The 57,671-nt window shown below is 59.5% G+C and carries 48 protein-coding genes, 2 tRNA genes and 3 rRNA genes (2 of these 53 only partly in view); 27 read left to right on the forward strand and 26 right to left on the reverse strand.

Translation table 11 applies throughout. The features are described 5' to 3' along the window. The 3 genes from acpA to LOY52_RS22540 all read left to right on the forward strand — a co-directional run. Window positions 1-1,101, forward strand: partial view of an acid phosphatase gene (acpA, locus tag LOY52_RS22530; protein WP_258676023.1) — the 3' portion only. 597 nt of this gene lie to the left of the window's left edge; only the last 1,101 of its 1,698 coding nucleotides appear in the window; the start codon falls outside the window, past its left edge; its stop codon occupies window positions 1,099-1,101. 119 nt (window positions 1,102-1,220) lie between these two features. After that, entirely contained in the window at window positions 1,221-2,402 is a 1,182-nt protein-coding gene (locus LOY52_RS22535) for a hypothetical protein (protein ID WP_258676024.1), read from the forward strand. A gap of 178 nt (window positions 2,403-2,580) precedes the next feature. After that, a complete protein-coding gene (locus LOY52_RS22540; protein ID WP_258676025.1) occupies window positions 2,581-3,096 on the forward strand; it encodes an SET domain-containing protein-lysine N-methyltransferase in 516 nt (171 codons plus the stop codon). A gap of 6 nt (window positions 3,097-3,102) precedes the next feature. On the opposite strand, the gene can is transcribed toward LOY52_RS22540, so the two are convergent. Beyond that, window positions 3,103-3,747 carry a carbonate dehydratase gene (gene can / locus LOY52_RS22545; RefSeq protein WP_258676026.1) on the reverse strand — a complete coding sequence of 215 codons (645 nt, stop codon included), beginning with the start codon at window positions 3,745-3,747 and terminating at the stop codon, window positions 3,103-3,105. Between the two features lie 139 nt (window positions 3,748-3,886). Between can and LOY52_RS22550 the strand changes: the two genes are divergently transcribed. Next, window positions 3,887-4,291 carry a serine kinase/phosphatase gene (locus LOY52_RS22550; RefSeq protein WP_258676027.1) on the forward strand — a complete coding sequence of 135 codons (405 nt, stop codon included), beginning with the start codon at window positions 3,887-3,889 and terminating at the stop codon, window positions 4,289-4,291. 112 nt (window positions 4,292-4,403) lie between these two features. Here the strand turns inward: LOY52_RS22550 and rimI are convergent, their stop codons facing one another. Both rimI and LOY52_RS22560 read right to left on the reverse strand, forming a co-directional pair. Next, complete coding sequence (gene rimI / locus LOY52_RS22555) at window positions 4,404-4,856, reverse strand: ribosomal protein S18-alanine N-acetyltransferase (RefSeq protein ID WP_027612255.1); 453 nt, start codon at window positions 4,854-4,856, stop codon at window positions 4,404-4,406. After that, on the reverse strand, window positions 4,849-5,595 hold the full coding sequence (locus LOY52_RS22560) for an energy transducer TonB (RefSeq protein ID WP_202371246.1): 747 nt from the start codon (window positions 5,593-5,595) through the stop codon (window positions 4,849-4,851). Before LOY52_RS22560 ends, rimI begins: the two co-directional genes overlap by 8 nt. Window positions 5,596-5,827: 232 nt before the next feature. Here LOY52_RS22560 and mksB point away from each other — a divergent pair, with 232 nt between their 5' ends. From mksB to mksF, 3 genes are read left to right on the forward strand one after another with little or no spacing between them, the layout of a single operon-like run. Beyond that, a complete protein-coding gene (mksB, locus tag LOY52_RS22565; RefSeq protein WP_047296550.1) occupies window positions 5,828-7,111 on the forward strand; it encodes an Mks condensin complex protein MksB in 1,284 nt (427 codons plus the stop codon). Next, window positions 7,101-7,802: an Mks condensin complex protein MksE gene (gene mksE / locus LOY52_RS22570; RefSeq protein ID WP_016773189.1), complete on the forward strand. Its 702-nt coding sequence runs from the start codon at window positions 7,101-7,103 to the stop codon at window positions 7,800-7,802. The genes mksB and mksE overlap by 11 nt, the downstream gene beginning before the upstream one ends. Then, window positions 7,799-10,639 (forward strand): Mks condensin complex protein MksF, encoded by a 2,841-nt coding sequence (gene mksF, locus LOY52_RS22575; RefSeq protein ID WP_103486146.1) that lies wholly within the window; start codon window positions 7,799-7,801, stop codon window positions 10,637-10,639. Before mksE ends, mksF begins: the two co-directional genes overlap by 4 nt. A 216-nt stretch (window positions 10,640-10,855) precedes the next feature. Here the strand turns inward: mksF and LOY52_RS22580 are convergent, their stop codons facing one another. From LOY52_RS22580 to LOY52_RS22645, 14 genes are all read right to left on the reverse strand, one after another. Further along, window positions 10,856-13,159, reverse strand: a complete 2,304-nt coding sequence (locus LOY52_RS22580; protein WP_258676028.1) for a PqiB family protein — start codon at window positions 13,157-13,159, stop codon at window positions 10,856-10,858. Further along, window positions 13,152-13,775 carry a paraquat-inducible protein A gene (locus LOY52_RS22585; RefSeq protein WP_047599125.1) on the reverse strand — a complete coding sequence of 208 codons (624 nt, stop codon included), beginning with the start codon at window positions 13,773-13,775 and terminating at the stop codon, window positions 13,152-13,154. The genes LOY52_RS22580 and LOY52_RS22585 overlap by 8 nt, the downstream gene beginning before the upstream one ends. Further along, window positions 13,762-14,421 carry a paraquat-inducible protein A gene (locus LOY52_RS22590; protein WP_258676029.1) on the reverse strand — a complete coding sequence of 220 codons (660 nt, stop codon included), beginning with the start codon at window positions 14,419-14,421 and terminating at the stop codon, window positions 13,762-13,764. Before LOY52_RS22590 ends, LOY52_RS22585 begins: the two co-directional genes overlap by 14 nt. Before the next feature lie 150 nt (window positions 14,422-14,571). After that, window positions 14,572-14,687, reverse strand: a 5S ribosomal RNA gene (gene rrf, locus LOY52_RS22595). Between the two features lie 153 nt (window positions 14,688-14,840). Further along, window positions 14,841-17,732 (reverse strand): 23S ribosomal RNA (locus LOY52_RS22600). Between the two features lie 247 nt (window positions 17,733-17,979). Further along, a tRNA-Ala gene (locus LOY52_RS22605) sits at window positions 17,980-18,055 on the reverse strand. A gap of 29 nt (window positions 18,056-18,084) precedes the next feature. Then, window positions 18,085-18,161, reverse strand: a tRNA-Ile gene (locus LOY52_RS22610). An 81-nt stretch (window positions 18,162-18,242) separates the two neighbouring features. Next, a 16S ribosomal RNA gene (locus tag LOY52_RS22615) occupies window positions 18,243-19,779 on the reverse strand. Together the 16S, 23S and 5S rRNA genes with 2 tRNA genes alongside form the textbook arrangement of a ribosomal RNA operon. A 553-nt stretch (window positions 19,780-20,332) precedes the next feature. Then, window positions 20,333-20,944: a protein-methionine-sulfoxide reductase heme-binding subunit MsrQ gene (gene msrQ / locus LOY52_RS22620; RefSeq protein WP_258676030.1), complete on the reverse strand. Its 612-nt coding sequence runs from the start codon at window positions 20,942-20,944 to the stop codon at window positions 20,333-20,335. Continuing rightward, complete coding sequence (gene msrP, locus LOY52_RS22625; RefSeq protein ID WP_258676031.1) at window positions 20,944-21,957, reverse strand: protein-methionine-sulfoxide reductase catalytic subunit MsrP; 1,014 nt, start codon at window positions 21,955-21,957, stop codon at window positions 20,944-20,946. The genes msrQ and msrP overlap by 1 nt, the downstream gene beginning before the upstream one ends. Window positions 21,958-22,020: 63 nt before the next feature. Further along, window positions 22,021-22,878 (reverse strand): CDP-diacylglycerol--serine O-phosphatidyltransferase, encoded by an 858-nt coding sequence (gene pssA / locus LOY52_RS22630; protein ID WP_003228213.1) that lies wholly within the window; start codon window positions 22,876-22,878, stop codon window positions 22,021-22,023. Between the two features lie 146 nt (window positions 22,879-23,024). Continuing rightward, on the reverse strand, window positions 23,025-24,041 hold the full coding sequence (gene ilvC / locus LOY52_RS22635) for a ketol-acid reductoisomerase (protein ID WP_007959661.1): 1,017 nt from the start codon (window positions 24,039-24,041) through the stop codon (window positions 23,025-23,027). A 48-nt stretch (window positions 24,042-24,089) separates the two neighbouring features. Beyond that, window positions 24,090-24,581 (reverse strand): acetolactate synthase small subunit, encoded by a 492-nt coding sequence (gene ilvN, locus LOY52_RS22640; RefSeq protein ID WP_003205610.1) that lies wholly within the window; start codon window positions 24,579-24,581, stop codon window positions 24,090-24,092. Window positions 24,582-24,583: 2 nt separating this feature from the next. After that, entirely contained in the window at window positions 24,584-26,308 is a 1,725-nt protein-coding gene (locus tag LOY52_RS22645) for an acetolactate synthase 3 large subunit (protein WP_041065497.1), read from the reverse strand. Window positions 26,309-26,707: 399 nt separating this feature from the next. Between LOY52_RS22645 and LOY52_RS22650 the strand changes: the two genes are divergently transcribed. Next, window positions 26,708-27,124, forward strand: a complete 417-nt coding sequence (locus LOY52_RS22650) for a DUF4124 domain-containing protein (RefSeq protein WP_258676032.1) — start codon at window positions 26,708-26,710, stop codon at window positions 27,122-27,124. A 92-nt stretch (window positions 27,125-27,216) separates the two neighbouring features. Here LOY52_RS22650 and LOY52_RS22655 read toward each other — a convergent pair whose 3' ends face one another. Genes LOY52_RS22655 through mrcB form a run of 3 tightly spaced genes read right to left on the reverse strand, consistent with a single transcriptional unit; the run spans window position 27,217 to window position 30,648 of the window. Then, window positions 27,217-27,552, reverse strand: a complete 336-nt coding sequence (locus tag LOY52_RS22655) for a YqcC family protein (protein WP_047600309.1) — start codon at window positions 27,550-27,552, stop codon at window positions 27,217-27,219. Next, the gene (locus LOY52_RS22660) at window positions 27,552-28,307 is read right to left on the reverse strand and encodes a hypothetical protein (RefSeq protein ID WP_258676033.1); all 756 of its coding nucleotides are present in this window, start codon (window positions 28,305-28,307) and stop codon (window positions 27,552-27,554) included. Before LOY52_RS22660 ends, LOY52_RS22655 begins: the two co-directional genes overlap by 1 nt. 16 nt (window positions 28,308-28,323) lie before the next feature. Continuing rightward, window positions 28,324-30,648 carry a penicillin-binding protein 1B gene (gene mrcB / locus LOY52_RS22665; RefSeq protein ID WP_123588129.1) on the reverse strand — a complete coding sequence of 775 codons (2,325 nt, stop codon included), beginning with the start codon at window positions 30,646-30,648 and terminating at the stop codon, window positions 28,324-28,326. Window positions 30,649-30,764: 116 nt separating this feature from the next. Between mrcB and LOY52_RS22670 the strand changes: the two genes are divergently transcribed. The 4 genes from LOY52_RS22670 (at window position 30,765) to LOY52_RS22685 (ending at window position 34,125) form a co-directional block, all read left to right on the forward strand. Next, on the forward strand, window positions 30,765-32,321 hold the full coding sequence (locus LOY52_RS22670) for a bifunctional aminoglycoside phosphotransferase/ATP-binding protein (RefSeq protein ID WP_258676034.1): 1,557 nt from the start codon (window positions 30,765-30,767) through the stop codon (window positions 32,319-32,321). A gap of 91 nt (window positions 32,322-32,412) precedes the next feature. Further along, window positions 32,413-32,757 carry a pentapeptide repeat-containing protein gene (locus LOY52_RS22675; RefSeq protein WP_123464123.1) on the forward strand — a complete coding sequence of 115 codons (345 nt, stop codon included), beginning with the start codon at window positions 32,413-32,415 and terminating at the stop codon, window positions 32,755-32,757. 278 nt (window positions 32,758-33,035) lie between these two features. Beyond that, window positions 33,036-33,308 carry a TfoX/Sxy family protein gene (locus LOY52_RS22680; protein ID WP_003228231.1) on the forward strand — a complete coding sequence of 91 codons (273 nt, stop codon included), beginning with the start codon at window positions 33,036-33,038 and terminating at the stop codon, window positions 33,306-33,308. A 16-nt stretch (window positions 33,309-33,324) separates the two neighbouring features. Beyond that, window positions 33,325-34,125, forward strand: coding sequence for a Crp/Fnr family transcriptional regulator (locus LOY52_RS22685; RefSeq protein ID WP_258676035.1), 801 nt, complete (start codon window positions 33,325-33,327; stop codon window positions 34,123-34,125). 226 nt (window positions 34,126-34,351) lie between these two features. On the opposite strand, the gene LOY52_RS22690 is transcribed toward LOY52_RS22685, so the two are convergent. From LOY52_RS22690 to LOY52_RS22705, 4 genes are read right to left on the reverse strand one after another with little or no spacing between them, the layout of a single operon-like run. Beyond that, window positions 34,352-35,203, reverse strand: a complete 852-nt coding sequence (locus LOY52_RS22690) for a ChaN family lipoprotein (protein ID WP_258676036.1) — start codon at window positions 35,201-35,203, stop codon at window positions 34,352-34,354. Window positions 35,204-35,222: 19 nt separating this feature from the next. Further along, window positions 35,223-35,990, reverse strand: coding sequence for a heme ABC transporter ATP-binding protein (locus LOY52_RS22695; RefSeq protein ID WP_258676037.1), 768 nt, complete (start codon window positions 35,988-35,990; stop codon window positions 35,223-35,225). After that, the gene (locus tag LOY52_RS22700) at window positions 35,990-36,973 is read right to left on the reverse strand and encodes an iron ABC transporter permease (RefSeq protein ID WP_177325717.1); all 984 of its coding nucleotides are present in this window, start codon (window positions 36,971-36,973) and stop codon (window positions 35,990-35,992) included. The genes LOY52_RS22695 and LOY52_RS22700 overlap by 1 nt, the downstream gene beginning before the upstream one ends. Before the next feature lie 50 nt (window positions 36,974-37,023). Beyond that, window positions 37,024-37,896, reverse strand: a complete 873-nt coding sequence (locus tag LOY52_RS22705) for a hemin ABC transporter substrate-binding protein (RefSeq protein WP_258676038.1) — start codon at window positions 37,894-37,896, stop codon at window positions 37,024-37,026. Between the two features lie 162 nt (window positions 37,897-38,058). Between LOY52_RS22705 and LOY52_RS22710 the strand changes: the two genes are divergently transcribed. Next, window positions 38,059-38,376, forward strand: coding sequence for a Rieske (2Fe-2S) protein (locus LOY52_RS22710; protein ID WP_027614091.1), 318 nt, complete (start codon window positions 38,059-38,061; stop codon window positions 38,374-38,376). Here the strand turns inward: LOY52_RS22710 and sfsA are convergent. Both sfsA and LOY52_RS22720 read right to left on the reverse strand, forming a co-directional pair. Continuing rightward, the gene (gene sfsA, locus LOY52_RS22715; protein ID WP_258676039.1) at window positions 38,373-39,086 is read right to left on the reverse strand and encodes a DNA/RNA nuclease SfsA; all 714 of its coding nucleotides are present in this window, start codon (window positions 39,084-39,086) and stop codon (window positions 38,373-38,375) included. The two genes, LOY52_RS22710 and sfsA, sit on opposite strands and share 4 nt — an antisense overlap. After that, window positions 39,086-40,258 (reverse strand): pyridoxal phosphate-dependent aminotransferase, encoded by a 1,173-nt coding sequence (locus LOY52_RS22720; RefSeq protein WP_115988887.1) that lies wholly within the window; start codon window positions 40,256-40,258, stop codon window positions 39,086-39,088. The genes sfsA and LOY52_RS22720 overlap by 1 nt, the downstream gene beginning before the upstream one ends. A 334-nt stretch (window positions 40,259-40,592) precedes the next feature. On the opposite strand from LOY52_RS22720, the gene dksA reads away from it, so the two are divergent. The 14 genes from dksA to LOY52_RS22790 all read left to right on the forward strand — a co-directional run. Further along, window positions 40,593-41,036 (forward strand): RNA polymerase-binding protein DksA, encoded by a 444-nt coding sequence (gene dksA, locus LOY52_RS22725; protein ID WP_003228250.1) that lies wholly within the window; start codon window positions 40,593-40,595, stop codon window positions 41,034-41,036. 198 nt (window positions 41,037-41,234) lie between these two features. Further along, the gene (gluQRS, locus tag LOY52_RS22730) at window positions 41,235-42,131 is read left to right on the forward strand and encodes a tRNA glutamyl-Q(34) synthetase GluQRS (protein WP_258676040.1); all 897 of its coding nucleotides are present in this window, start codon (window positions 41,235-41,237) and stop codon (window positions 42,129-42,131) included. Between the two features lie 77 nt (window positions 42,132-42,208). Further along, entirely contained in the window at window positions 42,209-42,385 is a 177-nt protein-coding gene (locus LOY52_RS22735) for a hypothetical protein (protein WP_003176118.1), read from the forward strand. Next, window positions 42,369-45,323 (forward strand): sensor histidine kinase, encoded by a 2,955-nt coding sequence (locus LOY52_RS22740; protein ID WP_202370512.1) that lies wholly within the window; start codon window positions 42,369-42,371, stop codon window positions 45,321-45,323. Before LOY52_RS22735 ends, LOY52_RS22740 begins: the two co-directional genes overlap by 17 nt. Before the next feature lie 22 nt (window positions 45,324-45,345). Next, a complete protein-coding gene (locus LOY52_RS22745; RefSeq protein ID WP_103367311.1) occupies window positions 45,346-46,782 on the forward strand; it encodes a sigma-54 dependent transcriptional regulator in 1,437 nt (478 codons plus the stop codon). Window positions 46,783-47,516: 734 nt separating this feature from the next. After that, window positions 47,517-48,917 (forward strand): polynucleotide adenylyltransferase PcnB, encoded by a 1,401-nt coding sequence (locus tag LOY52_RS22750; protein WP_047600294.1) that lies wholly within the window; start codon window positions 47,517-47,519, stop codon window positions 48,915-48,917. 3 nt (window positions 48,918-48,920) lie between these two features. After that, window positions 48,921-49,406 carry a 2-amino-4-hydroxy-6-hydroxymethyldihydropteridine diphosphokinase gene (gene folK / locus LOY52_RS22755; protein ID WP_258676041.1) on the forward strand — a complete coding sequence of 162 codons (486 nt, stop codon included), beginning with the start codon at window positions 48,921-48,923 and terminating at the stop codon, window positions 49,404-49,406. 396 nt (window positions 49,407-49,802) lie between these two features. Beyond that, window positions 49,803-50,603 carry a 3-methyl-2-oxobutanoate hydroxymethyltransferase gene (gene panB / locus LOY52_RS22760; protein WP_258676042.1) on the forward strand — a complete coding sequence of 267 codons (801 nt, stop codon included), beginning with the start codon at window positions 49,803-49,805 and terminating at the stop codon, window positions 50,601-50,603. Next, entirely contained in the window at window positions 50,600-51,460 is an 861-nt protein-coding gene (gene panC, locus LOY52_RS22765; RefSeq protein WP_258676043.1) for a pantoate--beta-alanine ligase, read from the forward strand. The genes panB and panC overlap by 4 nt, the downstream gene beginning before the upstream one ends. Window positions 51,461-51,670: 210 nt before the next feature. Continuing rightward, window positions 51,671-52,051, forward strand: a complete 381-nt coding sequence (gene panD, locus LOY52_RS22770; RefSeq protein ID WP_007963888.1) for an aspartate 1-decarboxylase — start codon at window positions 51,671-51,673, stop codon at window positions 52,049-52,051. A 230-nt stretch (window positions 52,052-52,281) separates the two neighbouring features. Beyond that, a complete protein-coding gene (gene pgi, locus LOY52_RS22775) occupies window positions 52,282-53,946 on the forward strand; it encodes a glucose-6-phosphate isomerase (protein WP_027614102.1) in 1,665 nt (554 codons plus the stop codon). Window positions 53,947-54,159: 213 nt separating this feature from the next. Then, window positions 54,160-56,097: an acetate--CoA ligase gene (gene acs / locus LOY52_RS22780; RefSeq protein ID WP_258676044.1), complete on the forward strand. Its 1,938-nt coding sequence runs from the start codon at window positions 54,160-54,162 to the stop codon at window positions 56,095-56,097. A gap of 51 nt (window positions 56,098-56,148) precedes the next feature. Continuing rightward, entirely contained in the window at window positions 56,149-57,021 is an 873-nt protein-coding gene (locus LOY52_RS22785) for an oxygenase MpaB family protein (protein WP_258676045.1), read from the forward strand. 149 nt (window positions 57,022-57,170) lie between these two features. Next, window positions 57,171-57,671, forward strand: the 5' portion of a protein-coding gene (locus LOY52_RS22790) for a class I SAM-dependent rRNA methyltransferase (RefSeq protein WP_258676046.1). Its footprint extends 516 nt past the window's final position; only the first 501 of its 1,017 coding nucleotides appear in the window; the start codon lies at window positions 57,171-57,173; its stop codon lies off the right edge, out of view.

Consider the following 57,671-nt stretch of genomic DNA (forward strand, 5'->3'; position numbering starts at 1 on the left):
ACCATGGGTCATTACGCACAGAGCCGTTATTCCCTGCGTCTGTGGGATGTGGCCCAGGAATTCGTGCTGTGCGACAACTTCTTCCAGGGCGCTTTCGGCGGTTCGTTCCTCAACCACCAGTACCTGATCAGCGCCACCGCGCCGTTCTATCCGGACGCGGCCAATTCGGCGGCCAAATCACAGACTGCCACGCTGCAGAGCGCTGACCCGTCCGATCCACGTCTCAAGCCACTGGAGGCATCGCCGGCCAGCGCCATGACCGGCCCGCCGCAGTTCGGCCCGAGTGCGCTGACCCCGGACGGTTTCGGCGTCAACACGCTTGCCCCGCCGTACTGGCCGACATGGATTCGCGACCCGGAGCGTCCGGCGTACTCCAAGCCGGATCTGCCCAACGTGATGGTGCCGCAGACCCACGAGCACATCGGCGACAAGCTGTCGAAGAAGAATGTCGACTGGGCCTGGTACGCCGGCGCCTGGCAGGCGACGCTGGAGCAGTACAAGGATTCGGGCGGGATTCCGAAAATCCCCAACTTCCAGTACCACCACCAGCCGTTCAACTACTTCAAGCAGCAAGGCCCGGAGAACCCGGACGAGCGCAACAAACGTCTGCGCGATGCCGGTCTGGGCGATGAGTCGAGCAGCAACAAGTTCTTTGCCGACGCCGAGGCGGGCAAGTTGCCGGCGGTAACTTTCTACAAACCGCAAGGCAACCTGAACATGCACGCCGGTTATGCCGACGTGGCCTCCGGCGACCGGCACATCGTCCGCGCCCTCAAAGTGCTGCGCGAAAGCCCGCAGTGGAAAAACATGGTGGTGGTCGTGACGGTCGATGAAAACGGCGGCTGGTGGGATCACGTGGCGCCGCCCAAGGGTGATCGCTGGGGGCCGGGGTCGCGGGTGCCGGCGCTGGTGGTGTCGCCATTTGCCCGCAAAGGCACGGTGGATCACACGGTCTACGACACGGCGTCGATCCTGCGCCTGATCACCCGGGTGTTCCAACTGGAAACCCTCGACGGCCTCAAGCAGCGCGATGAGGCCATGATCGCCCGTGGCCAGAAACCCATGGGCGATCTGACCAATGCCCTGCATTTTCAGGCGTGAAACCGAGTTCTGCGAGCTGACGCAAAAATCCGTGAATGACAGCTTCTCTGTGCAACACGGCTGATCCAATATGAAGCGCCCCAATACTCCGGGGAACCCACGCTGAAAAGGATCTGAGCATGTTCAAACTCGCAGGACTCACCCCCGCAGCCTTTACCCTTGCCGCGCTCACCCTGAGCGCGGCCGCCCACGCCGATGCCGACCTGAAGCTGGGCAGCACCGAGCGCGTCACCCGCCTCTTCGCCTACCCCAACAACTGCAGCGTGATCTGCTATCGCAACTGGTCGCTGGAACAGACCGTTGCGCATTACCTGAGCCAGAGTGTGCAGCGCGATGGCTACAGCAATGCCAAGGTGTTGGTGAAGAACGATAACGGGCAGATTTACGCCGAGATCAGCGGCGTTCCCGAAGGCTACGACAAGCCGCTGTCGGCGCTGCTGGACGCCGGGGATCTGGCCTATACCGGCGCCAGCAAGCTCAACGCCGATGGCAAGTGGGCGTACAGCTGGTATCTGTTCCTGCCGTTGGGCATGGCCCTGGAAAACCGCAAGAGCGTCGAACTGCTGCACTTCCCGCCGGACTATTCGCTGACCCAGGCCCAGGATTACCTGCGCTCGAACACCACCGACCGCTGGGCCACGCTGTTGACCGCCAACGGCATCCCGGCTGACCAGACGCCGGCCTATCAGACCATCATCGACATCGCACCCATCGCCGCGCCGTCCAATGCCGGCAGTGATCTGGAGGGCGTCTACGACTACTTCAAGGATTACCAGACCACCCTGGTCAAGCAGTTCAGCCAGACCAGCGCCGGTAGCACCCTGCCGATGGTCGCGTTCGGTGCGCCGGTGCGTAACTGGATCAAGCAGCAATACGGCCCGACCGTTGCGGTGTTGGGTCTGGCGACTATCAGTCCGAGTGCGGGGGTGAACGTGCCGGTGTTGGGCTCGAACCACCCGAGCTACATCTGGTACGCCGCCGACCCGGCGAGCTACGACGGCGATGAAGCGAAAGCCGATGCCGCCGGTTTGAAGGTCATGGGGCAGGACTTGAGCGCCGCTTGCTGGCAGGCCGGAATGGGCAGCAAACCCGGTACCGATGCGAAAACCCTGCTCGACAGCTGCAAGCAGACCTGGCAAGTGACGCAGAAGGTCAAAACCTGTGAGCTGTTCTACACCTCAATCCGCAACCTGAGCCCGGCGGATGCTGCCGCCAAGTGCTCGACCACCCCGGTCAAGGCGCAATTGCAACAGCTTCAAGGCGAATTGCCGGCCACCGCCGTTCCTGCACCACACCTCTGATCCGCTGAAAAAACTTCCCGTGTCAGTCAATACTGACGCGGGGAGCAGCCAATCACGCCTGTCAGATCTGACAGTAGACGGTAAGTGATATACGCAGGAGGATTGGATCCAAGCATGTTGCGACGCTGACAGGATGTCAGACCAGGGAAGTCGCAGCATTTTGCCGACAGGGAACGTTATGAATAATCAGGCCCATCAACACAACATCCCACGCGACGCGCCCGGCATTTACCCGTTTGCCGGATTGCCTGTGCGTCTGGGTTTTCCATCCACCGAGGATTTCGAAATCGTGCAGGACCACCATGGCCACGCGACGGTGGTGGCGCGCCGTGCGTTCTTGCGCATCACCCGGATGTGTCGGGTGTCCGGACAACTGCTGCCCTATCGCTGTCGCCAGACCCGCCAGTTACTGACCGGCATCCATCTCTACGACCCGCGCTTTTGCGGGTTGCTTGAACATGCCTGCGATCCGAATGTGTTTCTGGACATGAGTGAACTGTGGCTATGGGCGCTGCGCGACATTCAGCCGGGTGAACGACTGACCATCGACTTCGCCGCCACCGAAGACCGTTTGCTGCAACAGTTCGCCTGTACTTGCGACTCGCCGCGCTGTCGGGGGTGGATCACCGGTTACGATGAGCCACCCAGTATCAAGGGCCAGCACTTTTTGCAGCACTGGCGGCACACGCACTGATCGGGATTACAACGCTCCGACCGGGCGCAGACGGTATTGCGGCGGCAGTTGCTCGAATCCGCTGATGGTGGTGTTCAGGCTTTTCCAGCGACCATCCTTGATGCCATAGATGCAGCCGTGAATCGACAGGCTCTGGCCGCGATGCCAGGCGTTCTGGATGATGCTGGTGTGGGCGACGTTGGCCACTTGCTGAACGACGTTGAGCTCGCACAGCCGGTCGACCTGCTCTTCCTCGGTCGGCAGCCTGGCCAGCTCTTCACGTTTTTCGTAATACAGGTCGCGGATCGAACGCAGCCAGCCATCGATCAGGCCGAACTGGCGATCCTGCATCGAGGCGCGCACACCGCCGCAGCCATAGTGGCCGGTGACGAGGATGTGTTTGACCTTGAGTACATCGACTGCGTACTGGATCACCGACAGGCAATTGAGGTCAGTGTGCAGCACCACATTGGCGACGTTGCGGTGTACGAACAGATCGCCCGGCAGCATGCCGACGATCTCGTTGGCCGGTACCCGCGCGTCGGAACAACCGATCCACAGATATTCCGGGGTCTGCTGGCGCGCCAGCTTGGCGAAGAAATCCGGGTCTTCCTTGGTGATCGCGTCAGCCCAACGCTCGTTGTTATCAATCAGGTCTTGTAAGTCGTGCATGGTTAAGGCCTCAAGAAAGATGCGCAGGTATGACAGACGACCGCCCGTCGGGGTCACGCGAGAATCGCCAGTGTTTTCTTTGGAATTCTCGGGTGCCCGGTGAGTCCACTCAGTAAGGCCCACAGTATGAGGATTTGCCATGACTGATTCACGACGTCCGTTCGATGCGGTGCAACCGGAACCCATCGATGACAACGAAGACCGCATGGGCTCGGTGCACGAGCTGGATTTCGATGAAGACGAACCCAGCGCCAAGATCGGCGACGAGATTCCGGAGCGTGAACGCGAGCAACTGATGCCCAGCGAAAGGGTGCGCGAGGCCGGGTTTACCGGTGCATCGACCGCTGACCACGAACCGACCGACGATGACTTGAGCCCGGAAACACTGATTCATGAAGATGGCGCGCGCGATGCCGAAGAGGCTGGCGAAGGCAATCAGGCCGATTGGGATCTGAGCATTGTCGATGAGGATGACATCGGCGGCGGCAATGGTCTGGATGAGGCGGAGCTGGCGCGGCGTGATCCGCTGGATGGCAACCGCTGATCGCCTGATGTGACGCGACTCACTGTAGGAGCTGCCGAAGGCTGCGATCTTTTGATCTTGCCTCTAAAAACAAGATCAAAAGATCGCAGCCTTCGGCAGCTCCTACAGGAGATCAGTCAACCAACGTGCAGGCCATGACCACAGCATCTTCGCGCCCGCCCACCGCCGGATAATAATCCCGCCGCCGGCCAATCTCGTTGAAACCATAGCGCTCATAGAGCTTGAACGCTGCGGTATTGCTGTCACGCACTTCCAGAAAGCATTCCCGGGCAGACGCCGCATACGCTCGCGACATCAAATGCTCGAGCAACGTCAGCCCCAGCCCTCGCCCCTGATTCTCCGGTTTGACCGTGATGTTAAGCAGGTGCGCCTCATCCAGAATGATCTGCACCACGCCGTGGCCGACTTGCTGCTGGCCTTCGAACATCAGCCAGATCTGGTATTTGCCCAGCCCGTCGAGAAAAATCCCGCGCGTCCAGGGATGGCTGTACGCCGCGTATTCGATCTTCAATACCGCGTCCAGGTCCGCCTCGGTCATCGGACGGAACGATACAGCTTCACTCATTCGATGGTTTCCAGCGCGCCATCAGCCGACGCATGGCTTGCCACACAGCGGCTTTGCGCTGTGGCTCTTCCATTAACAATTCCAGACCGGGAATGGCCCAGGCCAGGCCCAGGCCTTCGATCTGCAATTCACTATTGAACGCTGCAGCGTCCGCCTCACCGGCAAAGCGCACCGCCGGCAGGCCGATCAGCCACAGGCAGGCGCAAGGCGCCGCTTCCATTTGTACCGAGAGGAAACCCTGAACGAAGTCGCGCGCCGCTTCCGGGCCTTGATCCATGGTGCCGCGGTTCAGCCACGGCCAGCGCACCGGCTCGCCGACAATCTGCGGCGCATCCGGCAGACCGGCGGCACGCAGCATGTCTTTAAGCAGCAGATAGGCCGGATCGCGGCTCTGGAACGCTTCGCCTGTGGGTAACTCGACCAGCAGCAGGCAAGCCCCGGCGCGCAGCAACTGCAGGGCAAAACGCGGTGGCGGCACGGGCGCGGGTCTGGCGACAACTGGCGCCTCCTCGACCTCTTCCACCGGCTTGGCGCCATTGCGGGTACTGGCGAGCGACGGGCGCGGCACTTCGATCTTCGGCCGTTCGACCGGACGGGCGGCAGGCTGCACCGGAGCTTCGGCCTGCACAACCGGCATCACCGCGACCTCTGGCTCAGGCTCGGGCATGTCCAGCAGCTCGGGCCGCGACGGGGCGGCGAAAGGCAATTCGGTGCGCGGCAGCCAGTTGACCACCTGCATGGCGTTCAAATAGGCGCGGCGGCGGGACTCGATAAGCAAAGGGTCGGCCACTTGTGGATAACTGAAGTGGGCTGATTCTACAGCCCTTCGTTCAAGATCGCTTGCTGTTGATCGATAGCCTTTACCGGGCTCGCTCCCTGAGAAAATGCGACAGCCCGTCCCGAGAGTGAATCGCATCCCTCGCGATGCAGTACAATCGCGGCTTTTAATCGCCAACCAGCCGGCCATTCCGATGATCGAACCCAAGCGCGTCTTGCGCGCCCTCGCTGAACACTGGGCACTTCTGGAGCCACTGTGCGAGCACTTCGACCAGGGCACCCTGAGCCTCAACGAACTGCGCACGCAACTGGCCGCCCAACAACTGGACAGCACGCCGCAGGACATCACCAGCCTGCTCGACGTGTGGATTCGCCTGGACATTCTGGTGCCCGTGGCGAAAAGCCCGAACCGTTTCGAGCTCAACGCGCAGATCCACGACTTCCTCGCCTACCTGCGCCGTGAGCACCGTCTGGGCCTGTGCCTGGAAATCGAAGCCTATCTGCGCCACCTCGAACGGCTGGCCGGCTACATTCAGGACGCGTTCGACGTGCGCGACGGCAACGACCTCGCCCGTCAGCTGCGTTTGCTCGACATGCGCGTACGCGACGTGCTGAAAAAACTCGATAACGACGAGCAGGCACTGGTCGCCGTGGCCGAACGGGCCAAGACCAGCGACCGGCAGATTCCGCTGCGTCAGCGTTATGCCGAAGTGTTGGCGACCTGGGACGAATACGTCGAGCCGATGATCGATCTGGTGAATGCCGACGGCGCCTTCGAACAAGGCGTGCGCAAGGTCGAAACCGTGCTGCTGAAGATGCTCAGCGAACAGCAACGCCTCGGCCATCTGGTCGATGACGACATGCTGCTGCGCACCCACGCGCGCATCCTCGAGATGCAGACCAGCGCCCAGCTGACCCTGCGCCACGCCCGCGAACTGCTGCTGCCGCTGCGTGAAGAAGCGCGCCGGCACAACGCCGTGACCCGTGGTGCCGCGCTGGCGCTGGCAGCGATTCGTCGCAAAGGCATCGACGCCGTGCCGCAAGCGGCGATGCCGCTGTTCACCCGGCCGCAAAGCACCTTCCTCGGCAGCGCCAGTCAGGTCGAGGCCTACGTCTACGCCCTGGCGCGTTTCGAGCCGAAACCGGCGCGTTTCCCCAAGGCGCACAAGACCCAGAAATCCGGCGATGCCCCGCGTGCACCGCGCACCGTGCGCGAGATGGTCGAGCGTTGCGAAGAGTCCCTGCCGATGCCGGATCTGATGACCTGGCTGCTGGAGCAGGAACCGGACGGCGCCACCGACGAATTGCTCTACTGGTTCTCGCGTCTGTCGCGGGAAAAACGCTTCACCCGCGAGCGTCTGGAACGCCGCGAATACCACACTCACGAGCACCAGGTCAGCCTGCGCTCCTTCGCCCTGCTCTCGGCCCGCGACCCTGCCGCCGCCGAGGATTCTGCGAGCATCCCCAATGCATCTTGATCTATCCGAACTGTCCCAACTGGCGCCGATCTTCCGCGAGCTGTTCAAGGGCTATCACGTCAGCCGCCGCGACCCGGAACTGTACGCGCAACTGTCGAACTTCCAGGATCAATACCGCACGCTGTTCAAGGCACTCGGCTTCGAACTGGTCTGCGACACCCGTGGTTTCTACTACTTCGTGCCGGACATGGCCGCTGCGGCGGTGAACAAGACCGCTCAGCGCCTGGCGCTGTTCACCTTCATCCTCGTCGAGCACCTGGCCGATCAGGGCCGCGATCCGATCGCCGTGCTCGACGGCGGCAGCCTCGGCCGCGAAGAATTGCCGTCGTTGCTGGATAAATACCGCGACCTGTTCATCCAGGCCGAAGTGCAGACCGTCGAAGAACTCGAAGAAAAAATCATGCGTCGCATGACCCAGCTCGGTTTCGCCGGCGAAGAAAACGGCGTGTACCGTTTCCTGCCGCCGATGCACCGCTTCCTCGATGTGTGCCTGTCGGTGCAGCAGGACCGCGATCTGGCGGCCAGCGTACACAGCGTGCTGCCGCTGCCGGCACCGGTGCTGATCGACGAAGAAGCCGAAGCCAAATTCCTCGAGACCGACGATCCGCTTGATCTCAGCGAGTTTGAAGAAGAGAGCGAAGAAGACGCACTGGCCCGCGCCATTGCCGAAGAACAGGAGTCCGACGCATGAGCCAGGAACGCTACGGCATCCGCCGCTTTGCCCTTTTGAACACCGCCGGTTACAGCCTCGGCCTGTTCCCGCTGGAAGAACCGCTATCGGTTTACGGCGCGAACAACCTCGGCAAATCCGCCTCGATCAACGCCTTGCAGTTCCCGATTCTGGCGCGCATGTCGGACATGAGTTTCGGCAAGTACAGCCTGGAGCAATCGCGGCGTTTCTACTTCGCCTCCGACACCAGTTACATCCTCGTCGAAGTCAATCTGCCCCACGGCCCGCACGTGATCGGCGTGGTCGGGCGCGGCCCGGGCGGTGGTTTCGGTCACCAGTTCTTCGCCTACGCCGGCAAGCTCGATCTGGCGCATTACCAGAAGAACGACACCTGCCTGCGGCAGAAAGAACTGTTCAGCAACCTTGAGAAAGAAGGCCTGAAAGCCTACGAACTCAAGCCGGACGAACTGCGTCGTCTGCTGGTGGGCGGGCACACCTCGATCCCGCTGGATCTGACCCTGATCCCGCTGCGCTCCACCAGCGAGCAGAGCCTGAAAACCTTCCGCGCGCTGTTCATCAACCTGCTGCACATGCGCGAAATCACTGCGGCCAAGTTGAAGCAACTGTTCCTCGATGCCTTCGAGCACAGCCTGCGTTCCGGCAGCGTCGACTACATCGCCGCGTGCGAAGAAGCCTTCCGCGATGTGCGCCGGATGGAGCAGGACTACAACTCGCTGGTCGCTGCCGGCCCACTGGTCGAAGCCTTGGCCAACGGCGTGAAACAGCGCGACGTGCTGCGCGGCAAACTGCATCGCCTGTCGCCGCTGCTCGACTCGTTGCTCGGCACCTGGTCGGACTACGCCACGGCGCGCAAGGAAGAGCTGACAATTCAGGCCGAGCACTACCGTCGCGAGCAGGATGATCTGCAAAACGATCAGCGCGGTGGCACGCAGGAGCTGATGCGTCTGGAGCGGGAAATCTCCGGCATCCAGCGCTGGCTCGGCGAGTTGTCGGTGCTGAAAAACCGCTTCGCGCTAGTCGATGACGTCAAGGTGCTGGAGCAGCAACTGCTCGCCGCCAAGGACGCGCACGACGAACTGGCCGGTGCGCTGGCACAGTCCCGGCAGTTCAGCGCCGAAGATCTGGAAGAGCGCCTGCGCGATCTGGAAAAACGTCTGAAGTCGGTGAAGCAGCAACTCGATCACGCCGACAACAACAGCTATGCGCGTCTGCGTGAGGAGTTCTCGCAGCAGGACGTCGAGCGCCTGATGCGCCTGTTCAACAGTGCGCTATTCAGCCTGCCGCTGGGCGAACACGGCATCACCCTCGACGAGGATGGCGAGTGGGTCAAATCGGTCGAGCTGATCCTCGACGGCTTCAAGGGCGAGCGCTTCGAAGTGCCGGGCCTGTCGATCGACATCTCGCACATCGAGCCACCGGCGCTGCAAGCACTGGCTGACCGCGCCGCACTGCGTGACCAGAAAGAGCGTCTGGAAAAAGAGCTCAAGCAACTCAAGACCCAGCAAGCCGTGGCGGCCGACCGCGCCGCGAGCAAGACCCAGACCGAAGCGCTGTACCAGCAAGTGCTGGATGCGCAGAAAGCCCTGGAAGATTTCCGTCGCACCCAGACCCTGAGCGCCGAAGAAAGCGACAAGCTCGAGCAACTGGCGCAGATGGAAGCGGCGCAGGACGAACTCAAGCGCTCCAGCGATGCGTTCACCGAGCGCGTCCAGCAACTGTCGGCCAAGCTGCAACTGGTCGGCAGGCAGATCGCCGATATGGAAGCCAAGCAGCGCACCCTCGACGACGCCCTGCGCCGCCGTCAGCTGCTGCCGGCGGATCTGCCGTTCGGTACGCCGTTCATGGATCCGGTCGACGATTCGATGGACAACCTGCTGCCGCTGCTCAACGACTATCAGGACAGCTGGCAAGGCCTGCTGCGCGCCGACGGTCAGATCGAAGCGCTGTACGCGCAGGTGCGCCTCAAAGGCGTGGCCAAGTTCGACAGCGAAGACGACATGGAGCGCCGTCTGTCGCTGCTGATCAACGCTTATGCGCACCGTACCGACGAAGCCCTGACATTGGGCAAGGCGCGGCGTGCGGCGGTCACCGACATCGCCCGGACCCTGCGCAACATCCGCAGTGACTACGACAGCCTCGAGCACCAACTGGCGCTGTTCAACCGCGAGATCAACAAGCGTCAGGTGTCCAACCTGCAGAGCTTCCGCATCGTCCTGGCGCCGAACAAGGAAGCGCTGAAGCACATCGATCAGATCATCCACAGCGCCGGTCAGTACGAAGAAGGCGAAACCCTGTCGGTGTTCGATCTGAGCCAAAGCGCGGAGCAGGACAACAAGAACGAAGAGGCCAAGGAATATCTGGCGCGGCTGGTGGCGGCAAACCACAACCAGCTCGGCCTCAAGGACTTGTTCGAGCTGGCGTTCGAGATCACCAAGGTCAATGGCCAGCCAGTGATTCACACCGACATCGACGGCGCGGCCTCCAACGGTACGACCATGACCATCAAGGCGCTGACCAACATGTACTTGTTGCTGCACCTGATGGATCGCGACCTCGCTGGTCGCGTGCGCCTGCCGTACTACCTCGACGAGGCAGCGGACATCGACGAGAAGAACCAGGCCGCGCTGCTGGAAACCAGCCTGCAACTGGGCTTCGTGCCGATTCTGGCGAGTGTGAAGCCGCAGGTCTGCGCCAGTGTCGCCATCGACCTGGAAGGCGGCAGCGGCCCGGCGGGGATCTACATCGATGAGGCGGACTGGAAGTACATCCGCCGGCATGATGTGGTGAAGGCCACCGTCAATGTGCAAGCCGATGAGCCGGAGCTGGATGAGGTTTGATCGACTTTAGCTGAAGGCAAAAAAGGGCCGCGATCTGTTGGGATCGCGGCCCTTTTTTATGGCTTTGGGTATGTGCTGAGCTTTGAGGCCTCTTCGCGAGCAGGCTCGCTCCCACAGGAATTAGCGTCGAACTTGATTTTTGTGTACACCACCCATCCACTGTGGGAGCGAGCCTGCTCGCGAAGGCGTCCTCCCAGACGCCACATCAATTCCGGATTACTTACCGAGCGAAATTTTCGGCGCCCAGGTCAGCCACTCATCCTCGAACTTGTCGAACAACGGGAACGTCTGCTCCGGTCGTGCCGGGTTGCCCATGCGCTCACCGTCCGGCGTGGCGAAGGCGATGCCTCCCTGAATCGCCGTCTCCAGCGACTCCGTGCGTACTGTCAGACCATTGAACAAGCCGATGTCGAAACCGACACCGCTGGTGTTCCAGAATCGGCTGCCGCTGCGCACCAGCGGCGCGTACTTCGGCTCGATCAAAATATGCACCAACACCCGGTCAGCAGTCTGGCCCAGCTCATAACCGGTGACCTTGCCCACGGTAATTTCGCGATAGGTCACGGGTACGCCAGGCTTCAGCGAACCACGGCGCGCGGCGCTCAGCACCAGACTCAAACCGGCCTCCTGCTTGCTCACTTCCGGCGGACTGGCCAGCGCAACGAAGTTCTTCTGCGGGCCGAGATTTTTCGCCGCCGGCTGCACTTCCACATATTGCCCGGTGACCAGGGTTTCCAGGTTCTGGGTCTTGATCAGTCCCAACTCCGGCTTGACCACCCAGAACTGACTGCCGACCCGGGCAATCTTCTCCGGCACCTCGGTGATCCGCGCGGTAATCATCACGGCTTGCAGATCGTCGGTCAGATCGACGTCTTCAATCTTGCCGACATCCAGCCCTTTGAAACGAATCGGCGTGCCCGGACGCAAACCATCGGCGCGGTCGACCTTGATCGTCACCAGCGTGCCTTTCTGGTTGGCCTCGTCATGGTTGGCGAACAGACGGAAACGCGGAATACGCTTTTGCAGCGGCGCTTTGGCTTGCGGTGTTTCGAAGGCAATGCCGCCGGCCATCAACGTTTGCAACGATTCGCTCTTGACCTGAATCCCGCCGGTCAGACCACCAGTGAGGGTGATGCCGCTGACATTCCAGAAGCGTGTCGACGCGTTGACCAGGTTTTCGTATTCCTTCTCGATATGCACGCCAATGACGATTTGCTTTTTGGTCTTGGAGAACTGATAGCTCTGTACCGAACCGACCTTGACCTGTTTGTACAGAATCGGACTGCCGACTTCGATCGAACCGAGAACATCGGTGAACAGCACCAGGTGCAGGCCCGGCGAACGCAAATCCAGCGGCGGCGCTTTTGGCCGCGCCTCGAATTCGCGTTTCGGCGCGGCACCTTTATCGCCCGGACGCACGGCGATATAGTTACCTTTGACCAACGCTTCGAGCCCGGTGATACCGGCCAGGGAAATCGACGGTTTGACCACCCAGAACTGCGTGCCTTCGACTAGATAGTCTTCCGCCAGAGGATCCAGCGTCAGCTCGGCCGTGGCGCTGTTCAGATCCGGATCGATTTTCAACGCTTTCATGTTGCCGACCTGAATGCCCTTGTACATCACCGGCGTACGACCGGCCTGCAGGCCTTCGAAGTCACTGAGTTTGACCTTGACCCGGATGCCGGCAGCGGCGGCGTCGAAGTCCTCATACAGACGGAACGGCAGGCTTGGATCAGTGGGTGGACTGTCCTTGCGATTCTCTGGTGTGGCGAAGGCGATACCACCGGCGACGATGCTCGCCAGAGACTCACTGCGTACTTTCACCCCGGACAGGTTGGCGTCGATGCTGATGCCGCTGGCATTCCAGAAACGTGTGTGTTTGCGCACCAGTTTGGCGTAGGTCGGCTCGATGAACACTTTGAGCTCAACGGTGCTCTGGTCTTCAGACAGCACGTAGCTTTTGATCTGACCGACTTTGATCTGCTTGTAGAACACCGGGCTGCCGCGATTCAGCGAACCAAGGCGATCGGCCTTGATCGTCAGGTGCAGTCCGGGCTTGGAGTCCGACAGCGGCGGCTCCTCGGCCAGCGCCTTGAACTTGCGGGTCGGCTCACCTTCGCCAGGACTGATGGCCACGTAGTTACCTGAAACCAGGGTTTCCAGACCGGTGATGCCGGCCAGGGTCACGCTCGGTTTCACCAGCCAGAAACGCGTGCTGGTCTTGAGGTATTGCTCGACGTCCTTGTTCATCTCGACGGTGGCAATCACCCCTTTGGAGTTGCCCTCGTCATCAAGTTTGAGCGTATTCACCTTACCCACCGGCATGCCCTTGTAGACCACTTCGGTCTTGTTGGCCTGGATGCCTTCACCGCTTTCGAAACGCACCTGAATCTCGATGCCGGTTTCGTTATAGGCACGCCAGCCGAGCCAGCCGCCGATGATCAGGGCAATCAGAGGCAGTACCCAAATGGCAGACCAGTTGGAGGCCGGTCGGGTTTTCGCTACAGGCAAATCAGTCATGGTCGTCGTCCGACTCCGTGTTATCCCAAATCAGTCGGGGATCGAAAGTTACTGCGGCAAGCATCGTCAGAATCACCACACTGGCGAAGGCGATGGCGCCAAGGTTGGCTTCGACACTGGCAAGCCGGCCGAAGTTGACGACCGCCACCAGAATGGCGATCACAAAGATGTCGAGCATCGACCAGCGACCGATGAACTCGATGAAGCGGTACATCCAGATCCGCTGCCGCGCGGACAACGGCTGACGCCGCTGCACCGAAAACAGCAGCAGCGCGATGCCGACCAGTTTGAAGGTCGGCACCAGAATACTGGCGATGAACACCACGGCGGCAATCGGGATCATGCCGTGCTGCACCAACTGGATCACGCCGGACATGATGGTACTCGGGTCGCCTTGACCCAGCGAGCTGACCGTCATGATCGGCAACACATTGGCCGGGATGTAGATAATCGCGGCCGTGATCAGCAGCGCCCAGGTTCGGGCCAGACTGTTCGGGCGACGAGCGTGAACCAGCGCACCGCAGCGGGTGCAGGTTTGCACGTCGGTGTCCGTATCCTGCCTGTTCAACTCATGGCATTCGGTACAGATCAGAATGCCCGCATCAATCGCCCGCATGGGCATCCTCTCCTGATAACGCCTGCCAGATCTGATGCGGTGACATCACTACTTCCAGCCAGACCTGAACCAACAACAAACCGATGAAACACGCCAGACCGAGGCCGACGGTGATGGCCGCCATGTCCGCCAGTTTGACGATCGCCACGAGGACGCCCATGAGGTAGACCTCAAGCATGCCCCAGTCTTTGAGGTGGTGATAAATGCGGTAGAGCAATAAGCCGTAACTGCGGCCGACGTTGAATCGAATCGTCAGCAAAACGAATAACTGGCACAGCAACTTCAGCAACGGAATAGCCATACTGCACAGGAATACAACAATCGAAACGCCCTGCATGTCCGTATTGAACAAGCCGAGCACGCCGCTCCAGACCGTATCCTGCGAAGATTGTCCGAGGATATTGAGTTGCATGATGGGTAAAAAGTTTGCCGGGATATACAGCAATAATGCTGCGATCACCAAGGCAAGGCTGCGCTGCACCACATTATGGCGATGGGCGTACAACTCGTAACCGCAGCGCGGGCAGAGCGCTTTCTCGCCATAGGCAAGCTTGGGCTTGCGCATCAGCAGGTCGCACTCATGACAGGCCACCAAGTCTTCCAGCGGTAAATCTGACAGCCCTTGGGCGTCAACCGGATCTGACATAAAGGCTCTGGCTCCGAAAAAGATGGGGGTTATTCTAGTGTTCTGATTCGAAAATAACTGTGCAAAATTGTTCGCTGGCTAAGTAAAAATACTTTCCTGCGGGCAAAACAAAACCCCAACTGCTTTCGCAATTGGGGTTTCGGAATTTAATCTTGACGATGACCTACTCTCACATGGGGAAACCCCACACTACCATCGGCGATGCATCGTTTCACTTCTGAGTTCGGGATGGGATCAGGTGGTTCCAACGCTCTATGGTCGTCAAGAAATTCGGGTACTGACTCGTGACCTGTTGGCCTCGCTTCAGCAAATCGGGTATGTGATACAGGTGTTTGTGAGCATCGCGAACTTTCGGTTCATTGCGTCTTCACACACCGCAATCTGGTCTCTTTCGAGCATGCAGATTGCTTGGGTGTTATATGGTCAAGCCTCACGGGCAATTAGTATTGGTTAGCTCAACGCCTCACAGCGCTTACACACCCAACCTATCAACGTCGTAGTCTTCGACGGCCCTTCAGGGAACTCAAGGTTCCAGTGAGATCTCATCTTGAGGCAAGTTTCCCGCTTAGATGCTTTCAGCGGTTATCTTTCCCGAACATAGCTACCCGGCAATGCCACTGGCGTGACAACCGGAACACCAGAGGTTCGTCCACTCCGGTCCTCTCGTACTAGGAGCAGCCCCTCTCAAATCTCAAACGTCCACGGCAGATAGGGACCGAACTGTCTCACGACGTTCTAAACCCAGCTCGCGTACCACTTTAAATGGCGAACAGCCATACCCTTGGGACCGGCTTCAGCCCCAGGATGTGATGAGCCGACATCGAGGTGCCAAACACCGCCGTCGATATGAACTCTTGGGCGGTATCAGCCTGTTATCCCCGGAGTACCTTTTATCCGTTGAGCGATGGCCCTTCCATACAGAACCACCGGATCACTAAGACCTACTTTCGTACCTGCTCGACGTGTCTGTCTCGCAGTCAAGCGCGCTTTTGCCTTTATACTCTACGACCGATTTCCGACCGGTCTGAGCGCACCTTCGTACTCCTCCGTTACTCTTTAGGAGGAGACCGCCCCAGTCAAACTACCCACCATACACTGTCCTCGATCCGGATAACGGACCTGAGTTAGAACCTCAAAGTTGCCAGGGTGGTATTTCAAGGATGGCTCCACGCGAACTGGCGTCCACGCTTCAAAGCCTCCCACCTATCCTACACAAGCAAATTCAAAGTCCAGTGCAAAGCTATAGTAAAGGTTCACGGGGTCTTTCCGTCTAGCCGCGGATACACTGCATCTTCACAGCGATTTCAATTTCACTGAGTCTCGGGTGGAGACAGCGCCGCCATCGTTACGCCATTCGTGCAGGTCGGAACTTACCCGACAAGGAATTTCGCTACCTTAGGACCGTTATAGTTACGGCCGCCGTTTACCGGGGCTTCGATCAAGAGCTTCGCGTTAGCTAACCCCATCAATTAACCTTCCGGCACCGGGCAGGCGTCACACCCTATACGTCCACTTTCGTGTTTGCAGAGTGCTGTGTTTTTAATAAACAGTCGCAGCGGCCTGGTATCTTCGACCGGCATGAGCTTACGGAGCAAGTCCTTCACCCTCACCGGCGCACCTTCTCCCGAAGTTACGGTGCCATTTTGCCTAGTTCCTTCACCCGAGTTCTCTCAAGCGCCTTGGTATTCTCTACCCAACCACCTGTGTCGGTTTGGGGTACGGTTCCTGGTTACCTGAAGCTTAGAAGCTTTTCTTGGAAGCATGGCATCAACCACTTCGTCACCCAAAGGGTAACTCGTCATCAGCTCTCGGCCTTAAGATCCCGGATTTACCTAAGATCTCAGCCTACCACCTTAAACTTGGACAACCAACGCCAAGCTGGCCTAGCCTTCTCCGTCCCTCCATCGCAATAACCAGAAGTACAGGAATATTAACCTGTTTTCCATCGACTACGCTTTTCAGCCTCGCCTTAGGGACCGACTAACCCTGCGTCGATTAACGTTGCGCAGGAAACCTTGGTCTTTCGGCGTGGGTGTTTTTCACACCCATTGTCGTTACTCATGTCAGCATTCGCACTTCTGATACCTCCAGCAAGCTTCTCAACTCACCTTCACAGGCTTACAGAACGCTCCTCTACCGCATCACTTGCGTGATACCCGTAGCTTCGGTGTATGGTTTGAGCCCCGTTACATCTTCCGCGCAGGCCGACTCGACTAGTGAGCTATTACGCTTTCTTTAAAGGGTGGCTGCTTCTAAGCCAACCTCCTAGCTGTCTAAGCCTTCCCACATCGTTTCCCACTTAACCATAACTTTGGGACCTTAGCTGACGGTCTGGGTTGTTTCCCTTTTCACGACGGACGTTAGCACCCGCCGTGTGTCTCCCATGCTCGGCACTTGTAGGTATTCGGAGTTTGCATCGGTTTGGTAAGTCGGGATGACCCCCTAGCCGAAACAGTGCTCTACCCCCTACAGTGATACATGAGGCGCTACCTAAATAGCTTTCGAGGAGAACCAGCTATCTCCGAGCTTGATTAGCCTTTCACTCCGATCCACAGGTCATCCGCTAACTTTTCAACGGTAGTCGGTTCGGTCCTCCAGTCAGTGTTACCTAACCTTCAACCTGCCCATGGATAGATCGCCCGGTTTCGGGTCTATTCCCAGCGACTAGACGCCCTATTAAGACTCGCTTTCGCTACGCCTCCCCTATTCGGTTAAGCTCGCCACTGAAAATAAGTCGCTGACCCATTATACAAAAGGTACGCAGTCACCCAACAAAGTGGGCTCCCACTGCTTGTACGCATACGGTTTCAGGATCTATTTCACTCCCCTCTCCGGGGTTCTTTTCGCCTTTCCCTCACGGTACTAGTTCACTATCGGTCAGTCAGTAGTATTTAGCCTTGGAGGATGGTCCCCCCATATTCAGACAAAGTTTCTCGTGCTCCGTCCTACTCGATTTCATGACTAAGAGACTTTCGCGTACAGGGCTATCACCCACTATGGCCGCACTTTCCAGAGCGTTCCGCTAATCTCAAAGCCACTTAAGGGCTAGTCCCCGTTCGCTCGCCACTACTAAGGGAATCTCGGTTGATTTCTTTTCCTCAGGGTACTTAGATGTTTCAGTTCCCCTGGTTCGCCTCTTGCACCTATGTATTCAGTACAAGATAACCATCTTGTGATGGCTGGGTTCCCCCATTCAGACATCTCCGGATCAAAGTCTGTTTGCCGACTCCCCGAAGCTTTTCGCAGGCTACCACGTCTTTCATCGCCTCTGACTGCCAAGGCATCCACCGTATGCGCTTCTTCACTTGACCATATAACCCCAAGCAATCTGGTTATACTGTGAAGACGACATTCGCCGAAAATTCGCAAAACTCTTAAGAGTCACTCACAAATTTTACCTTAGCCTGATCCGTTACCAGTGAAAGTAACGTTCAGTCTATCTTTCTATCACATACCCAAATTTTTAAAGAACGATCTAATCAAAAGACTAGAAATCAGCATTCACCATCACAGCGATGGAATGCTCATTTCTAAGCTTTCAAACTTCAGAAGCAGTGGTGGTGGAGCCAAGCGGGATCGAACCGCTGACCTCCTGCGTGCAAGGCAGGCGCTCTCCCAGCTGAGCTATGGCCCCGTATCTCTACAGGTTTCCCACACAAAAATTGGTGGGTCTGGGCAGATTCGAACTGCCGACCTCACCCTTATCAGGGGTGCGCTCTAACCAACTGAGCTACAGACCCAATTTCGGGCTGCTTCTATCGTCTTCTTCAATGAATCAAGCAATTCGTGTGGGAACTTATGGAGCAGCTGATGTCGTCGATTAAGGAGGTGATCCAGCCGCAGGTTCCCCTACGGCTACCTTGTTACGACTTCACCCCAGTCATGAATCACACCGTGGTAACCGTCCTCCCGAAGGTTAGACTAGCTACTTCTGGTGCAACCCACTCCCATGGTGTGACGGGCGGTGTGTACAAGGCCCGGGAACGTATTCACCGCGACATTCTGATTCGCGATTACTAGCGATTCCGACTTCACGCAGTCGAGTTGCAGACTGCGATCCGGACTACGATCGGTTTTGTGGGATTAGCTCCACCTCGCGGCTTGGCAACCCTCTGTACCGACCATTGTAGCACGTGTGTAGCCCAGGCCGTAAGGGCCATGATGACTTGACGTCATCCCCACCTTCCTCCGGTTTGTCACCGGCAGTCTCCTTAGAGTGCCCACCATTACGTGCTGGTAACTAAGGACAAGGGTTGCGCTCGTTACGGGACTTAACCCAACATCTCACGACACGAGCTGACGACAGCCATGCAGCACCTGTCTCAATGCTCCCGAAGGCACCAATCCATCTCTGGAAAGTTCATTGGATGTCAAGGCCTGGTAAGGTTCTTCGCGTTGCTTCGAATTAAACCACATGCTCCACCGCTTGTGCGGCCCCCCGTCAATTCATTTGAGTTTTAACCTTGCGGCCGTACTCCCCAGGCGGTCAACTTAATGCGTTAGCTGCGCCACTAAGAGCTCAAGGCTCCCAACGGCTAGTTGACATCGTTTACGGCGTGGACTACCAGGGTATCTAATCCTGTTTGCTCCCCACGCTTTCGCACCTCAGTGTCAGTATCAGTCCAGGTGGTCGCCTTCGCCACTGGTGTTCCTTCCTATATCTACGCATTTCACCGCTACACAGGAAATTCCACCACCCTCTACCATACTCTAGCTTGCCAGTTTTGGATGCAGTTCCCAGGTTGAGCCCGGGGATTTCACATCCAACTTAACAAACCACCTACGCGCGCTTTACGCCCAGTAATTCCGATTAACGCTTGCACCCTCTGTATTACCGCGGCTGCTGGCACAGAGTTAGCCGGTGCTTATTCTGTCGGTAACGTCAAAATTGCAGAGTATTAATCTACAACCCTTCCTCCCAACTTAAAGTGCTTTACAATCCGAAGACCTTCTTCACACACGCGGCATGGCTGGATCAGGCTTTCGCCCATTGTCCAATATTCCCCACTGCTGCCTCCCGTAGGAGTCTGGACCGTGTCTCAGTTCCAGTGTGACTGATCATCCTCTCAGACCAGTTACGGATCGTCGCCTTGGTGAGCCATTACCTCACCAACTAGCTAATCCGACCTAGGCTCATCTGATAGCGCAAGGCCCGAAGGTCCCCTGCTTTCTCCCGTAGGACGTATGCGGTATTAGCGTTCCTTTCGAAACGTTGTCCCCCACTACCAGGCAGATTCCTAGGCATTACTCACCCGTCCGCCGCTGAATCCAGGAGCAAGCTCCCTTCATCCGCTCGACTTGCATGTGTTAGGCCTGCCGCCAGCGTTCAATCTGAGCCATGATCAAACTCTTCAGTTCAAACATCTTTGGGTTTTTAAGAAACCCTAAACTTGGCTCAGCAATCGTTGGTTACATCTTTGATTTCTCGCGGAGTAACTTGTGATGCTGATAATCTTGTTGACTATCAGTCTGACTCCACAAGCACCCACACGAATTGCTTGATTCAGTTGTTAAAGAGCGGTTGGTTAAGATCTTTCGTCTCAACCGAGGCGCGCATTCTACAGCAGCCTCATTTGCTGTCAAGTGATTATTTTCAGAAGTTTTCGAAGATTTCTTCAACAACTTCAACCACTTGCGCTTCCGATCTCTCGTTAGCGGGAGGCGAATTCTACAGCGTTACACGCTGCTGTCAACACCTCTTTTTCTCCGCTTTCGACCGAGAAGATCGAACCGTCAAAAGAGCCAAACATCACCGCTCTTTCAACTCCTTCCAGGCTTCGATGAACTGAAGCAAGTCGCTGTCGAAAACCGCATAACTCGTTGAATCTCAAGGAGTTTTCCGTTTCGACTGCGCCGGAAGTGGGGCGAATTATAGACTTCCTGAATCTGCCGTCAACCGTTAATTTCAGTTTTATTGCAAAACCTGCTTTTTAGTCAGCAAACGAGGGATGCGACGCGCAACAGCGGGCACACGTAGCAGCAAAAGCGCTGCACCTATAAAGACGTAGATTGCCCACTCTTTAAGATCAGCTCGCACAATCCATAGCATGTGCAGCAATCCAAGCCCCAAAATCACGTACACCAACCGATGCAGTTTCTTCCAGCGCATACCTAAACGACGCTGGCTGTAGCGATTAGAGGTTACTGCCAACGCCAACAACCCGAGAAAACCCAGTGTGCCGACAATAATGTATGGCCGCTTACGCAATTCCACGCCCAATTGAGACCAGTCGAAACCGAGGATGAACGCCATATAGCTGAACAGGTGCAGAACCACATAAGCAAAACACCAGAGCCCCAACTGACGGCGCACAGCAATCCACCCCGCCCACCCCGTCACTTTCTGCAGGGGCGTCATGCTCAGCGTGATCAACAGCAATACCAGCGTCCCCAGCCCCAACCGATCAACCAGCACCTTGCCCGGATCCGGGCCGAGCAAATCGGCAAACGCCTGATAAAACCAAAGCAATGGCCAGATCGCTGCGGCAATGAAAACGCCTACACGCCAGAACGGATATCGCATCAGTAGTTCTTCCGCAGATCGAGCCCTGTATATAAAGAAGCGACTTCATCCGCGTAGCCGTTGAACATCTGCGTATCACGCACATTCGGCTTGAACAGACTGTTCGGTAGACGCCGCTCCCGTGCCTGAGTCCAGCGCGGGTGATCAACCGTCGGATTCACGTTGGCATAAAACCCGTATTCATCTGCCGCGATGCTCTGCCAAGTGGTCTTGGGCTGCTCGCTGACCAGACTGATCCGCACAATGGACTTCACACTCTTGAAGCCATACTTCCACGGCACCACCAGACGCAACGGCGCACCGTTCTGATTCGGCAACTCACGGCCATACATGCCAACCGCCAGAATCGCCAATGGATTCATCGCCTCGTCCAGGCGCAAACCTTCTACATAAGGCCAGTCGATCAGGGCGAACCCCGAGCGCTGCCCGGGCATGCCCTTTGGATCCTGCAGGGTTTCGAAGCGAATATATTTGGCCTTAGAGGTCGGCTCGACCTGCTTGAGCAACGCAGAAATCGGAAAACCGATCCACGGGATGACCATCGACCACGCTTCAACACAGCGAAGGCGATAGATACGCTCCTCCAACTGGTAAGGGTGCATGAAGTCTTCCAGCGCGTAACGCCCGGGCTTACCCACCTCGCCGTCCACGACAACGCTCCACGGTTCGGTTTTCAGCGAACCGGCATTGGCCGCCGGATCGCCCTTGTCGGTGCCGAACTCATAGAAGTTGTTGTAATGGGTCGCGTCTTTATAAGGCGTGATCGCCTCGTCCTTGACGTTGACTGCGCCCCACTGGGTAGAAGGAAGCTTCTCGGCAAACCATGCAGGCGCCTTGCCCGGCTCGACATCGGCATAACGCACCGCGTCTTCGGCGCTGGCCCAACGCGGCAGGCTGCTCACGGCGATACCGGCCGCAGTAGCTCCGAGCAATTGCCGACGTGAGAGATAAATGGATTCAGGCGTGACATCCGACTCATGGCAGTCGGACGCTTTGGGGAATTTGATCAGCATGGCAACTCCGCAGCTTTGGAGGACAGATGCACCCATAGACTGCGGAGTATGCGGGAAATTACATCACTCGGCGTTTTTGTGCCGACGAAGATGCAACAGGTATTGCACCGGGCCGGAAGCCGCATAGGCGAGGAATACCAGCAGCAAAATGCGTGGTGGGTCGCTGAACACTACAGCGAACACCAGCACCACGGCGAGAATCGCCACGAACGGTACGCGCCCCTTCAAGTCCAGCTCCTTGAAGCTGTTGTACTTGATGTTACTGACCATCAGCATGCCGGCAGCCGCCACCATCAAGGCGACCAGGAACGACATCTTCGAACCCTGAATGCCGTAATCGCTGAACGCCCAGACGATCCCCGCGACCACACCGGCAGCTGCCGGGCTCGCCAGACCGATAAAGTAGCGTTTGTCAGCCGTACCGACCTGAGTATTGAAACGCGCCAGACGCAATGCCGCGCCGGCTACATAGATGAAGGCAACCATCCAGCCGACCTTGCCCATGTCACCCAATGCCCAGCCAAAGGCCAGTAGCGCCGGTGCGACACCAAAAGCGACCATGTCGGACAGCGAGTCATATTCGGCGCCGAAGGCACTTTGCGTATTGGTCATGCGCGCTACGCGACCATCGAGACCGTCGAGCACCATGGCTACAAAGATTGCGATCGCGGCAAAGGCGAAATACTTGCTCGCGTTCGCAGAGTCCCCGGCGCTCAAGGCAGCCTGGGCACTCATCGAGTTGATGATGGAATAAAACCCTGCGAACAGGTTCGCAGTGGTGAAAAGGTTCGGCAGCAGATAGATACCACGATGCCGGACTTTACGACCTTCTGCGTCGTGCCCTTCCTCGACATGTTCATCGATGGGCAGCAGGCTTTCGGCGTCAGAAGCCTGGTTCGGCTCTTCGGGACGTTCGCTCATGGACATTACCTTGCAACGGTTTGGAAAGTTTCGACAGGTGCCTGTGACGACGGTTCGGCCACAAACGATGCAGCTTTATACCAGAACCATCGGTTTCAAACGAAAAAACGCGGCCGAGGCCGCGTTTTTCGTACAAGGATGACGACTTAGTTTTTGGCTTTGTCGACGATCTTGTTGGCACCGATCCACGGCATCATGGAGCGCAGTTGCTCGCCGATGATTTCGATACCGTGAGCGGCGTTGTTACGACGCTTGGCGGTCATCGAAGGGTAGCCGGTAGCGCCTTCGCTGATGAACATTTTGGCGTATTCGCCGTCCTGAATACGTTTCAGGGCATTGCGCATGGCCTGACGGGATTCGGCGTTGATCACTTCCGGGCCGGTCACGTACTCGCCGTATTCAGCGTTGTTGGAGATCGAGTAGTTCATGTTGGCGATACCGCCTTCGTACATGAGGTCAACGATCAGCTTCAGTTCGTGCAGGCACTCGAAGTAGGCCATTTCCGGCGCGTAGCCAGCTTCAACCAGCGTTTCGAAACCGGCTTTGACAAGCTCAACGGTACCGCCGCACAGTACGGCTTGTTCACCGAACAGGTCGGTTTCGGTCTCGTCCTTGAAGGTGGTTTCGATGATGCCGGTACGACCGCCACCCACGCCAGCTGCGTAGGACAGTGCAACGTTTTTGGCGTTGCCCGAAGCGTCTTGGTAGATCGCGATCAGGTCAGGGATACCGCCGCCCTTCACGAACTCGGAACGCACGGTGTGACCCGGCGCTTTAGGCGCGATCATGATCACGTCGAGGTCAGCACGCGGAACAACCTGGTTGTAGTGGATCGCGAAGCCGTGGGAGAAGGCCAGGGTGGCGCCTTTCTTGATGTTCGGCTCGATTTCGTTCTTGTACAGCTGGGACTGGAATTCGTCCGGGGTCAGGATCATGACCAGGTCGGCACCGGCAACAGCGGCGGCCACGTCGGTCACTTTCAGGCCGTGAGCTTCGGCTTTGGCAACGGTAGCCGAACCTTTACGCAGACCGACGGTAACGTCGACACCGGAATCTTTCAGGTTGCATGCCTGGGCGTGGCCCTGGGAACCGTAACCGATGATGGCAACTTTCTTGCCCTGGATGATCGACAGGTCGCAGTCTTTATCGTAGAAAACTTTCATGAATTTCCCCTATATATCCAGGCCGTTCAGGCCATTCGCTAATTTGGTTTAGATGCTGAGTACTTTGTCGCCGCGGGCAATGCCGGTCACGCCGCTACGGACGGTTTCCAGAATCGATGCGGTGCCGATGGACTGAATGAAGCTGTCGAGCTTGTCGCTGGTACCGGTCAATTGAACGGTATACACGCTGGCGCTGACATCGACGATCTGTCCACGGTAAATATCGGTGGTGCGTTTGATCTCGGCGCGCTGAGCGCCAGTGGCCTTGACCTTGACCAGCATCAGCTCGCGCTCGATGTGAGCACTTTCCGACAGGTCCACCAGCTTGACCACTTCGATCAGCTTGTTCAGGTTTTTGGTGATCTGCTCGATGATTTCATCGTGGCCCACGGTGGTCAGCGTCAGACGCGACAGCGTCGGGTCTTCGGTTGGCGCCACCGTCAGGCTTTCAATGTTGTAGTTGCGCTGCGAGAACAGGCCTACTACGCGAGACAAAGCGCCGGGTTCGTTTTCCAGAAGCAGGGAAATAATGTGCCGCATGATTAAGTACGCTCCGTCTTGCTCAGCCACATATCGCGCATGGAGCCGTCTTTGATCTGCATCGGATAGACGTGCTCGCTGGTATCGACCGAAATATCGATCACCACCAGACGATCTTTCATGGCGAACGCCTCTTCCATCTTCGACTTCAAGTCTTTCGAATCGGTGATGCGCACGCCGACGTGACCGTAGGCTTCAGCCAGTTTGACGAAGTCAGGCAGCGACTCCATATAGGAGTGCGAGTGGCGGCTGCCGTAGCTCATGTCCTGCCACTGACGAACCATCCCCAGAACGCCGTTGTTCAGGATGACGATTTTCACCGGCAAGCCGTATTGCAGGCAGGTCGACAGCTCCTGGATGTTCATCTGGATGCTGCCTTCGCCAGTGACGCAGGCAACGTCGTCATCCGGGAAGCTCAACTTGATGCCCATGGCCGCCGGGAAACCGAAGCCCATGGTGCCCAGACCACCGGAGTTGATCCAGCGATTTGGCTTGTTGAACTTGTAGTACTGCGCCGCGAACATCTGGTGCTGGCCCACGTCGGAAGTGATGAAGGCATCGCCCTTGGTCACTTCGCACAGGGTCTCGATCACGGTCTGCGGCTTGATCAGGCTGCCGTCGCCCTTTTCATAAGGGAACAGGCCGCGATCACCGCGCCACTCATCGACTTGCTTCCACCAGCTGGCGACGGACTCCTTGTTCGGGGTCTCGCCGATTTCCTTGAGGATCGCGACCATTTCGGTCAGGACGCTCTCCACCGGACCAACGATTGGCACGTCGGCCTTGATGGTCTTGGAGATCGAAGCCGGGTCGATGTCGATGTGGATGATCTTGGCGTTCGGGCAGAACTTCGCCGCGCCGTTGATCACACGGTCATCGAAACGCGCGCCGACAGCCAGGATCACGTCGGCATGGTGCATCGCCAGGTTGGCGGTGTAGCTGCCGTGCATGCCGAGCATGCCGATGAACTGCCGGTCGGTGCCCGGGAAACCACCCAGGCCCATCAAGGTGTTGGTCACTGGCAGGTTGAGCATTTTCGCCAGTTCGGTCAGCGGTGCGGAACCGTTGCCGAGGATCACACCGCCACCGGAATAGAGCACTGGGCGCTTGGCCGCCAGGAGCATTTCTGCGGCCTTGCGGATTTGCCCGGAGTGGCCGCGAACGGCCGGGCTGTAGGAACGCAGCTTGGCTTTTTTCGGGAAGACGTATTCGAACTTCTCGGCCGGGTTGGTCATGTCTTTCGGGATATCGACCACGACCGGGCCCGGACGACCGGATTGCGCCAGGTAGAAAGCTTTCTTCATGACTTCCGGGATTTCCGAGGCGTGCTTGATCATGAAGCTGTGTTTCACGATCGGCCGGGAGATACCGATCATGTCGGTTTCCTGGAACGCGTCGGTGCCGACCATGGTGCTTGGCACCTGACCGGAAATGATCACCATTGGAATCGAATCCATATAGGCGGTGGCGATACCGGTGATGGCGTTTGTGGCGCCAGGACCTGATGTCACCAATACCACGCCGGCTTTACCGGTGGCACGGGCATAGCCGTCAGCCATATGGGTAGCCGCTTGTTCGTGACGAACCAGGATGTGGGTCACTTCCGGTTCTTTGAACAGGGCATCGTAAACATGAAGGAGAGCACCACCCGGGTACCCGTAGATATATTTGACGCCTTCGTCACGCAAGAAGCGGACGAGCATCTCACCGCCAGATAAAAGCTCCACGTTGTTCACCTCTAAAACGCCAGAATACCGTCCACACAAAAGGGGCGGGTCTTAATAGGTTTACTTCTCGGCAGAGCATGAGCGACGGTGGTCGCCGACTACGTCAGCACTGACTGAGCAAGTATTGGGATCGTCCCAAGTGTTGCGGGCCTTTCCCACCCAGCGCGAGGTAACGCGTTGCGGGTGTAACAGGTCGACGCGGATATGCGCCTCATGATCTACCGAGTGGGTCTGCTTCTGGCAGTCCCTCTACAGCGGACTTTGGATTCTTCTGTTTCGCCCTCTCCAAGTCAAGCCGTCAATGTGCTTAATTGTGGGTAAGCACATGAGAACGCAAGAAAAAACCTGAAAACAGCTACTCTGTTAGCGTCAATTGCGCAATTTTGCCAAGGAATCAGCATGCGAACGCTTGTGTTAACTCTGCTGATCGGCCTCAGCCCATGGTGCTCGGCCGCTCAGATCTACAAATGGGTCGATGCCCAAGGCGTCACGCACTTCGATGCGCAGCCGCCGCGAGGTTTACCGGCGACGACAGTGCAGACGCCCTCCTCGCCCACACCGAAACCTGCCGCCATGCCTGGCAGCGGTGCACTGGGCGATCAGAAAGTCATCGACGACAAGGTGAAGAAACAGGTAAGCGAGCAGCAGGCGCAGCTCAAGGCGTTTTGCGAACAAGCACGGACGAACCTGGCGCAATTGCAGAACAATCCGCGGTTGAGGGAGGAAGTGGAGGGGCAATTGCGGCGACTGGACGAAAGCCAGCGCCAGGAGCGTCTCGCCGAGACGCAGAAACAGATTACGGAAAACTGCCAATAACCCTGTAGGAGCTGCCGAAGGCTGCGATCTTTTGATCTTGCTTTTAAAAACAGAATCAAAAGATCGCAGCCTTCGGCAGCTCCTACAGAAGTTCAGCGCGAGGCGGTAATCAGCAGGTCAAACTCTTTGAGCAGTACCTGCAGCTGGCGATCCTTGCCCTGCAGATTGCGCTGGGCGAAGACCATTTCGGCCATTTCCTGAATGCCCGAAGCATTAGGCAACGGCAGATCCTGCTCGAGGATCATCTTCATTCGCGGCAGGAAGATCCATTGCAGCCATTGCTCGAAATCCAGCGTGTCGACCGAAAACGGTTCGACACTGCTCAGGGCTTCGGCCGATGGCGGGATCTCGTCCCACCAACCCTGCGTGCGCAGTTCGCGCTCGATCAACAGCAACTGATCGGCGATTTTCGGGAAACGGGAATCCATCACAGCGAAACCTTGGCCTTCTGACGAGCCAGAGCGGCGCCGGCGGAATCGCCCTGTTTCTCACGGGACTGAGCAATGATTTCCCACAGGTTGGCCTGCAAGTCCGGACGACCGTTGGCCATGGTCAGTGCACGACGGGCGAACTGCTCCGCCTGTGGCGCGTCGCCTTGAGCCATGCGTACTTGCGCCAGACGATAAAGCACTTGCGGCTCACGCGGGGCTACACGCTGAGCACGCTCGAGGCTGGAAGACGCACCGTTGAGGTCGCCACCGGCCTGCTGCTGTTGCGCAGTGGTCAGCAAGGCGAGCACCGGGCCATCGAGCTGTTCGTCCGCCGACAGACCACCGCCACTGCTGGCCGAAGGAATCCCGCTTGGCGTCGAAGGCATGCTGTAGCTGCCGGAGTTGATCGGTGCCGATTCGACCGGCGACGGGTTGTACGGCCCCGCGGTGATACCGCCGGAAGCCGGGCCCGGAATGATCGGCGAGGAACTGATCGGTGCCGATGTCGTGGCGCCACCACCCGGCACCATCACCACCACACCGGTATCGCCTTGCGGGATGGCCTGGGATTGCGCCTGGCCCTCGACTGGGCGTTTGACCGTCGTCTTGCGGAAACCGCCATTGGCCGACAGCCGTTCGCTGTTGGATACGGCTGTGCCGGAGTCCACCACCGGGATCGAACCACGCTGTACGGTAGAGCAGCCGCTGAGCAAAGCCACGGCAGTCACCGCTGGAATCAACCACTTGTTCACTTGAAACCCTCTTTGCTTAATTCATCCAGCCCTTGACCCAATCCATCACCGACTCCGGCGAGGCAGGCGTTTCGCTTGCACACGCGGCGCCGGGTGGCGGTTCGCTGCCGCGAATATACGGCATCTGCACCGCCCCCGGACAGTTGGCATCGGAGCCTTGCCCGGTACGCGAATCGACCCACGCCTGCACGATGTTGTCCGGCTGCGGCATGTCCAGCGGCAGCGGATCGGCCTTGCGCATGAAACTGGTCCAGACCTGCAACGCACCGGTCGCCCCGGTGAACGGGGTCTTGCCGTTGTCGTCACGACCCAGCCAGACCACCGCCAGCAGATCCTGACTGAACCCGGCGAACCAGCTGTCACGCGAATCGTTACTGGTACCGGTCTTGCCGGCCAGCGTCAGGGTCTTGGGCAGCACGTTGTAAACCGAGCTGCCGGTACCTTCACGCATTACCCGCTGCATGGCGTTCTGGATCAGGTAGATGGACGCCGGATCGAAACGCTGCTCGATCTGGAACGGATAACGCTTGAGCGGCTCGCCCTCGGCGGTCAGCACACTGCGAATCCCGCGCATCGGCGTATTGAAACCACCGTTGGCGAGGGTCTGGTACATGGTCGCCACTTCGATCGGGGTCATGCCGCCAGCGCCCAGCAACATCGACGGGAACGCCGGGAATTCCCGGGTTACCCCCAGACGCGCAAGGGTCTTGAGCACATTCGGCACACCGACTTCCAGACCCAGACGCGAGGTCGACAGGTTGTAGGAATGCGCCAGCCCTTGGTAAAGGAACACGGTGCCGTGGGAGCGACGGTCGTAGTTCTGTGGCTTCCACACCTGGCCGTCCGCGCCTTTGATCGACAGCGGATCATCCGACAGCCAACTGGTCAGCGTGTAATGGCTCGGTTTTTCCAGCGCAGTCAGATACACCGCTGGCTTGACCAGGGAACCGATCGGCCGCACGGCGTCCAGCGCCCGGTTGAAACCGGCGTAACTGGCCTGACGGCTACCGATCATCGCCTGCACTTCGCCAGTCTCCGGGTTGGTCACGACCATTGCCGCTTCCACGTCATCGGAGCCCTTGCGTCCAGCCAGACGTTTAAAGGTGTCATTCACCGATGCTTCGGCCTTCATCTGCAGAATCGGGTCGAAACTGGTGAAGATCCGCAGGCCTTCTTCGGTCAAGTCTTCGTCGCGATAGTCTTCACGCAACTGGCGTTTGACCAGATCGATAAAGCCCGGGAACGAGCTATCGGCGAGCTTGCCGCGCGTGGTCACACCCAGTGGCATTTTCTTCGCCGCTTCGACCTGTTCGGCAGTCGCCACGCCTTGCTGCTCAAGCACGTCGAGCACCAGGTTACGGCGTTCCAGCGCACGCTCGGGATTGCGACGCGGGTTGTAGTAGGACGGGCCCTTGACCATGCCGACCAGCAGCGCGACCTGATGCAGCTTCAGCTCGGACAGTGGCTGGCCGAAGAAGAACTGGCTGGCCAGACCGAAGCCGTGCACCGCACGCTGACCGTCCTGCCCGACGAAGACTTCGTTGAGGTAGGCCTCAAGAATCTCCTTCTTGTCGTAGTGCAGCTCCAGCAACATCGCCATCATCGCTTCGGTGAGCTTGCGGCTCAGGCTGCGTTCGTTGGTGAGGTAGAAGTTCTTGACCAGTTGCTGAGTCAGCGTACTGCCGCCCTGGGTCATCTTGCCGCCAGAGGTGTTGACCCAGATGGCCCGGGCAATCGATTTCGGCGACACGCCCCAATGGCTGTAATAGTCGCGGTCTTCCACCGCTACCAGGGTTTCCAGCAGGTACGGTGGCACCTGATCGAGCTTGATCAGGATGCGGTCTTCGAGGTTTTTCGGGTAGATGCCGCCGATCATCAGCGGCTCGAGCCGCACCACGGACAATTTACCGCCGTTGAGCCCGGAGAGCTCGGCCACATAGTCGCCAGAGAAACGCACGCGTACTGGCTGGGCTTTTTCCAGGCCTTCATAGAACTGGAAGCCGCGGGTATTCAGATCAACGGTATTGCCGTTGACGGCGGCAGCGCCGGGGCCATTGCTCACAGCTTCGCGGCGATAGCCCAGGGCATCGAGTTCGGTGAGGAAATCGTCCTTGCTCAGCTTTTGTCCGACGAACAGCTCAAGCGGACGCGCGTATACCTTGGCCGGGATGGTCCAGCGCTTGCCGGAGAACTTCTCCTGCACCACGGCATCGAGGTAAACGGCGAAGCCGGCCAGCACCACAAGGCCGACCAGACTGAGTTTAATGGCCCAGCTCAACCATGGGCTGAGGCCCTTGGAGACTGGTTTTTTCTTGGTACGGGGGGATCGAGTTCGAGTCATGGCGGCGGATTATACGCACTTTATTCATACTCAACAGGAGCGCTCCGAGGTTTGCGTCAGGCTGGCGAGCGGCCATAATGGCGACCTCGAATTTCCCAGTCTCTGAAGGATCGCCCGTGAGCCAGTCCCTGATCGCTGCCCTGCAAAACCCGGCCCTCTACCCGCACCCCGTCGAAGGGTTTCAGGTCATCGAAACCCATATCTCGTGGGTGATCCTCACCGGCCCGTTTGCTTATAAAGTGAAGAAGCCAGTGAATTTCGGCTTCCTTGACTTCACCGGCCTCGAATCCCGCGCACATTTCTGTGCTGAAGAGCTGCGCCTGAATCAGCGCCTGACCGACGATTTGTATCTGGACGTGTTGCCGGTGACCGGCAGCGTTGATGCGCCACAACTGGGTGGCGACGGCCCGGTGATCGAATATGTGCTGAAGATGCGTCAATTCCCGCAGACCGGCCTGCTCAGCACCCTGCAGGCCAACGGTGAGCTGACCACCCAGCACATTGATGAAATGGCCGAGCAGATCGCCAAATTCCACCTCAGTGCGCCAAAAGTCCCGGCCGAACACGAGGCCGGTACCCCGGACAGCGTGATGGCCCCGGTGCGCCAGAACTTCGAACAGATCCTGCCGTTCCTCAGCGACAAAAACGATCTGCTGCAACTCGAGGCCCTGCAAGCCTGGGCCGAGAGCAGCTTTGATCGTCTCAAGGCTCTGTTCAGCCAGCGCAAGGCCGACGGTTTCACCCGCGAATGCCACGGTGACATTCACCTGGGCAACGCGACTGTCATCAATGGCAAAGTGGTGATCTTCGACTGCATCGAGTTCAACGAACCGTTCCGCTTCACTGACGTCTGGGCCGACACCGGTTTCCTGGCGATGGACCTGGAAGACCGTGGCCTGAAATCCCTCGCCCGCCGCTTCATCAGCCAGTACCTGGAGCTGACCGGCGACTATCAAGGCCTGGAAGTGCTGAACTTCTATAAAGCCTATCGCGCACTGGTTCGCGCCAAAGTTGCGCTGTTCAGCATGCCGGCAGACGCCACCCCGGTGCAGCGCGCCACCACCCTGCGCCAGTACCGTAACTACGCCAACCTGGCGGAAAGCTACAGCACCATTCCTTCGCGCTTCATGGCCATCACCCACGGCGTATCGGCTGTCGGCAAGAGCCACGTGGCCATGCGTCTGGTCGAAGCGCTGGGCGCGATTCGCCTGCGTTCCGACGTCGAGCGCAAGCGTCTGTTCGGCGAGCAGACCGTAGCCAACGACGTGCAGGCCGGGATTTACAGCGCCGACGCCAGCGTTGCCACCTATGCCCGCCTGCATGAGATTGCCGGAGTGATCCTGCACGCCGGTTTCCCGGTGGTGATCGATGCGACCTACCTCAAGCGCGAGCAGCGCGACAACGCCGCTCAAGTGGCCGAGGCCACCGGCACGCCGTTCCTGATCCTCGACTGCAACGCACCGCAAGCCGTGATCGAAAGCTGGCTGGCGATTCGTCAGGCCGACAAAAAGGACCCTTCCGACGCCACGCTGGCGGTGATCGAGGCCCAGCAGTCCAGCCGCGAAGCACTGACGCCAGAAGAGATTCTGCGCAGCAAACGCGTGCAGACCAATGAAAGCGGGACCCTCGACACCGTAGTTGCACAGATCCGTCAGCGTCTGCCAGGCCTGTAAGAAACTATTTCGGCCGTGAAGCCCTCGCTTGCTTCACGGCCGTCAAATAGTGGCACTATACTGGCGTCATAAAACCAACAGGTGATGTGACATGAGCCAGCCGAAACTTCTCGACACCCCGCTTTATGCCTTGCTGCACAAAGACGACATCACAGGCTTCAACAAGGAACGCCCGAACGACGGCCCGATCGACATGGTCGGTGGCGACTTCCGGGGTCTCGATCTGCGTGAACTGAACGCCGACGGCGTGGATTTCCGTGACGCCTACTTCCGCTCTGCCGATTTGCGTGGCATCGATTTCCGTAATTCATCACTCGAAGGCGCAAGCCTGGCGCACGCACAGATTTCCGGAGCGTACTTCCCGCCGGAACTGAGTGCCGACGAGATCCTGATGTCGATGAATTTCGGCACCCGCCTGCGCTATCGCACTCGCTGATAATTTTTATCTTTCTCTGACCCGACGCCTTTCCCGTGTGGGAGCGGACTTGCTCGCGAAGGCGTAGTGTCAGTCGATACATCTGGTGGCTGACAGGACGCCTTCGCGAGCAAGCTCGCTCCCACATGTTTCCGCGTTTCTTCCCTCCTTTCTGGGTTCGCAGCGCTTTCTTAGAAGCGTTTGCGTCTAATCCGACCAAACAACCACGCTTTTCCTACTGATGGCTACACTCCTGAGAAGATCGCCCACGCACCATTCGGCCGTCGCAAGGAGGCTTGATGAATGATGAACTGCAACACCTGAAGAATCTTGGCAAGACGTCGGCGCAGTGGCTGCATGCCGTGGGCATCCACAGCGCCTCGGACTTGCGTCGCCTGGGGGCGGTGGACGCCTATCGGGCCGTGCGTACCCGCGGGTTTCGCGCATCAAAGGTGTTGTTGTACGCGATCGAAGGGGCGCTGATGGATGTGCACTGGAACGACATCCCGGCCGAACGCAAAGACGCCTTGAACAAGCAGCTCGAAGCCATCTCCTCGCGTCACAAGAACTGAACAGGCGCTGACTGCCATGTATCTGCTCGGGGAACAATCGGCACCGGTCGATGCACTGATCAATCGCTTGCAGAGCTTGCCCGCGCGCTGGCTGGAAGGCCTTGCGCCGTGCGGGCCAGCCTTTGAGCCAGAAATCTCTGACAACCTGATGGAGCAGCTCCCACACGATCAGTTGTTTCTGCTGACAGAAGGCGTGATCCACGGCTATATCGGCGGTCGCGCGCTGTTTTACTGGCAGGAAGGCGATCTGATCGGTCTGCAGCAAGGTGACGCCTGGGCCGATTGCCGACTGCGCAGCGACGGGCCATTGCGCTTGCTGCCCTATCGGCGAACCGATCTGTTCCAGCATTTGTATGCCGAGCCGGGCCGGGCCGAGCAATGGCTTGAGTATCTGCTGGGGCAGATGGCGCTGCTGGCTCATGCACTGGCCGAACTGAAACCGCGGGAGTTTCGCAGCACCAATGGCTTCAAACGGGTCGAAAGCGGTGAGGTGTTGATCCAGCAGGGCGATGCCGCCGATCACGTCTTCGTGATCATCGATGGGCATGCCGAAGCGTTTGTTGACGGGCACAAGGTCGGCGAAGTACCCAAGGACGAGATTTTCGGCGCCATGGCGGTGTTCACCGGCGAGCCGCGTAACGCTACGGTCGTCGCGCGCGAGCCGAGCACAGTGATGCTGATTCCCGGCGAGCAGTTTCTGAGCATGACCCGCAACAATCCGAAAATTGCCCACAGCCTGATCGAGAGCATGGCCCGACGCATCGGCCAGCTCAATCAACAGATCACGCAACTGAGCGCGATCAACGCTACCCGTTAAGCCCCCTTTTTCCGGGGCATTCCGGCCATTTGCCCGACTAAATCAAGCAAACGGAAAAACAGTGGTTGACTCGCTAATGAGAATCGCTATGATTATCACAACTGGTCGCGAGATCAGTCGATATTCTGAAAAGCCCTTGGTTCGGACTCTCAGATTATCTCCTCATCAGGCTAATCACGGTTATTTGACCCGGTTTTTACCGGGTCTTTTTTTGCCTGTGGAAAAGTCATTGGCCAAATTGTTTGCGCATCTGCGCGCAGTAATCCTGCGCGGGCGTGGCCGGGGTGTACCAGACGTAATCGGCCATCGCCACAGTAACCTCGGCACCCTGCTCGGCCAGCATCAGCACCGTTGGCGCCTGGGATGCGCCCAGATCCAGAACGTGCAGCGGCACGCCAACATCCTTGCGCGCATGCCAGGCACCCGCCAACAACAATCCGGGCGTCGGCGCTGCCAGCAAACGTTCAGCCATGCGTCGATCACGCTGTTGCTGAACCGCGAGCATCGCCGGCATCTGCGATTTGGGCAGCAAGCCGCAATGTGAATCGCTGATCTGCTCAAGCAGCCTGGCTTTCACCGAGGCCGCATTGCTGCGAACACCGCTCAGGACTGGCGGCTGACGATAGAAAGTGCGGATTTCGCTGTCGTCCAGATTGGCCGCCAACAGCGGATATGTTTGCGTGAGGGCGAACCGAACAATCGGTCCATAAAGATTCCAGTCCCAGCCATCCTGCCAGGCCAGTGCGGCAGCAAGATCGCTGGGCGGCGTTGCGGTATGGCGAACCTGATTAACTTTCGGCTGTTGATTCGGCGTAAGCATCTCCAGCAGCAGACTGCCCTGAGGGCGCTGTTCCCCAAGCGCTTGCAGCAACCATAACTGCACAGCGTGGTGATCGGAATTGTCATGCTGTTCGCCGATGATCAGTTGGTGCGGCTTGGCCAGACGCGTCAGCAGTTCCTGCGCCGTCAACACCTGGCCGCTGTGCAGATCGCGAATCTCACCGCCGACCGGTGGCGGCGGAGCAACATGCTGACACCCCGCAAGCCACAATACGGCTAACAACCAGATCCCGCGCATAGCATCACCTCGATGGAAATCAGCGGGCGATGATCAGCGGATGCCCACGCTCCGGGTGCGGCTGCACCAATACTTCGAGACCGAACACGGCTTTGAGAGAGTCCGGTCGCAAGACTTGCTGCGGCGTATCCAGCGCCACCGGGCGCCCGCCTTCGAGCAGTAACACCCGATCACAATAGCGCGCCGCGAGATTCAGATCATGCAGGATGACCAGCACTGCTGCGCCACGGTCGGCAAATTCACGCACTGCTTGCAGCGTCGTATGTTGATGCAACGGATCGAGCATCGAGGTCGGCTCGTCCAGCAGTAAGGTTTGCCCGGCCTGCCCCGGCCACAACTGCGCCAGCACCCGCGCCAGATGCACGCGCTGACGCTCGCCACCCGACAGCGCCAGATAACTGCGCCCGCTCAGGTGCGCGGCATCCGCCGCGTCCAGTGCTGCAGCGACGATCTCGTCATCGCGCACGCGGCCGCTCTGATACGGCAAGCGGCCCATACCGACCACTTCTTCCACACGAAAGGCAAAATCCAGCGTCGACACCTGCGGCAACACCGCCAGGCGCTGAGCGCGCTGCGTACCTGTCCAGTGACTCAGCACCTTGTCGTCGAGCAACACCTCACCGTCACTGGCCGTCAGCTCACCGCACAAGGCACCGAGCAAGGTACTTTTGCCGGCACCGTTCGGCCCGAGCACACCCAGCACCTCACCGGGTTCAAGCTGCAGGGTGACGTCGCTGAGGACGGTCTTGCGCCCGCGACGGATCTGCAGATTGTGCGCACGCAACATCAGGCTCGTCCTCGCAACAGCAGATAAAGAAAGAACGGTGCACCGATAAATGCGGTAACAATGCCGATCGGCAACTCCGCCGGCGCCAGCGCCAGCCGCGCCACCAGATCAGCCAGCAACAACAGGCTCGCCCCCGCCAACACTGAGGCTGGCAGCAACACCCGGTGATCGGGCCCGGCCAATAAACGCACCAGATGCGGCACCACCAGCCCGACGAAACCGATCATCCCCGCTGCTGCCACCGCTGCGCCAACACCCAACGCAGTGCAGAACACCAGTTCACGCTTGAGCCGTTCGACATCAATCCCCAGATGCCCCGCCTCGGATTCACCGAGCAACAACGCATTCAGTGCCTTGGCGCGTCGCGGCAACCACAGCGCAACGCCGGTGCTGATGATCAGCAACGGCCACAAACGCGCATAACTCGCACCATTGAGGCTGCCCAGATTCCAGAAAGTCAGCGTGCGCAAAGTCGCGTCATCCGCCAGATAGGTGAACAACCCGACTGCCGAACTGGCCAGCGCCGTGAGGGCGATCCCTGCCAGCAGCATGGTTGCGACGTTGGTCTGGCCGTTGCGCCGTCCAAGTCGGTAGACCAGCGCTGTCACCCCCAGTCCACCGAGAAACGCGCACGCCGACAACAGGTACGGCCCGAACCACTCCGGCAAACCGCCAAAAAACGAACCGCCGACAATCGCAATCGCCGCCCCGAGCGCCGCGCCGCTGGACACCCCGACCAACCCGGGATCGGCCAGCGGATTGCGAAACAAGCCCTGCATCGCCACACCCGACAGTGCCAGCACACCGCCGACGGCCAGACCGAGCAAGGTGCGCGGCAGACGGATCTGCCCGAGGATCAGTTCGGCCTGCTCCAGACCGTCCGGCGCCAACGGCACACCGAGCATGCGCAATGCAGCGCGTAACGTATCGAACAGCGGCAGGCTCACCGGCCCTAACGCCAACGACAGCCAGATGGCCAGCAAACACAGGAGCGTCAGGCCGATAAACAGGCTTCGTGGTTTGACCAGTACGGTCATTGGCCGCTCGCAGTCGGGTAGAAGCCGTCAGACAAATTCTTCAGTGCCGCCGGTAAACGCGGCCCGAGCCCGCCGACCAGCAGCGTCGGATCCAGCTCCAGCACCCGTCCGGCCTTTGCCGCGCGGCTTGAATTGAGAATGGGGTTTTCCTTGAACAATGCCGCTTTTGCCGCCTCACCGCTCAACGCGCGATCAGCAAACACCAGCACATCAGGATCAAGCCCGGCCAGCGACTCCACGGAGAACGGCTTGTAACCGGTATGCGTCGCCAGGTTATGTCCGCCGGCCCGTTGCAGCAGCCAGTCGGCGGCAGTGTCCTTGCCGGCAATCAATGGCTTGCCGCCGGCATGCCCGATCAGCACCAGCACACCGGGCGCTTTATGTTTGGCCTGCAACTCGGCGACTCGGGCTTTCTGCGCGGTTAGCTGCTGTTGATAACTTTCCAGCAACTGCGCCGCCTGGGCTTGCGCGCCAAGCAACTGCCCCAGATGCGTGACGTTTTTTTCCAGGGTCGGCAGATCCGGCTGTGCCGAGAACAGTTCGACATGTACCTTGGCGTTTTTCACCTGGGCGATAACCGGTGGCGGGCCCATTTCCTCGGTGCCAATGAGGATGTCCGGGCGCAGACTGAGAATGCCTTCTGCCGAGAGACTGCGTTGATAGCCGATGCTGGGCAGCTTCTTCAGCGATTGCGGATGCTGGCTGGTGGTGTCGACCCCGACCAGTTTGGATTCGCCACCCAATGCACTCACCCACTCCGAAAGCGCCCCACCGGCGCTGACCCAACGCTGTGGCAAATCGGCAGCTGTCGCCTGGAGGCTGGCGAGCAGTCCGACACACAGCACAACAACGCGAGTACTCAAGCGCATACGCAGCTTTCCTTGAACAGGTTTCCCGGGCAGCGCAACTGCAGGCCAAGTATCCTTGACGGCGGTTGCGCGCAGTGGGCGAAGGCGGCCATTTGATAATTGTTTGCATTTAAACGTCAAGCTCGGACATTTCCTGAAACGAGCCGACACTTGAGGATAGCCATGAAGTTCTTGTGCGCCGGCGCCGATCTCGCTGAGGCCGGCAGCCGTGGGTTCGACATCGACGGCAACAAACTGTTTGCCGTGCGCCGCAATGGTCAGGCCTATGTTTATCTCAACCGTTGCCCGCATCGTGGTGTGGGCCTGGAATGGCATCCCGACCAGTTTCTCGACCCGAGCAACAGCCTGATCCAGTGCGCCACCCACGGCGCACTGTTTCTGATCGAGGACGGCGAATGCGTCGCCGGGCCCTGCGCCGGGCAATCCCTGACCGCCATTCCCTGCCGCGAAGACGCACAGGGGCTGTGGATAGATGTTTAACCGTTGAGCAAAACCTCTAGCCGCCGGTCGATTACCATCTCTTCGTGGTTCAAGCGCACGCCGTAGGCCAACACCTCGACCCCGCACGCCACTGCTTCACGCAGGGCATCCGCGTACGCCGAATCGATTTCTTCGGCCGGTCGCACCGCGTCAATCCCGCTGAGATTGACGCAATACAACTGCACCGCACGAATACCGTCACGAGCCAGATGCGCCAGTTCACGCAGATGCTTGGCGCCGCGCTGGGTGACCGCGTCGGGAAACGCCGCGACATTCGTCCCGTCGAACCCCAAAGTGACACTCTTCACTTCCACATAAGCCGGCCCGCTCGGGTATTCGAGGCGGAAATCGATACGGCTTTTTTCCTGACCGTATGCCACTTCGCGTTTAAGCGCCGTGAAGCCGTTCAACTCGCTGATGACACCGGCCTGCAGCGCCTCTTCAACAAGGGCGTTGGCGCGGCCGGTGTTCACGCAGAACAGCCGCCCTTGCGGGGTTTCGCCGATTTCCCATGTGCCGGGCAGCTTGCGCTTCGGGTCGTTTGAGCGACTGAACCACACTTGCCCGCCTTCGACCTGGCAGTTGAGCATCGAGCCGGTGTTCGGGCAGTGCAGGGTCAACAACTCGCCATTGACCGTTTCAACATCCGCCAGAAAACGTTTGTAGCGGCGAATCAAGCGCGCCTCTTCCAGAGCCGGATAAAAGCGCATCAGCCTTGCCAACTCTTCAAGCCACGGGCAATCCGTTCCACCGCCTCCTGTAAGCGAGGGAGGTTTTGCGTGTAAGCAAAACGCACATGGTGGCTGGCCTGATAACGCCCGAAATCCAGCCCTGGGGTGAAGGCAACGTGCTCGGTTTCGAGGAAATGACGGCAGAACGCGAAGGCATCACCGCCGAACTGGCTGATATCGGCATACAAGTAGAACGCACCTTCAGGCTCGACGGCGATATTGAAACCCAATTCGCGCAACGCCGGCAGCAGGAAGTCGCGGCGGCGGCCAAATTCGGCGCGGCGCTCTTCAAGAATGCTGATGGTGTCCGGTTCGAAACAGGCCAGTGCCGCGTACTGCGCCATGCTCGGGGCGCTGATGTAGAGGTTCTGTGCGAGCTTTTCCAGCTCACTGACCGCAGCCTCCGGCGCCACCAGCCAGCCGAGCCGCCAACCGGTCATGCCGAAATATTTGGAGAAGCTATTGAGGACAAAGGCGCTGTCATCGACTTCCAGCACGCTGGCGGCATCGGTGCCGTAAGTCAGGCCGTGGTAGATCTCGTCCACCACCAGATGCCCGTGCCGCGCCTTGATCGCTGTGGATAACCCGGCCAGTTCATCGCGGGTCAGGATGGTCCCGGTGGGGTTGGCTGGCGATGCCACCAACGCACCAACGCTGTCGTGATCCCAGTGACGTGCCACCAGATCCGGGGTCAGTTGGTAACGCACCTCCGGCCCGACCGGCACCAGTTGCGCCGCGCCTTCGACCAGTCGCAGAAAGTGCCGGTTGCACGGGTAGCCCGGATCCGCCAGCAGCCAGTGTTTGCCCGGATCGACCAGCAAGGCACTGGCCAGCAACAGCGCACCGGAGCCACCCGGCGTGATCAGGATCCGCCGCGGATCGATGTTCAAACCGTAACGCGATTGATAGAACCCGGAAATCGCCTCGCGCAGTTCAGGAATACCGCGCGCCGCGGTGTAGCGGGTCTTGCCCGCCGTCAGCGCAGCCTGCCCGGCACGGATGATCGGCTCGGCCGTGGTGAAGTCCGGCTCGCCGATTTCCAGGTGGATCACGTCGTGACCTTCGGCCTGCAGTTCGTTGGCCCGCGCCAGCAGCGCCATTACATGGAACGGTTCGATCGCACGACTGCGCGCACTGTAAGGCTGAGCCATTGGTTTTCCTTCGACGGGGAAAAAGAGACGATTCTACCCATCTGCCGGAACGAGCGAGAACCCGTCGCGGTCACAGCCTCAAGAACGCTGGACTGTAACGATATGAGCGTACGCTCCAGGATTGACTAAAATCAGTGATTGAACAGGCTTTCATCAGCGCCAGACACGGCTTGCCAAACATCTGCAAGCGCCACCCGCCGGGGCCTCGACATCCGGGAGTAGCGCGGGCCGAATTGATCTGGTAAGTTCGCCCGCTTGCAGCCGCAGGGCCGGCAGGTGTCGGTGATGGAGCAATCCTGCGCAATGGATTACAAGAGTAGAGGCGGTCCATTTCATGCCCACCCAAGCAAAGCAACAGCAGCAAGCGACGATCAGCGGCTTCGAACCTTACGTTCCGAAGGCCGGCGAAGAGTACATGGGCGCTCCCATGCGCGCGCACTTCACCAAGATCCTGAACAAGTGGAAACAGGACTTGATGCAGGAAGTCGACCGTACTGTTGATCACATGAAAGACGAAGCGGCCAACTTCCCTGACCCGGCCGACCGTGCCAGCCAGGAAGAAGAATTCGCCCTCGAGCTGCGCGCCCGCGACCGCGAGCGCAAGTTGATCAAGAAGATCGACAAGACCCTCGAACTGATCCAGGACGAAGAGTACGGCTGGTGCGAGTCCTGCGGCATCGAGATCGGCGTCAAGCGCCTCGAGGCCCGTCCTACCGCCGATCTGTGCATCGACTGCAAGACCCTGGCGGAAATCAAGGAAAAGCAGGTCGGCAAGTAATCTCGACCTGAATGAAAAACGGAGCGTGCGAACGCTCCGTTTTTGTTTCTGCCTTTTTGCTTTTTGCCCTTGTGGGAGCGAGCCTGCTCGCGAAAGCGGTGTGTCATTCAACATTCAATCGTCTGACACCAAGCTTTCGCGAGCAGGCTCGCTCCCACAAGTTGACCTGCGTATAGCCTGAAAAGTAGTTTCGTTTCCATGACTGCCAAAACCGCCCCCGCCTACATCGGCCGCTTCGCCCCGACCCCCAGTGGCCATCTGCACTTCGGCTCGCTGGTTGCCGCCCTCGCCTCTTATCTCGACGCACGCGCGGTCGGCGGGCGCTGGCTGGTGCGCATGGAAGATCTCGATCCACCCCGGGAAGAGCCCGGCGCGCAGGCGGCGATTCTCAAGGCGCTGGAAAGCTACGGTTTCGAATGGGACGGCGAGATGGTGCGCCAGAGTGACCGGCACGACGCCTACGCCGAAGTCCTTAACAGTCTGTTCAATCACGGCCTGGCCTACGCCTGCACCTGTTCGCGCAAGCAGCTGGAGCCGTATCACGGCATTTACCCGGGCTTGTGCCGCAATGCCGGCCATGAGCAGCAAGACGCGGCGATCCGCCTGCGCGTGCCGGAACTGGAATACCACTTCATCGACCGCGTGCAGGGCGAGTTCCGCCAGCATCTGGGGCGCGACGTCGGCGATTTCGTGATTCGCCGCCGCGACGGCCTCTACGCCTATCAACTGGCCGTGGTGCTGGATGACGCCTGGCAAGGCATCACCGACATCGTGCGCGGTGCCGACCTGCTCGACTCCACGCCGCGCCAGCTCTACCTGCAAGAACTGTTGGGCCTGCGTCAGCCGCGCTATCTGCACTTGCCATTGATCACGCAGCCGGACGGCAACAAGCTCGGCAAATCCTACCGTTCGCCACCGCTTGAGGCCGATCAGGCCACCCCTTTGCTGCTGCGGGCCCTGCGAGCGCTGGGGCAAAACCCCAGTGCCGAGCTGGCCCATGCCACACCCGAGGAATTGCTCAAATGGGGCGCAGCCCACTGGGATGCGACAAAGATCCCGCGCACACTGACCCTGCCCGAAGCGCAACTGCAATGACGACACTTGCAGTGGCGCGCCCATCCGTTACCATCGCCGCACGTTTTCGGGCACGCGCATAAAAAAGAGAGGCCGGGATGTACATCTATCGCTTGGTCCTGCTTCTGGTCGTGGGAATCTATCTGTTTTCACCAGCCATCATGGATTGGTGGATCGACGCCACGGGCGCCTGGTATCGGCCGTATCTGCTCTGGTTGATCCTGATTGTCGTGACCTTCATCCTGCAGAGCCAAAAAGATGCCGATGAGCTTTAGCCTGACCCAGATGATCCTGGTCAGCGCCGCGTACCTGACGGTGCTGTTCGGCGTCGCCTGGATCAGCGAACGGGGCATGATCCCGCGAGCGATCATTCGCCACCCGTTGACCTACACCCTGTCGCTGGGGGTCTACGCCAGTGCGTGGGCATTTTACGGCACCGTGGGCCTGGCCTATCAGTACGGCTACGGCTTTCTCTCCAGTTACCTCGGGGTGTCCGGCGCGTTTCTGCTGGCGCCGGTGCTGCTGTATCCGATCCTGAAAATCACCCGCACCTATCAACTGTCGTCGCTGGCGGATCTGTTCGCCTTCCGCTTTCGCAGCACCTGGGCCGGCGCGCTGACCACGATCTTCATGCTGATTGGCGTACTGCCGCTGCTGGCGTTGCAGATTCAGGCGGTGGCCGACTCCATCGGCATCCTCACCGGCGAGCCGATACAGAGCCGCGTCGCGCTGGCGTTCTGCGCACTGATCATCCTGTTCACGATTTTCTTCGGTTCCCGACATATCGCCACCCGCGAGAAACACGAAGGGCTGGTGTTCGCGATTGCCTTCGAATCGGTGATCAAACTGATCGCCCTCGGCGGCGTCGGCCTGTATGCGTTGTACGGCGTGTTCGACGGCCCGCAACAGCTTGAACTGTGGCTGCTGCAAAACCAGACCGCCCTCGCCGCGCTGCACACCCCGCTGCAGGAAGGGCCGTGGCGCACGCTGTTGCTGGTGTTCTTCGCCTCGGCGATCGTGATGCCGCACATGTATCACATGACCTTCACCGAAAACCTCAATCCGCGCTCGCTGGTCAGTGCCAGCTGGGGCCTGCCGCTGTTCCTGTTGCTGATGAGTCTGGCGGTTCCGCTGATTCTCTGGGCTGGCCTGAAACTCGGCGCCACCACTGACCCGGAATACTTCACCCTCGGCATCGGCATTGCCGCCAACAGCAAACCGCTGGCCTTGCTGGCGTACGTCGGCGGACTGTCGGCCGCCAGTGGCCTGATCATCGTCACCACCCTGGCGCTGTCGGGCATGGCGCTGAACCACTTGGTGCTGCCGCTGTACCAGCCACCGGCCGAAGGCAATATCTACCGCTGGCTGAAGTGGACCCGCCGGGCGCTGATCGTCGCGATCATCATGGCCGGTTTCTGCTTTTACCTGATGCTCGGCGCCGGACAGGACCTGGCCAACCTTGGCATCGTCGCCTTCGTCGCGACCCTGCAATTCCTGCCCGGCGTGCTCTCGGTGCTGTACTGGCCGACCGCCAACCGTCGCGGCTTTATCGCCGGCTTGCTGGCGGGGATTCTGGTGTGGGTGGTGACCATGCTGTTGCCGCTGGTCGGCAACCTGCAGGGTTTCTACATTCCACTGCTGAACATGATCTACGTGCTGGACGACACCAGCTGGCACATGGCGGCGATCGCCTCGCTGGCGGCCAACGTGCTGATGTTCACCCTGATCTCTCTGTTCACCAACGCCAGCCCTGAAGAAGCCAGCGCCGCCGAAGCCTGCGCGGTGGATAACGTGCGCCGTCCGCAACGTCGTGAACTGCACGCCGCCTCGCCCCAGGAGTTCGCCACGCAACTGGCCAAACCGCTAGGCGCCAAGGCGGCGCAGAAAGAAGTCGAGCAGGCCCTGCGCGACCTCTATCTGCCGTTCGACGAACGCCGTCCTTATGCCTTGCGCCGCTTGCGCGACCGCATCGAAGCCAACCTCTCCGGCCTGATGGGCCCGAGCGTGGCGCAGGACATGGTCGAAACCTTCCTGCCGTACAAGGCTGGCGGCGAGAACTACGTCACCGAAGACATCCACTTCATCGAAAGCCGTCTCGAGGACTACCACTCGCGCCTCACCGGGCTGGCCGCCGAGCTCGACGCCTTGCGCCGCTACCACCGCCAGACCCTGCAGGAACTGCCAATGGGCGTCTGCTCGCTGGCCAAGGATCAAGAGATCCTGATGTGGAACAAGGCCATGGAAGAACTCACCGGCATCGCCGCGCAACGGGTGGTGGGTTCGCGCCTGAGCACCATCGCCAATCCGTGGAAGCAATTGCTGCAAGGCTTCATCAACCTGCCCGATGAACATTTGCACAAGCAGCACCTGGCCCTCGACGGCCAGACCCGCTGGCTCAATCTGCACAAAGCGGCGATCGATGAACCGTTGGCACCGGGCAACAGCGGCCTGGTGCTGCTGGTGGAAGACCTGACCGAAACGCAGATGCTCGAAGACAAACTGGTGCACTCAGAACGTCTGGCGAGCATCGGTCGACTGGCGGCAGGTGTGGCTCATGAAATCGGCAACCCGATCACCGGCATCGCCTGTCTGGCGCAGAACCTGCGCGAAGAGCGTGAAGAAGATGGCGAACTGACGGAAATCAGCGGGCAGATTCTCGAACAGACCAAGCGCGTGTCGCGCATTGTGCAGTCGCTAATGAGCTTCGCCCACGCCGGCAGCCACCAGCACAGCGACGAACCCGTCTGTCTGGCCGAAGTCGCGCAGGATGCAATTGGCCTGCTGGCGCTGAACCGGCGCAACTTCGAAGTGCAGTTCTACAACCTGTGCGATCCGGATCACTGGGTCGAAGGCGATCCGCAGCGCCTCGCCCAAGTGCTGATCAATCTGCTCTCCAACGCCCGTGATGCCTCGCCTGCGGGCAGTGCGGTGCGGGTCAAGAGTGAAGCCGGCGAACACACGGTCGATCTGATCGTCGAGGACGAAGGCAGTGGTATTCCGCAGAACATCATGGACCGATTGTTCGAACCTTTCTTCACCACCAAGGATCCGGGTGAAGGTACCGGTCTGGGCCTTGCACTGGTCTATTCCATCGTTGAAGAGCATTATGGACAAATCACCATCGACAGCCCGGCTGATGTACAAAGCCAGCGCGGCACCCGTATCCGGGTGACCTTACCGCGTCATGTCGAAGCGACGTCCGCTGTGAACTGAGACCGTCGAGAGTATCGAATCAATGCCGCACATTTTGATCGTCGAAGACGAAACCATTATCCGCTCCGCCTTGCGCCGCCTGCTGGAACGCAACCAGTATCAGGTCAGCGAAGCCGGTTCTGTGCAGGAAGCACAAGAACGCTTCAGTATTCCCACATTCGATCTGATCGTCAGCGACCTGCGCCTGCCTGGCGCCCCCGGCACAGAGCTGATCAAGCTTGGCCAAGGCAAACCGGTGCTGATCATGACCAGCTACGCCAGCCTGCGCTCGGCGGTCGACTCGATGAAGATGGGCGCGGTGGACTACATCGCCAAGCCTTTCGATCACGATGAAATGCTTCAGGCGGTCGCGCGGATCCTGCGTGATCACCAGTCGACGCCTGCCGCCGGCGAAGTGCCTGCCGGCAAAGCAGCCAATGGCAGCGGCAAGTCGTCTGTCGACAACAGCAACGGCGAGATCGGCATCATTGGCTCGTGCCCGCCGATGCAGGATCTGTACAGCAAGATTCGCAAAGTCGCACCGACCGATTCCAATGTCCTGATCCAGGGCGAGTCCGGCACCGGTAAAGAGCTGGTGGCCCGCGCCCTGCATAACCTGTCCAAGCGCGCCAAGGCACCGATGATTTCGGTGAACTGCGCCGCCATCCCGGAAAGCCTGATCGAGTCCGAACTGTTCGGCCACGAAAAAGGCGCGTTCACTGGCGCCAGCGCCGGTCGCGCCGGTCTGGTGGAAGCGGCGGACGGCGGCACGCTGTTCCTCGACGAGATCGGCGAACTGCCGCTCGAAGCCCAGGCCCGTTTGCTGCGCGTGCTGCAGGAAGGCGAGATTCGCCGCGTCGGTTCGGTGCAGTCGCAAAAGGTCGATGTGCGTTTGATCGCCGCGACCCACCGCGACCTCAAGAGCCTGGCGAAAATCGGCCAGTTCCGTGAAGACCTGTATTACCGTCTGCACGTCATTGCCCTGAAACTGCCGGCATTGCGCGAACGTGGCGCCGACGTCAACGAAATCGCCACCGCGTTCCTCGCTCGCCAGAGTGCGCGCATCAACCGTACCGACCTGAAATTTGCCGCCGATGCCGAACAGGCCATCCGGCATTATTCCTGGCCGGGTAATGTGCGTGAGCTGGAAAACGCGGTGGAGCGCGCAGTGATCCTGAGCGAAAGCCCGGAAATCTCTGCCGACCTGCTGGGCATCGACATCGAGCTGAGCGACCTGGAGGACGACGAATTCATCGGCTTGCCTGCGCAAACCGCGGGTAACACCAGCAACAGCAGCCATGAGCCGACGGAAGACCTGTCGCTGGAAGACTACTTCCAGCACTTCGTCCTCGAGCATCAGGACCACATGACCGAAACCGAACTGGCGCGCAAACTGGGCGTCAGTCGCAAGTGCCTGTGGGAACGACGCCAGCGCCTGGGCATCCCGCGGCGCAAGACCGGGGTCGCCAGCGAGAGCTGAACGTTACCTGTCGAGTGTGCGGGTAACGCTTGAGGAAGTGAAAAAACTGTTACCTCAGTCCTTTCACGTAACAGAAGCCGGGGTTATCGGTAACGAAACCCCGGCTTTTTTTCGCCCAGAGAAAACCGTTATATCGACCTAACCCCTTGTTTTATTGGGCTTCGCAAAAGTTGGCACGGCACCTGCTATATGTTTGGTACAAGAACAATAACAAGCAATGCACAAGACAATAAAAATAAGACGAATCGACTCACGCACAATAAAAACAAGACGGCGAGAGGCGCAGCTAACTGATTCTTTTGGAGAGGCGTTGTATTTGGGGCTAGCCCCACGACCAGGCCGAGAACAACAAAAACTGTCCTAAGACAGAGCCTGTACTGGTTGGATCGCAAGATCACTGCAACACAGCGACCAAAGCAATCCGTTTGCTCTTGGCTCCCGATTGGGAGGGTCATGAAGGAAAAGCTTCATGGCGAGGGCACTCAACAAAAACAAGAAGCCCGAATCAATAATAAAAAGAGCACGCAACTACTTCTTGGGGAGCTTCGGCTCCCCTTGTAGTTTCTCCCGTTCGGAAAATCCTGCTGTTTTATCCCTCCTCGACCCTTGCAGCTTGCGGCTTACAGCGCAAATCTGCTGCGTCCTACACCATCCCCCGACTAAATGCTAGAATCTGCGCCCATCATGCGGTCATTCTTTGGTATGGCCGAACATTCCTTCAAACAGTGCATCCCATGCTGAAGAAGCTGTTCCAGTCATTCCGAACTCCCGTGCGTCGTACGCAACACATCCGCAGCACCCCTGAAGTGCTCAACAGCGGCCAACATTCGCTGCAGAAGGGGCAATTCAGCCGCTATGCGGTCAATATCGTCGAACGCTTGCAGGGCGCCGGCTACCAGGCCTATCTGGTCGGTGGTTGCGTGCGTGACATGCTGTTGGGCATCACGCCCAAGGATTTCGACGTCGCCACCAGCGCCACCCCCGAGCAAGTCCGTGCCGAATTCCGCAATGCGCGGATCATCGGTCGCCGCTTCAAACTGGTGCATATCCATTTCGGTCGCGAAATCATTGAAGTCGCGACCTTCCGCGCCAATCACCCGGTCAATGAAGACGACGAAGACAGCAACCAGTCTTCGCGTAACGAGAGCGGGCGGATTCTGCGTGACAACGTTTACGGCACCCTGGAAGAAGACGCGCAACGCCGCGACTTCACCATCAACGCCCTGTATTACGATCCGGTCAGCGAGCGCATTCTCGATTACGCCAACGGCGTACACGACATCCGCAATCACCTGATCCGCCTGATCGGCGATCCGAAGCAGCGTTACCAGGAAGACCCGGTGCGCATGCTGCGTGCCGTGCGTTTCGCCGCCAAGCTGAATTTCGGCATCGAAAAACACACCGTGCAGCCGATCCGCGAACTGGCGCCGATGCTGCGCGAGATCCCGTCGGCCCGCCTGTTCGAGGAAGTGCTCAAGCTGTTCCTCTCCGGCCACGGCGCGATCACCTTCGAGATGCTGGTCGATCTGCAACTGTTCGCCCCGCTGTTCCCGGCCAGTGCCGACGCACTCGAGCACAACCCGGAATACACCCACACGCTGATCAGCGAAGCGCTGACCAACACCGACCTGCGCATCAAGCAGAACAAACCGGTGACCCCGGCGTTCCTGTTTGCCGCCCTGCTGTGGCCTGCCCTGCCGGCCCGCGTGTTGCGTCTGCAAGAGCGTGGCATGCCGCCGATTCCGGCGATGCAGGAAGGTGCGCACGAGCTGATCGCCGAACAGTGCCAGCGCATCGCCATTCCAAAGCGCTTCACCATGCCGATCCGCGAGATCTGGGACATGCAGGAACGCCTGCCACGCCGCAGCGGCAAGCGCGCCGACCTGCTGCTGGACAATCCACGTTTCCGCGCCGGTTACGACTTCCTGCTGCTGCGTGAAAGCGCTGGCGAGCAGACCGACGGTCTGGGCGAATGGTGGACGGACTATCAGGACGCCAACGACAGCGAACGTCGCGACATGATCCGTGACCTCAGCGGCAAGGGCGATGACGCCAGCGGCGCGCCGCGCAAACGTCGCCGCAGCAGCGGCTCCAAGCGCAAGCGCGCCGGGGCACCGAGCGCATCGGGCGAATAAGGCATGGAACGCATCTATATCGGCCTGGGCAGCAACCTCGCTGACCCGGCCGAACAATTGCGCAGCGCGCTCAGCGCGCTGGGGCAATTGCCGCAGACTTCCCTTGCTGGTGTTTCGGCGTTCTTTCAGAGCGATTCACTGCTGCCGGGACAACCGCGTTACACCAACGCGGTCGCCGCCCTCGACAGTGATCTCGCGCCGCTCGATCTGCTCGATGCGCTGCAAGCCATCGAGAACGATCAGGGCCGCGAACGCCTCGAACGCTGGGGCCCCCGCACGCTCGATCTGGACATCCTGTTGTTCGGCGATCGCCTGATCGACGAGCCGCGGCTGAAAGTCCCGCATTATCAGATTCAGGAACGTGCGTTCGTGCTCTATCCCCTGGCCGAACTGGCCCCGCAGGATTTGCGTCTCGCCGATGGCCGCAGCCTGCCCGACCTGCTCGCCGCCTGCCCGTTCGTAGGCTTGGAACGCCTCCCGACAGATTGATTACAATCCCCTGTGGGAGCGAGCCTGCTCGCGAAAGCGGTGTGTCATTCAACACTGCGTTGACTGATCCGCCGCCTTCGCGAGCAGGCTCGCTCCCACATTGGTTTATTGCATACGCTGGATTTTGTCGGACAAAACTCGCCGAATCAGCCCCGCCGCACCGCTGAATCGCATCAGTAACGCCGGTAACACTCCCCTCGTAACAATGCGGTAACACACGCAATTGACTTCCGCTTGGCTCCTCACGACTATAGGCGTCCCGCTGCCGCCAACCCGGCACATACGGGCGCAATCCAGGCCTTATAAGCACGACAAAAGAGCGTGCGCCTGAGTAGACGAAGAATCACGCGCGTTACTCGCAGTAGTTTCCAGAGCGCCTGAACGAGGATTTTTTACATGCCAGCCATCACCCTGACCACGCTCCAGAGCCTCAAGCAGAAAGGTGAAAAGATCACCATGCTGACCTGCTATGACGCGACCTTCGCCCACGCCTGCAACGAGGCTGGTGTCGAAGTGCTGCTGGTGGGCGACTCCCTCGGCATGGTTCTGCAAGGGCACGACAGCACCTTGCCGGTGACCATTGCAGAAATGGCCTATCACACCGCGTGCGTCAAACGCGGCAACACCGACGCCCTGATCCTGGCCGACCTGCCATTCATGGCCAACGCCACTATCGAGCAAACCCTGACCAACAGCGCCACGCTGATGCAGGCCGGCGCGCACATGATCAAGGTCGAAGGCGCGCTGTGGCTGGCGGAGTCGATCCGTCTGCTGGCCGAACGCGGTGTGCCGGTCTGCGCGCACATGGGCCTGACCCCACAAGCGGTGAACATTCTTGGCGGCTATAAAGTGCAGGGCCGCAACGAGAACCAGGCGCGGCAGATGCGTGCCGACGCGATCTCGCTCGAGCAGGCTGGCGCCGCCATGCTGCTGCTCGAATGCGTACCAAGCGAACTGGCGGCGGAAATCAGCCAGGCCGTGAAAATTCCGGTCATCGGCATCGGCGCCGGTAGCGAGACCGACGGTCAGGTACTGGTGCTGCACGACATGCTCGGCCTGTCGATCACCGGCCGCGTGCCGAAATTCGTCAAGAACTTCATGCAGGGTCAGGACAGCATCCAGTCCGCACTGAAGGCCTACGTCAACGAAGTCAAAGGCGTTACTTTCCCTGGGATCGAACACGGATTCTCTGCATGAACACCGTTAAAACCGTACGCGAATTGCGCGCCGCCGTGGCGCGCGCCCGCAGTGAAGGCAAGCGCATCGGCTTCGTGCCGACCATGGGCAACCTGCACAGCGGCCATATCGCGCTGATCACCAAGGCCACTCAGCGTGTGGATTTCGTGGTCGCGAGCATTTTCGTCAACCCGCTGCAGTTCGGCGCCGGCGAAGACCTCGACAAGTACCCGCGCACTCTGGCGGCGGATCAGGAGAAACTGCTGCAAGCCGGCTGCCATTTGCTGTTCGCCCCGACCGTCGAAGAGATGTACCCCGACGGCATGGCCGGGCAGACCCGGGTCAGCGTGCCGCAACTGTCTGAAGGCCTGTGTGGCGCCAGCCGTCCGGGGCACTTCGAAGGTGTGGCGACGGTGGTCAGCAAGCTGTTCAACATGGTTCAGCCGGATCTGGCGATCTTCGGCCAGAAAGACTTCCAGCAACTGGCGGTGATCCGCGCGCTGGTGCATGACCTGAACATGCCGATCCAGATCATCGGCGAACCCACCGTGCGTGCGGCCGACGGCCTGGCGCTGTCGTCGCGTAATGGCTTCCTCAGCGAAGATCAACGTGCGGTGGCCCCGGTGGTCTATCGCACCCTGAGCACGATTGCCGAGTCGATCAAGCAAGGTGAGCGCGACTACCCGGCACTGATCGCCGCTCAGGTGCAACAGCTGGAAGCCGCTGGCTTGCGTCCGGATTACCTGGAAATTCGCCATGCCCTGACCTTGCGTCCGGCGACGGCTGAAGACCGCGACCTGGTGATTCTGGTGGCCGCGTTCCTCGGCACCACGCGGTTGATCGACAACCTGCACCTGAACCTCGATAGCCCCGTCTAAAAAACACCGCAATCCCCCTGTGGGAGCGAGCCTGCTCGCGAATGCGATCTGTCAGTTGACAACGATGTCGACTGTTCCGACGCTTTCGCGAGCAGGCTCGCTCCCACAGTGTTTTTCAGCGTCCTGAAAAATGCATTTCAAGCCATATTGCCGCCCCCAAAGCCTTCGGGCACACTGCCCGCCGTTTGCTTCCAACCCGGGAAATCCCTCATGCACGCCATCATGCTCAAGGCCAAGCTGCACCGCGCCGAAGTCACTCATGCGGTACTCGATTACGAAGGTTCCTGCGCCATTGATGGCGAGTGGCTGGACTTGTCCGGCATCCGTGAGTACGAGCAGATCCAGATCTATAACGTCGACAATGGCGAGCGCTTCACCACCTACGCGATTCGTGGCGAAGAGGGTTCGCGGATGATTTCGGTCAATGGCGCAGCCGCGCATAAAGCCAAGGTCGGCGACCGCGTGATCATTTGCGCCTACGCCCATTACAGCGAAGCGGAACTGGTCAATTTCAAACCGCGCATGCTGTACATGGCCCCAGGCAACGAGCTCAGCCACACCAGCAACGCCATTCCGGTTCAGGTGGCCTGAGCCGCTTCGAGGCGCCACTCCCCTTCCGTTGGTCGGCCCGTTCCCGGTATTGATGTTAAAAAAGTACAGGGAACAGGTCAGAAGAAGTCAAGACAGATCGCAGCGCGAGGTTTACTGTATTCGCCCTGCGTTGAAAAATCGTGTCGACGCATTTGACCCTCGCCCAAACATGGCGTATCGGTCTGTTCTGTGTTCAAAAGGCCGTTCAAGTAAAAAGGAAAACCGCAGCGATGGCGTACTACCGCACTCCTCATGACGTTACCGCTCTGCCTGCCTGGCAAGCGTTGAAAGATCACCGCCAAGCCATGCAGGATTTCAGCATGCGCGAAGCCTTCAACGCCGATCCGCAGCGCTTCAATCAATTCACGCTCAGCAGCTGCGGCCTGTTTCTCGATTATTCGAAGAATCTGATCAACGCCGAGACCCGCAACCTGTTGGTGGGTCTGGCCAATGAAGTCGATCTGAAAGGCGCGATCAAAGCGCTGTTCGACGGCGAAATCGTCAACGCTTCCGAAGGCCGCCCGGCACTGCACACCGCTCTGCGCCGCCCGGTGGGCGACAAGCTGTCGGTCAACGGCGTCAACGTGATGCCGGAAGTGCACAAGGTGCTGAACCAGATCACGGATCTGGTCGGCCGCATCCACGATGGCCTGTGGCGCGGTTACACCGAGAAGCCGATCACTGACGTGGTCAACATCGGCATCGGTGGCTCGTTCCTCGGCCCGGAGCTGGTCTCCGAAGCGCTATTGTCCTACGCGCAGAAAGGCGTGCGTTGCCACTACCTGGCGAACATCGACGGCAGTGAGTTCCACGAACTGACACAAAAGCTGCGCGCTGAAACCACGCTGTTCATCGTTTCGTCGAAATCCTTCAACACCCTCGAAACCTTGAAGAACGCTCAGGCCGCACGCGCCTGGTATCTGGCCCAGGGCGGTTCCGAAGCCGAGCTGTATCGCCACTTCATCGCGGTATCGAGCAACAACGCTGCGGCCGTCGCGTTCGGCATCCGTGAAGAAAACATCTTCCCGATGTGGGACTGGGTCGGCGGTCGTTACTCGCTGTGGTCGGCCATCGGCCTGCCGATTGCCCTGGCCATCGGCATGTCCAACTTCAAGGAACTGCTGTCCGGTGCCTACACCATGGACCAGCATTTCCAGAGCGCACCGTTCGAACAGAACATGCCGGTGCTGCTGGCCCTGCTCGGCGTGTGGTACGGCAACTTCTGGGGCGCGCAAAGCCACGCGATCCTGCCGTACGACCACTACCTGCGCAACATCACCAAGCACTTGCAACAGCTGGACATGGAATCCAACGGCAAGAGCGTGCGTCAGGACGGCACTTCGGTGTCGACCGATACCGGCCCGGTGATCTGGGGCGGCGTCGGCTGCAACGGCCAGCACGCTTATCACCAGTTACTGCACCAGGGCACCCAACTGATCCCGGCCGATTTCATCGTGCCGATCGTCAGCTTCAACCCGGTCTCTGATCACCATCAGTGGCTGTACGCCAACTGCCTGTCGCAGAGTCAGGCGCTGATGCTCGGCAAGACCCTGCCGGAAGCCGAGGCCGAACTGCGCGAAAAAGGCATGAGCGAAGAGCAGGTGCACAAACTCGCACCGCACAAGGTGATCCCGGGCAACCGTCCGAGCAATACCATTGTGGTCGAGCGCATCAGCCCGCGTCGTCTCGGCGCGCTGGTCGCCATGTATGAGCACAAAGTGTTCGTGCAGAGCGTGGTCTGGGGCATCAACGCCTTCGACCAGTGGGGCGTGGAACTGGGCAAGGAACTGGGCAAGGGCGTTTACAACCGTCTGGTCGGCAGCGATGAAACCGTTGCTGACGATGCCTCCACCCAGGGCCTGATCAACTACTTCCGCGGTCGTCACCGCGGGTGATGTGAATGGGTTGCCCACGAATCCTGTGGGCAACCCATTTCCAATGTGGGAGCGAGCCTGCTCGCGAATGCGGCGTGTCATTCAGCATCTTTGTGACTGATACAGCGCATTCGCGAGCAGGCTCGCTCCCACAGTTGTTTTAGCGATCACTTGAACCTCCGGGCCGCTCGGCGCATCTTTATTCCTGTCGCACAACAAGAATAAGGAACCGTCATGTTCGATATCAGCACGTTCCCCAAAGCCGATGCCGTCCGCCGGGCTGCGCAGTTGAGTCAGGACGACTATAAGCGTCTGTACCGCGAATCCATTGAACACCCCAGCGCCTTCTGGGCCGAACAGGCCACCCGCTTCCTCGACTGGAGCACACCGTGGCAGACCGTGCAGCGCTACGACCTGAAAACCGGTGAAGCGTCCTGGTTTGCCGGCGGCCAACTGAACGTCAGCTACAACTGCATCGACCGCCACCTCGCCCAGCGCGGCGAGCAGACCGCGATCCTCTGGGAAGGCGACGACCCGGCCGAATCAGCGCAGATCACCTACAAAAAACTTCACCATCACGTCTGCCGCCTGGCCAATGTGCTGAAAAGCCGTGGGGTGAAAAAAGGTGATCGGGTGTGCATCTACATGCCGATGATCCCCGAGGCGGCCTACGCCATGCTCGCCTGCGCGCGGATCGGCGCGATTCATTCGGTGGTGTTCGGCGGTTTCTCCCCGGACTCATTGCGTGACCGTATCCTCGACGCCGACTGCCGCACCGTGATCACCGCCGATGAAGGCGTACGCGGCGGCAAGTTCGTCCCGCTCAAGCACAACGTCGACAAGGCCCTGCAAAGTTGCCCGGACGTCAGCACCGTCGTCGTAGTCGAACGCAGCCAAGGCCAGGTCGATTGGGTCGAGGGCCGTGATCTCTGGTATCACCAGGCCGTGCGTGACGTCAGCGACGATTGCCCGCCAGAACCGATGGACGCCGAAGATCCGCTGTTCATCCTCTACACCTCCGGCAGCACCGGCAAACCCAAGGGTGTGCTGCACACCACCGGCGGCTACCTGCTGCAAGCGGCGATGACCTTCAAGTACGTGCTCGATTATCGCGATGGCGAAGTGTTCTGGTGCACTGCCGACGTCGGCTGGGTGACCGGCCACAGTTACATCGTCTACGGCCCGCTGGCCAACGGCGCAACCACGCTGATCTTCGAAGGCGTGCCAAGTTATCCAAGCACTTCGCGCTTCTGGCAGGTGATCGACAAACACCACGTCAACATCTTCTACACCGCGCCGACGGCTCTGCGCGCGTTGATGCGTGAAGGTGCCGAACCGTTGAAGGAAACGTCGCGTGCAAGCCTCAGATTGCTCGGCAGTGTCGGTGAGCCGATCAACCCGGAGGCGTGGGAATGGTATTTCAACGTGGTCGGCGAACAGCGCTGCCCCATCGTCGATACCTGGTGGCAGACCGAAACCGGCGGCATCATGCTCAGCCCGCTGGTCAGCGCACAGCGGATCAAACCGGGTTGCGCCACGCAGCCGATGTTCGGCGTGCAACCGGTGCTGCTCGATGAACACGGCAAGGAAATCAAAGGCGCCGGCAGCGGCGTGCTGGCGATCAAGTCGAGTTGGCCGGCGCAGATCCGCAGCGTCTACGGCGACCCGCAACGGATGGTCGACACCTATTTCAAACCCTACCCCGGCTATTACTTCACTGGCGACGGCGCACGCCGCGACGAGGACGGCGATTACTGGATCACCGGGCGCATCGACGACGTGATCAACGTCTCCGGCCACCGCATCGGTACCGCCGAAGTGGAAAGCGCGCTGGTGCTGCACGACAGCATCGCCGAAGCCGCCGTGGTCGGTTACCCGCACGACGTCAAAGGCCAAGGCATCTATGCCTTCGTCACCCCCATGAACGGCGTCGAGCCGAGCGACGATCTGAAGAAGGAACTGCTGGCCCACGTCAGCAAGGAAATCGGCAGCTTCGCCAAACCGGACCTGATCCAGTGGGCGCCGGCCTTGCCGAAAACCCGTTCAGGCAAGATCATGCGGCGGATCCTGCGCAAGATCGCCTGCAACGAACTCGACAGCCTCGGCGACACCTCGACCCTGGCCGACCCGAGCGTAGTCCAGGGCCTGATCGACAAGCGCCTGAATCAGTAATATTCGTGGCGCGGTCAACCGGCCGCGCCCGTCCACCACCAATGAGTTGTCATGGAATTCATCCGCAGCCGTATCGAAAACCAACTCATGAGCCTGACCGGGCTATCCCTCGGTCAGCTCGATCTGGAAAATCCCAAGGGCGATCCCGGGCTGTTCGGGCCGGACTCGGTCAGTTGGCAAGTGCATGGCGATTTCAGCAGCATGCTGATCGGCGGCATCAGCGCCTTGTTGCTGCAAGCCCTGCATCCGCTGGCGCTGGCCGGGGTCTGGGATCATTCGAATTTTCGTCAGGACATGCTCGGACGTTTGCGCCGCACCAGTCAGTTTGTCTCCGGCACCACCTTCGGCTCGCGCCGCGACGCCGAGTGGCTGATCGACAAAGTGCGCACCATTCACCTGCAAGTAATCGGCACCGCGCCGGATGGCCGACCGTATGCGGCCAGCGATCCGGACCTGCTGACTTGGGTGCATGTGGCCGAGGTCAGTCACTTTCTTGCGGCGCATTTGCGTTACCGCAACCCGCAATTGTCGGCGGCGGATCAGGATCGTTACTACGCGGAAATCGCCGTGGTCGCCGAGCGCCTGGGTGCGCGGGATGTGCCGAAATCGCGGCAGGCCGTGGCTGACTATCTGCAACGCATGCGCCCGCAATTGCTCTGTGATGAACGCAGCCGCGAAGTCCTGCGCCTGCTGCTCGACGCCCCGGCCCCGAGCGTGCTGGCCCGTCCGTTTGGCGACCTGATGATGAAGGCCGGCATCGATCTGCTGCCGGATTGGGCCAGCGACATGTTCGGGATACGACAGAATCCGCTGCAACGCCAGCTGATCCGCGCCAGCGTCAAGCGCAGCGCGCCAATGCTGCGCTGGGCAATGCGCAACGGTTCGGTGCAACGCGCCAAACGACGGATGGGTTTGCTGACCTAAGAGCTTCGCGAGCAGGCTCGCTCCCACAGGAGATTTGATTTGCAGCATAGATCCTGTGTGGGAGCGAGCCTGCTCGCGAAGGGCGCAACTCGATTGCCCGCCAAGCTGCTAAACTCTCGCGCCCCAATTCTCACCAGCAAGGCGCACGCATGTCTTCCTTGAATCAGGCGCTGCGCGCCGCCCTCGACCAACGCCAGGACCTGCTCGCTGAGCTGCACAGCCAGGGCACTGATTGCTATCGCCTGTTCCATGGCAGCCAGGAAGGCGCCGGTGGCCTGACCGTCGACCGCTACGGTCCGCAATTGCTGGTGCAAAGTTTTCACCAGCCCCTGGAGCGTGACGACCTGCTGCAACTGCACGCCATGGTCAATCAGACCCTGGGCTTCGAAACCCTGCTGGTCTACAACGACCGCTCCCGGGGCAACTCGCGCATCGATCGCGAGGACAGCGTCTACAAAGCCGACGCCGCCGCACTGGCGGATCTGGTCGGCCACGAATGGGGCCTGAACTATCGCGTGCGCGGGCGGCATGCCGGGCAGGATCCGCTGCTGTTCCTCGACCTGCGCAACACTCGCGGCTGGGTCAAGGATCACGCCAAGGGCAAAAGTGTGCTCAACCTCTTTGCCTACACCTGTGGCGTCGGCCTGAGT

The organism is Pseudomonas sp. B21-051, assembly GCF_024748795.1.
GTDB lineage: Bacteria > Pseudomonadota > Gammaproteobacteria > Pseudomonadales > Pseudomonadaceae > Aquipseudomonas > Aquipseudomonas putida_A.

What these genes read in the sequence shown, in the direction of transcription:
- ilvN (WP_003205610.1), bottom strand. Translation starts at nt 24,581, where the DNA reads ATGCGGCACATTATTTCCCTGCTTCTGGAAAACGAACCCGGCGCTTTG.
- LOY52_RS22655 (WP_047600309.1), bottom strand. Translation starts at nt 27,552, where the DNA reads ATGGATTCCCGTTTCCCGAAAATCGCCGATCAGTTGCTGTTGATCGAG.
- panC (WP_258676043.1), top strand. Translation starts at nt 50,600, where the DNA reads ATGAACACCGTTAAAACCGTACGCGAATTGCGCGCCGCCGTGGCGCGC.
- msrP (WP_258676031.1), bottom strand. Translation starts at nt 21,957, where the DNA reads ATGCTGATCAAATTCCCCAAAGCGTCCGACTGCCATGAGTCGGATGTC.
- LOY52_RS22535 (WP_258676024.1), top strand. Translation starts at nt 1,221, where the DNA reads ATGTTCAAACTCGCAGGACTCACCCCCGCAGCCTTTACCCTTGCCGCG.
- sfsA (WP_258676039.1), bottom strand. Translation starts at nt 39,086, where the DNA reads ATGCGCTTTTATCCGGCTCTGGAAGAGGCGCGCTTGATTCGCCGCTAC.
- LOY52_RS22745 (WP_103367311.1), top strand. Translation starts at nt 45,346, where the DNA reads ATGCCGCACATTTTGATCGTCGAAGACGAAACCATTATCCGCTCCGCC.
- LOY52_RS22720 (WP_115988887.1), bottom strand. Translation starts at nt 40,258, where the DNA reads ATGGCTCAGCCTTACAGTGCGCGCAGTCGTGCGATCGAACCGTTCCAT.
- LOY52_RS22685 (WP_258676035.1), top strand. Translation starts at nt 33,325, where the DNA reads ATGTATCTGCTCGGGGAACAATCGGCACCGGTCGATGCACTGATCAAT.
- can (WP_258676026.1), bottom strand. Translation starts at nt 3,747, where the DNA reads ATGCACGACTTACAAGACCTGATTGATAACAACGAGCGTTGGGCTGAC.
- panB (WP_258676042.1), top strand. Translation starts at nt 49,803, where the DNA reads ATGCCAGCCATCACCCTGACCACGCTCCAGAGCCTCAAGCAGAAAGGT.
- rimI (WP_027612255.1), bottom strand. Translation starts at nt 4,856, where the DNA reads ATGAGTGAAGCTGTATCGTTCCGTCCGATGACCGAGGCGGACCTGGAC.
- LOY52_RS22650 (WP_258676032.1), top strand. Translation starts at nt 26,708, where the DNA reads ATGCGAACGCTTGTGTTAACTCTGCTGATCGGCCTCAGCCCATGGTGC.
- mksB (WP_047296550.1), top strand. Translation starts at nt 5,828, where the DNA reads ATGATCGAACCCAAGCGCGTCTTGCGCGCCCTCGCTGAACACTGGGCA.
- mksF (WP_103486146.1), top strand. Translation starts at nt 7,799, where the DNA reads ATGAGCCAGGAACGCTACGGCATCCGCCGCTTTGCCCTTTTGAACACC.
- LOY52_RS22735 (WP_003176118.1), top strand. Translation starts at nt 42,209, where the DNA reads ATGTACATCTATCGCTTGGTCCTGCTTCTGGTCGTGGGAATCTATCTG.
- LOY52_RS22740 (WP_202370512.1), top strand. Translation starts at nt 42,369, where the DNA reads ATGCCGATGAGCTTTAGCCTGACCCAGATGATCCTGGTCAGCGCCGCG.
- LOY52_RS22680 (WP_003228231.1), top strand. Translation starts at nt 33,036, where the DNA reads ATGAATGATGAACTGCAACACCTGAAGAATCTTGGCAAGACGTCGGCG.
- msrQ (WP_258676030.1), bottom strand. Translation starts at nt 20,944, where the DNA reads ATGCGATATCCGTTCTGGCGTGTAGGCGTTTTCATTGCCGCAGCGATC.
- dksA (WP_003228250.1), top strand. Translation starts at nt 40,593, where the DNA reads ATGCCCACCCAAGCAAAGCAACAGCAGCAAGCGACGATCAGCGGCTTC.
- panD (WP_007963888.1), top strand. Translation starts at nt 51,671, where the DNA reads ATGCACGCCATCATGCTCAAGGCCAAGCTGCACCGCGCCGAAGTCACT.
- ilvC (WP_007959661.1), bottom strand. Translation starts at nt 24,041, where the DNA reads ATGAAAGTTTTCTACGATAAAGACTGCGACCTGTCGATCATCCAGGGC.
- LOY52_RS22705 (WP_258676038.1), bottom strand. Translation starts at nt 37,896, where the DNA reads ATGCGCTTGAGTACTCGCGTTGTTGTGCTGTGTGTCGGACTGCTCGCC.
- LOY52_RS22750 (WP_047600294.1), top strand. Translation starts at nt 47,517, where the DNA reads ATGCTGAAGAAGCTGTTCCAGTCATTCCGAACTCCCGTGCGTCGTACG.
- pgi (WP_027614102.1), top strand. Translation starts at nt 52,282, where the DNA reads ATGGCGTACTACCGCACTCCTCATGACGTTACCGCTCTGCCTGCCTGG.
- LOY52_RS22540 (WP_258676025.1), top strand. Translation starts at nt 2,581, where the DNA reads ATGAATAATCAGGCCCATCAACACAACATCCCACGCGACGCGCCCGGC.
- LOY52_RS22590 (WP_258676029.1), bottom strand. Translation starts at nt 14,421, where the DNA reads ATGTCAGATCCGGTTGACGCCCAAGGGCTGTCAGATTTACCGCTGGAA.
- LOY52_RS22550 (WP_258676027.1), top strand. Translation starts at nt 3,887, where the DNA reads ATGACTGATTCACGACGTCCGTTCGATGCGGTGCAACCGGAACCCATC.
- mrcB (WP_123588129.1), bottom strand. Translation starts at nt 30,648, where the DNA reads ATGACTCGAACTCGATCCCCCCGTACCAAGAAAAAACCAGTCTCCAAG.
- LOY52_RS22585 (WP_047599125.1), bottom strand. Translation starts at nt 13,775, where the DNA reads ATGCGGGCGATTGATGCGGGCATTCTGATCTGTACCGAATGCCATGAG.
- LOY52_RS22710 (WP_027614091.1), top strand. Translation starts at nt 38,059, where the DNA reads ATGAAGTTCTTGTGCGCCGGCGCCGATCTCGCTGAGGCCGGCAGCCGT.
- LOY52_RS22690 (WP_258676036.1), bottom strand. Translation starts at nt 35,203, where the DNA reads ATGCGCGGGATCTGGTTGTTAGCCGTATTGTGGCTTGCGGGGTGTCAG.
- LOY52_RS22675 (WP_123464123.1), top strand. Translation starts at nt 32,413, where the DNA reads ATGAGCCAGCCGAAACTTCTCGACACCCCGCTTTATGCCTTGCTGCAC.
- gluQRS (WP_258676040.1), top strand. Translation starts at nt 41,235, where the DNA reads ATGACTGCCAAAACCGCCCCCGCCTACATCGGCCGCTTCGCCCCGACC.
- folK (WP_258676041.1), top strand. Translation starts at nt 48,921, where the DNA reads ATGGAACGCATCTATATCGGCCTGGGCAGCAACCTCGCTGACCCGGCC.
- LOY52_RS22785 (WP_258676045.1), top strand. Translation starts at nt 56,149, where the DNA reads ATGGAATTCATCCGCAGCCGTATCGAAAACCAACTCATGAGCCTGACC.
- acs (WP_258676044.1), top strand. Translation starts at nt 54,160, where the DNA reads ATGTTCGATATCAGCACGTTCCCCAAAGCCGATGCCGTCCGCCGGGCT.
- mksE (WP_016773189.1), top strand. Translation starts at nt 7,101, where the DNA reads ATGCATCTTGATCTATCCGAACTGTCCCAACTGGCGCCGATCTTCCGC.
- LOY52_RS22560 (WP_202371246.1), bottom strand. Translation starts at nt 5,595, where the DNA reads ATGCAGGTGGTCAACTGGCTGCCGCGCACCGAATTGCCTTTCGCCGCC.
- pssA (WP_003228213.1), bottom strand. Translation starts at nt 22,878, where the DNA reads ATGAGCGAACGTCCCGAAGAGCCGAACCAGGCTTCTGACGCCGAAAGC.
- LOY52_RS22580 (WP_258676028.1), bottom strand. Translation starts at nt 13,159, where the DNA reads ATGACTGATTTGCCTGTAGCGAAAACCCGACCGGCCTCCAACTGGTCT.
- LOY52_RS22695 (WP_258676037.1), bottom strand. Translation starts at nt 35,990, where the DNA reads ATGTTGCGTGCGCACAATCTGCAGATCCGTCGCGGGCGCAAGACCGTC.